Raw genomic sequence first — 57,671 nt, 5'->3', positions numbered from 1 at the left:
GAAGAAAGAAGATATGTCGATGCAGGCGATTCGCCATTGGGGTGAAACGCACAGCCAGGCTGAAGTGCAGGAGCTGCTCGAACAGAATCCATCGTTCGTCTTCTTTAAACCTGCAAGCTTCGCGCCGGTGAAAGGGGCGAGTGCGGTGCCGTTAATTGGCCGTGCGTCGGTTGCGTCTGATCGTTCAATTATTCCTGCGGGCACCACTATTCTTGCGGAAGTGCCGTTACTTGATAACAACGGTAAATTCAGTGGGCAATACGAATTACGCGTGATGGTGGCGCTCGATGTTGGCGGTGCGATAAAAGGTCAGCACTTTGATATCTATCAGGGGATTGGTGCTGACGCCGGTCACCGCGCGGGTTGGTACAACCATTATGGACGCGTTTGGGTGCTGAAAAATGCGCCGGGCACGACCAACAGCGTATTCACGGGTTAATCTTCCCGCGCACGGGCTGTATAATCAGCCCGTCATCTATATCTGCAATAGCACCCGCAAAGATTTTCCGAGGATAACGTAATGTCTGTAGTTTTGACCGATGCCTGGCTGCAACGCTTTGGCGGCACGGCCCGTTTGTATGGCCGTGATGCTCTGCAATTGTTTGCTGATGCGCATGTTTGCGTGATTGGCATTGGGGGCGTTGGCTCATGGGCCGCAGAGGCGCTGGCTCGTACCGGTATCGGCGCGATTACGCTTATCGACATGGATGATGTGTGTGTCACTAACACTAACCGCCAGATTCATGCCTTGCGGGACACTGTCGGCCAGGCCAAAACCGAAGTGATGGCGGCGCGCATTCGTGAAATTAACCCGGAATGCCGCGTCACGGTGGTGGATGATTTTATCACTGCTGAAAACACCGCCCAGTTGCTTAATCAGGGTTTTAGTTATGTGATTGACGCCATCGACAGCGTGCGCCCTAAAGCCGCACTGATCGCGTATTGCCGTCGTTATAAGATCCCATTAGTGACAACCGGCGGGGCGGGCGGGCAGATCGATCCTACGCAAATTCAGGTTACCGATCTGGCGAAAACGATTCAGGATCCGCTGGCGGCAAAACTACGTGAAAGATTAAAAAGCGATTTTGGCGTAGTGAAGAACAGTAAAGGCAAGCTGGGGATCGATTGTGTGTTTTCCACCGAAGCGCTGGTTTACCCTCAGGCTGATGGTTCGGTCTGCGCAATGAAAAGTACGGCTGATGGCCCGAAGCGTATGGATTGTGCATCTGGATTTGGTGCGGCAACCATGGTCACCGCCAGCTTTGGTTTTGTGGCGGTATCCCATGTTTTAAAGAAAATGATGGCGAAAGCGGCGCGAATTCAGACTGCCTGAGCTGCAACGTGCACGGCTTGCGCTAATGCTGCCAGCCCGCTGCTGCGCGACGCACTTAATTGATTACGCAGCCCTAAATCGTCAAACAGTGCGAGTGGGTCTTCATTCAGCAACTGTTCAGCTGTTTTCCCTTCAATGGCGGTGAGCAACACCGCCAGCAAACCCCGAACGATTCGCCCTTCGCTGTCACCATAAAAATGCAGCGTGCCATTCGTCTGAAGAGAATGGCCCAACCAGACGCGGTTTTCACACCCGGCAATTTCGATATTTTCCTGCTTTAAGTCAGCAGGCAGTGCCGGAAGCTGCTTCCCTAACAGGATCAACTGACGGTATTTATCTTCCCATTGCTGCAATGGCGCAAACGTCGAACGCAGGTTATCGGCGGTAATTGAAGTGCCAAAAGGGTGACCGGCTAAAAATCCACTTGTCATTTAATCCCCCAGAATTTCCAGTGCATTGTCGATAGCTTTAACCAGGGCATCGACGTCGCTTTGTGTGTTGTACGGCGCAAATGAAGCACGCAATGTGCCGCTGACACCTAACGCGGCGAGCAACGGTTGCGCACAGTGCTGCCCGGCGCGTAGCGATATTCCGGCTTCGGCCAGCAACGTCACCATATCGTTATGGTGAATATTGGCGAAATCGAATGCTAACAGGCTTGAGTCCTGGCAGCGGAAACTACGAAAACCAGGGCGTTTCGCCAGCTCGGCTTCTGCAAGTGTTGCAAGCCCACGGCTATAAGCTTCAGTTTCTTGTAAATCAACAGATTCCAGCCACTCCAGAGCGGCACTCAGGCCAATCACACCCGCGACGTTTGGCGTGCCAGCTTCAAAACGATACGGCACTGGCTGAGTTTTGAATCCTTCAAATGAGACATGAGTGATCATCTTGCCGCCGCCAAGCCATGGCGACATCTCTTCGAGCAACTCAGTTTTACCGTACAGCGCACCGATGCCGGTGGGGCCGTAGAGTTTGTGCGCCGAGAAGGCGTAAAAATCAATATCCAGCGCTTGTACATCCGGTGGGCAATGGACCACACCTTGTGCACCATCAACCATAACAACCGCGCCCGCTGCATGAGCAAGCGTAATCGCTTTTTCCAGGTTCGGGCAGCCGCCTGTGACGTTAGACATTTGGCCTAACGCCAGAATTTTTGTGCGTGCGTTAAGAAGCTCAGGGAGTTGGCTTAAATCTGCGAGGTAATCTTTGCCCAGCGGCAATTTTACAATCTTCGCGCCAGTCTGCTCTGCGACCATTAACCACGGCACAAAGTTTGCGTGATGTTCTGCTTCGCTAACGATGATTTCATCGCCGGGCTGTAGACGCGGACGGGCATAACATTGCGCCACGAGGTTAATAGCTTCGGTGGTGCCACGCGTCCAGACAATATCTTTAGCACATGGCGCGTTAAGCAAACCAGCCACGATATCGCGAGCGGCTTCATATCGTTCTGTCAGGCGTTGGGCTTCGGCAAATTGACTGCGATGAACATTCCCGGCGCTCAGGCTATAAAACTGTCTGGTGGCTTCAATCACCGCGAGAGGTTTAAGTGTGGTTGCTGCGCTGTCGAGATAGACACCGGCATCAGCCAGAGCCGGAAACTGGCTGCGAAATTCGGCTGGATTAAATGATTTCATGATTTTCCTCGTATCCAATGCCGCCGATCGTCGCGCATTTGTCTTAATCGCACAAGGAATACGTAACCTTCGGAATAGTCTGCTTAATCTGGCAAAGTCCGAAAAGACGGTTATGCTAATTAATGTTAGGTGAATCTTTCACCGTGTTTATTTTGAAGTACAAATCAGCATTAAACGCTACTAAGGAGAAGAATATGAACAAGGCAGCCGCAGCAGTATTAGCAGGTGTTATGGTTTTTGGTCTTTCAGCGTGTTCAGGCCCTAATTACGTGATGCACACTAACGATGGTCGGACTATCGTTTCCGATGGCAAACCGCAAACCGATGAAGATACAGGGATGATTCAGTACAAAGACGCTAATGGGAATAAACAGCAGATTAACCGTACTGACGTGAAAGAGATGGTTGAGTTAGATAAGTAAATTTAGAGCAAAAAAAAGCACCGCAATTTGCGGTGCTACATTAATCACTATGGACAGACAGGGTAAATGTACAGGAAGTGAAAAAGGGGTAGCTTAGCTACCGGGGTCTGGAATGCCAGACCAATTGCAAACACAACAACACAACATCACAACCGTAAGCCAAAAGCCCTCCGAAACACGCATTTCAGATAACTTTTCGTTCCGGCTCAGGAAGTGACGCCACTATAGGTATTTGCTGGTGCATCCTCAACGGACAATTTATAATGGCTCAGATAAAAAAAACTAATAGGTTAACTAAGTTCACCTATTTGTTAATAGACTTTAACATTTAAGCCAATCAACTATGTCCAAGCGTTTGCCCCCTTTAAATGCCTTACGTGTATTTGACGCCGCTGCTCGTCACCTGAGTTTTACTAAAGCGGCCGATGAACTGTTCGTGACTCAGGCCGCCGTCAGCCACCAGATTAAGTCCCTGGAAGATTTCCTCGGCCTTAAATTGTTCCGCCGCCGCAACCGCTCTTTGCTGTTGACGGAAGAGGGGCAGAGTTACTATCTGGACATCAAAGAGATTTTTTCGCAGCTCACCGAAGCCACGCGTAAGCTACAGGCGCGTAGTGCAAAGGGCGCCTTAACGGTCAGCCTGTTGCCTAGTTTTGCCATTCATTGGCTCGTCCCTCGTCTTACTAGCTTTAATACAGCTTATCCGGGAATTGATGTCCGAATTCAGGCGGTTGACCGCCAGGAAGATAAACTTTCGGATGATGTAGACGTCGCAATTTTTTACGGGCGAGGTAACTGGCCTGGCTTGCGTGTGGAAAAATTATACGCAGAATACTTGCTACCGGTCTGCTCACCAATGCTCTTGACCGGCGAGAAACCGATTAAAACACCTGAAGATTTAGCGCATCATACTTTATTGCATGATGCGTCTCGTCGTGACTGGCAAACCTACACGCGCCAGCTGGGGGTGAGCCATATTAATGTGCAGCAAGGTCCAATCTTTAGCCACAGCGCGATGGTGCTCCAGGCTGCGATTCACGGGCAAGGCATTGCGCTGGCAAACAATGTGATGGCGCAATCAGAAATTGAAGCGGGACGTTTAGTTTGCCCATTTAACGACGTGCTGGTGAGTAAAAATGCCTTTTATCTTGTTTGTCATGACAGTCAGGCAGAACTGGGTAAAATAGCGGCCTTCAGGCAGTGGATTCTGGCGAAAACAGCGAGCGAACAAGAAAAATTCCGTTTTCGTTACGATCAATAAGCAACCTTCGCGCAGGCATTGTGCTGCGCCTTCACTTTAGGGTTACACCATGACCAGCCGTTTCATGCTGATTTTTACCGCAATTAGCGGTTTTATCTTTGTTGCTCTCGGGGCCTTTGGGGCGCATGTATTGAGCAAAACGCTTGGTGTTGTGGAAATGGGCTGGATTCAAACCGGCCTCGAATATCAAGCGTTTCACACGTTAGCCATATTTGGTCTGGCCGTTGCCATGCAACGCCGGGTCAGCATTTGGTTTTATTGGAGCAGCGTTTTTATGGCGCTCGGTACTGTTTTATTCAGCGGCAGTCTTTATTGTCTGGCGCTGTCACACTTACGCCTGTGGGCGTTTGTTACTCCGGTCGGCGGGTTTAGTTTTCTCGCCGGTTGGATCTTGATGTTGATTGGTGCAATGCGCCTGAAACGTAGGGGCGTAAGCCATGAATAAAGTTATTTTGTACTGCCGACAAGGTTTTGAGAAAGAGTGCGCGGCAGAGATTACCGATAAAGCGGGCCAGCGCGGCGTGTTTGGTTTTGCGCGGGTGAAAGAAAACAGCGGTTACGTAATTTACGAATGCTATCAGCAAGATGACGCTGACAAACTGGCGCGTGAATTGCCGTTTCGTGATCTGATCTTTGCTCGCCAGATGATCGTTGCGGGTGAGTTGCTAAAAGATCTTCCACCGGAAGATCGTATTACGCCAATTACCGGAATGTTGACGGGCGTGGTTGAGAAGGGCGGCGATCTGCGCGTTGAAGTTGCTGACACGAATGAAAGCAAAGAGCTGATGAAGTTTTGCCGTAAGCTGACGGTACCGCTGCGTGCCAGCCTGCGCGAGGCAGGGATCCTCACCAATTACGAAACGCCAAAACGCCCGGTGGTGCATGTATTCTTTATCGCACCCGGCTGCTGCTACACCGGTTATTCCTACACCACGAATAACTCGCCTTTCTATATGGGCATCCAGCGACTGAAATTGCCTGCTGAAGCGCCAAGCCGTTCAACCCTGAAACTGGAAGAAGCATTCCATACTTTCATTCCGGCGGATGAGTGGGATGAGCGTCTGGCGAACGGGATGCATGCCGTTGATCTGGGAGCCTGCCCTGGCGGTTGGACTTACCAATTAACGCAACGCAATATGTGGGTTTGCTCCGTTGATAACGGCCCAATGGCACAGAGCCTGATGGACACCGGGCAAGTGACCTGGTTGCAGGAAGATGGTTTTAAATATAAGCCAACCCGCAACAACATCTCCTGGATGGTCTGCGACATGGTTGAGAAACCGGCAAAAGTGGCGAGTCTGATGGCGACGTGGCTCGTGAACGGCTGGTGCCGCGAAACTATTTTCAACCTCAAGTTGCCAATGAAGAAGCGCTATGAAGAAGTGTCGCAAAACCTGGCATTGATTCATGAAAAACTGGCAGAGCATGGAATCAGCGCGGAAATTCAGGCGCGCCAGTTGTACCACGACCGTGAAGAAGTGACCGTACACGTGCGCCGTATGTGGGCCGCTGTGGGCGGTCGTCGCGACGAGCGTTGATTCATCACCCTCACCCCGACCCTCTCGCTGAGGGAGAGGGCTAGGCTGAATCACCGAACAGTTCCCTCTCCTGTGGGAGAGGGCTAGGGTGAGGGCGTCCCACCCGGCAATCGCAATTGCTGCAAATTCCCATCAAGCTGTAAATCCGTCTGCAACTGCGCCACCTGGCGGCTGATAAACGCACTTTCACGATGTTGTTCTAACTTCTTACGCCATTTCTCAGGTACTTCTTCTAATCGTTCGTACAGCGCTTCGAGCGTTGAAAACTGATTGATCAATTGTGTGGCGCTCTTCGGCCCGATACCCGGAACACCAGAAATTTTACTGCTGCTGATTCCCGCAAGCCCCCAGAAGTCACCCAATTGTGTAGGCAGCACACCGTATTCTTGCGCAATAAATGGCGCATCCAGCCAGCGTTTCTGAAAGTAGTCGCGGATTTGAATGTTCGGTGCGAGCAACTGGCAGAAACCTTTGTCGGTGGAAACAATAGTCGCGCGGTGCCCGCTGGCCGCAATTTTTACCGCAAGTGTGGCGGCAAGATCATCAGCCTCGTTCCCCGCAGAATGCCAGCAGGCGACGCCTCTTTTAGCGAACGCATCTCGCAATACTGGCATTTCCTGATGCAAGGTATCTGGCATTGGTGTGCGCCCCGCTTTATAGTCAGGCAACACCTGATGCCGCCAGCCTTCACGGCGGTCATCGTCGTCAAACACGGCGACGGCGTGCGTGGGCTGACTATGGGTAATCAGCGCATCAAGAGCGTGCAGGCAAGTATCAACGCAGGGCGAGCCTTGAACCGCATGAATACGGCGTATTAAGTTCAGGGCATCAACGATAAGTAAATGAATCATCATGGGTATTTCGCATTCAACATTCTCTTGATGCACAGTAACATTTCTGCGAGACGACCGCGAACGCGGGAATTAAATTCAGGAAAGCGGCTCGCAATATTATTGTTCTGAAAAGCATTGCTAAGTACTTAGGTTGCTATATATATTTTAAACGAATAGAAAAATCAGAGACAACAACATGAGTAATAGTTCACACCTCGCACATCGCATCCAGGCTTTACAACCGTCAGCCATCAGAGAATTATTGAAGCACAGCAAAATGCCTGGCGTGATTTCCCTTGCTGGCGGCATTCCTTCCAGCGAATTGTTTGATAAAGAAGGGCTGGGAATTGCGACGCAAAAAGTGGTCGCCGAGAATTTTAATGACGCGTTCCAGTATGGCCTGACCGAAGGCACTGTTGAACTGCGTCAGCAATTGGTTGAGCTGTGCCAGCAACGGGGGATTGCCACCACTTCAGAACAGTTGCTGATCACCTCTGGCTCTCAACAGGCGCTGGATTTGCTGATGCGTGCGTTGGTGAACCCTGGTGATGTGTTTGTGGTTGAGCGCCCAACTTATCTGGCGACGCTGCAAATTCTGAGCCTGAACGAAGCCGATGTGAAATCCGTGGGTAGCGATGAGCACGGGATGATTGTCGACGAACTGGAAGAGTTGCTGAAAACGACGCGTATTAAAGGCGTCTATATCGTTCCGACTTTTGGCAACCCAAGCGGCACAACATTGAGCGCCAGCCGCCGTGAGCAACTGGTCAAACTGGCTGAAGAACATCACTTCGTCATTGTTGAAGATGATCCGTACGGCGCGATTAGCTTCACTGACACTCGCGAGAAAACGCTTCTGCAAGTGGCCACTGAGCGTGGCAGCCAGGAAAACGTAGTTTATACCTCGACGTTTTCTAAAATTCTGGCACCGGGTTTGCGCGTAGGCTGGATTGTTCTGCCGGAATGGATGAAGCAAAAAGTCGCCATCATTAAGCAAGCCACCGATTTGCACGCCAACTCTTTTACGCAATCACTGGTGTCTGCCTATCTCACACTCGACAGGCTTGACCCGCAGATTGAACTGATTCGCGAAGCGTATAAGAAGAAATGCCTGAGCTTGTCGAAGTATTTGCATCAGGAATTAAACGAGCACATCACCTTTAACCAACCGCAGGGTGGGATGTTCTTGTGGGCCTCTTTCCGCTACGAATTTGATACCACCCGTTGGTTGCAACAGACGCTGGAAAAAGGCGTGGTGTATGTTCCGGGTGAGTTTTTCTTTAGTGATAATGCCGACAAGAAAACGCTGCGTTTCTCTTATGCAACGGCCACCGAAGAGCAGCTCTATGAGGCGGTACAACGCTTAAAAGCGGCGCTATAAGACGAAAAAAATGGAGCCGTAAGGCTCCATTTTTGTATTAACTGTTTAACGATTAATGTGAAAGCTCCACCACATCATCATTTTCATTCTTTTGAGCAACTTTCCCGCCCATACGTCTTGAATACAGTGCGGTAATGATTGGCACCAGAATTGCGGTCACAATCACGCTTGCTGCAACCAGCGCGGTTGCTGAAGCGGCGACTGGCTCAAATGCCGGGTTGATTTGCGCAATGATAACCGGGTTAGCCACCGCAGCGCCTGCTGCCGAAGAGGCTGCAATTCCTGCGGTACCGTTGCCGCCGCCGATGTATTTATCAGCCAGAATCAACGGAATACCCGTAACAACGATAACCGCTACACCCAGCATGATACCCAGCAAGCCGGTGTCCATAATCACGCCCAGGTTGATGGTGTTACCCAGAGCGAAGCCGAAGAACGGAATCAGGACTGGCGTTGCTTTGCTAAAGAAGGTGCGGAAGTCGTGGTCCAGGTTACCTAATGCAAAACCAATCAGGAAGGGCAGCACGGCACCGATAAAGTGGTGTGGTTCAAAGGATGCCAGACCCGCAGAACCCAGGATCACCATGGTCATGAGTGGGCCAGATTCCAGAGACATCAGCACGAATGCACCTGATTCTTCTTTAGTGCCGTACTGGTTCATCAGGCTCGCGTACAGGCCGCCGTTGGTCATGTCCATCGCAGAGACGAGGGCCAGAACGGATAAACCAGCGAACATGCCTGTCTGAATCCCACCTTCAGGAATAAAGGACGCGGCAATCATAGCCACGACCCAGGCCACAGCAATTTTGGTCAGCACCAGGGTGCCGGACTTGCGCAAAACGGTACCTGTTGCACGCAGATCAATTGAGGCACCAATACAGAAGAACCAAACCGCCAGAATAGGAACGGTGCCGCTAATCATTCCTTTAGTAAACGAACCAAAATAGGCACCAGTGTCTGGAGCGAAAGTATTTAAAATAGCTCCAAGAATCAATGGAATCAGCATCATCCCACCAGGAATGCGTTCAATAGTAGCTTTGATCTTCATGGTAATTCCTTATGATTTTTTCATTTTCTACAGCGTGTTAATGAAAAAATGACGTAACAGTTAGCAGCGAAAAAAGTTAGTTTTCCCTGATTATTTAAGATGTTGGGTCAGAGATGCTCGTTGCTCTTAATGGCAGTTTGATTAACCTCATTGAGCTAGTCACCACGGCTAATGTGCCCCGGTAACGCTTCGTGAGATAAACTATCGCTCTGTTGGAATTGCAATTCAATCAAATTGAAACGATATTTCAATTTGGATCACATTATTTATATAATCAGGTGATAAACTGTCTATGTGGTGCGGTTAAATGTAGATGACTTGTGAGTAACTCTATTTTAATTGCTAAATTATTATTAATAGTAACGGGCGTGATTGTGTTTCCGCCTGGTATTTTCAGCCTTGAAAGGAAAAGTAATGGATATTCGTCAAAGCATTCATAGCGATCACGCAAAAACCCTGGATACTGCCGGTTTACGTAAAGAGTTTCTGATCGAAACCATCTTTACTGCTGACGAGTACACCATGACCTACAGCCACATCGACCGCATCATTGTTGGTGGCGTCATGCCTGTTACGCGCACGGTGAGTGTTGGCGGTGAAGTTGGTAAGCAGTTGGGGGTGAGCTATTTCCTCGAGCGCCGCGAGTTGGGTGTAATCAATATCGGCGGCCAGGGCACAATTACGGTTGACGGTACTTGCTATGAAATCGGCACTCGCGACGGTTTGTACGTCGGTAAGGGCGCTAAAGAAGTGGTGTTCGCCAGCATCGACCCTGCAAACCCGGCACGCTTCTACTACAACTGTGCTCCGGCACACACCACTTACCCAACCAAGCGCGTGACACCTGCGGACGTTTCTCCAGTCACACTGGGCGATAGCGTTACCAGCAACCGCCGTACTATCAACAAGTACTTCGTTCCAGATGTGCTGGAAACGTGCCAGTTGAGTATGGGTCTGACTGAACTGGAGCCTGGTAATCTGTGGAACACCATGCCTTGCCATACACACGAACGTCGGATGGAAGTTTATTTCTACTTCGGTCTGGAGCAGGACAGCTGCGTATTCCACATGATGGGCCAGCCGCAAGAAACCCGTCACATTGTGATGCAAAACGAGCAAGCGGTGATTTCCCCGAGCTGGTCAATTCACTCAGGTGTGGGTACGCGCGCGTATACGTTTATCTGGGGAATGGTGGGTGAGAATCAGGTGTTTGACGATATGGATCATGTGAAGGTTGGCGATCTAAGATAAGAAATCGCTATAAAAAAACCCGCTTCGCAGCGGGTTTTTGTTTTTAATCGCAGGACACTTTCATCGCCAGGCCACCGCGTGATGTTTCGCGGTATTTGGCGTTCATGTCTTTGCCAGTTTCGTACATGGTGTCGATAACCTTATCGAGGCAAACGCGTGGTTCGCTGGTACGGCGCAAGGCCATACGTGCTGCATTCACCGCTTTCACCGCTGCAATCGCATTACGCTCAATGCACGGAACCTGAACTTGTCCGGCAACCGGGTCACAAGTCAGACCGAGGTTATGTTCCATCCCAATCTCGGCCGCAATACAAACCTGGCTTGGGCTGCCGCCCAGTAATTCCGCAAGACCTGCAGCTGCCATGGAACAGGCAACACCGACTTCGCCCTGGCAACCCACTTCAGCGCCTGAAATTGACGCGTTCATCTTATACAGAGAACCAATTGCGCCCGCCGCGAGGAAGTAACGCGCGCAGGAGTTTGTATTAACTTCACGAATGAATTTGTCGTAATAAGCCAGTACCGCCGGAACAATACCGCATGCGCCGTTAGTTGGGGCGGTGACAACGCGACCACCCGCCGCATTTTCTTCGTTTACCGCCAGCGCGAACATGTTAATCCAATCGACAACGGCCATTGGGTCAGAGTTGTTCTTATCACTGCTGACCAACATTCTGCGTAATGCCGCAGCACGACGGGGGACACGCATTTTACCCGGCAGCACGCCTTCGGTGGTGATGCCACGTTCAATACCGCTGCGCATGACATTCCACACGTCAGCAAAGTGTGCGTCAATTTCAGCCTGCGAACGCATTGCTCGCTCATTGAGCATCATCAAGCCAGACAGCGAAAGCCCACTTTCTTTGCAATGACGCTGCAAATCAGCGGCACTTTTATAAGGATATGGCACGACAACCTGCTGGGACTCTTCCACGCCAAAATGGGCTTCATCAACGATAAAACCACCGCCGATGGAGTAATACGTTTGGCTATAAACAACTTCGCTTCCTGCCAGCGCTGTAATACGCATGCCGTTTTCGTGCAGGGAAAGATTATCTTCGTGGAAGTTCATGCAGCTATCGACCGGGAATTCCACTTCATGCTGGCCGTTTGCCAGCAACAGGCGACCGTGAGTATTCACGTCCTGAATAAAATGTGGGATGGCGTCGATATCAACGGTGTCCGGCATATTACCCGCCAGACCCATAATAATGGCGATATCGGTATGGTGACCTTTACCAGTGAGAGAGAGTGAACCGTATACATCAACGACGACTCGCGTGACGTTGCGCAAAATCCCTTGCGCGATCAAATCGTCTGCGAATTGCTTACCGGCTTTCATCGGGCCGACGGTATGGGAACTGGACGGGCCAATACCGATTTTGAAAATATCGAATACGCTAATCATGTTGCGTCCGTTGCCTGAGTAACTTTAAGAGAAAAACCGCCTGCAGGAGGCAGGCGGTTTATAACTTTTAGATGAACAGCGAGTATAGAGAGTAAGAGATGGCGGAAATAGCGACCAGACCCATAATTACCACAAATACATTGCTGATATGGCCGCTGTATTTGCGCATTGCCGGGACTTTCTGAATCGCGTACATCGGCATCAGGAACAGAATCATCGCGATGATTGGGCCGCCCAGGGTTTCAATCATCCCCAGAATGCTTGGGTTCAGGGTGGCAACAATCCATGTTGTCACCAGCATGAAGATAGCGGTGATGCGGTTCAGTTTGCTGATTTCAATAGTTTTGCCTTTACCGCGCAGGGATTTGATAACCATCCCGTTGAAGCCTTCACGTGCGCCCAGGTAGTGGCCGAGGAAGGATTTGGTAATAGCAACAATCGCGATAATCGGTGCCATCCAGGCAATGACAGGCGCGTTAAAGTGGTTAGCCAGGTAAGACAGAATAGAGATGTTCTGTGCTTTTGCTTCGGCCAGGTTTTCCGGGGAAAGGCTCAGTACGCAGCTGAATACGAAGAACATCACGGTAATTACCATCATGATGTGCGCAAAAGACAGGATGCGGGAACATTTCTTCTCAGCTTCGTCGCCGTACTCGTTACGTTTTGCAACCGCAAACGCAGAGATGATAGGCGAGTGGTTAAAGGAGAACACCATTACTGGGATTGCCAGCCACAGCGTCATCCACAAGCCGCTGCCGGTTGCAGGAGATGCAGCTGCACTAAATGACAGGGTATCAAACGCTGCGCTGCTCCACTCAGGGATCAGATATAACGCCAGAGCCATCAAAGCCGCAACAAACGGGAACACCAGGATGCTCATCGCTTTAACGATCATCTGCTCACCGAAACGAACGATGGTCATCAGACCCACAATCAGGATCAGAGACAAAAGCGCACGTGGCGGAGAAACCATACCCAACTGATGCGTAATAAAGCTATCAACGGTGTTAGTTATAGCGACGCTGTACACCAGCAAAATTGGGTAGATAGCAAAGAAGTAGAGCAGGGTAATGACTTTACCTGCGCCCACACCGAAGTGCTCTTCTACAACTTCAGTAATGTCTTCACCAGGGTTTTTACCTGACAGCACAAAGCGAGTCAGACCGCGGTGAGCGAAGAAAGTCATTGGGAACGCAAGAATTGCCATGATGAACAGCGGAATCAGGCCGCCAACACCGGCGTTAATCGGCAGGAATAAAACACCAGCCCCAATTGCGGTGCCGTACAAGCCCAGCATCCACATGGTATCGGACTTGCGCCATGAACTTTTGCTTTCAACCGAGGCAATACTGCCGGTTTGTGTGGTTTCCATCTACTACTTCTCCAAAGGAACATATTGATTCGAAAACTGAGTCAATCGCGATGCCTTGCCATTGACTGTTGAAATTTAATGCTGGTAGCGGGCGGTTTTATAGTAATTTTGGCCAGTGATAATCAGCGGGCGGAAAGATACATTCATGTTGTCAATTCATCAGTGATCAAGATCTCAAATGTAAGAATCCACTGCTTGTGTGGTTTTTGGCAGGTTTTCACTCTGCATCTGATATTTTGTTTGATATTTACACCCTAAAATTACGGATATTGTAGATAATAAACCGTTGTTTCAGTCTGTGATGGCAGGGTAATTGTCTGTATACGCAGGGTTTTTAGCATGGAATTGAACTGAGGTATTAGTTTACGTGAAGATGTTTATGCTGATACGGGTAACATGAAAGGGGGCGAAATTAGCGGGGAAAATGAGAAAAAATATGGAAATAAAAAAGGGCGGAGTCGCTCCGCCCTGAGGATTCAGGTGCAAATCTCGTAGCAAGGAATGTAAGCACTGCCTGGTAATTTCATGCGGTGCTGGGCGACAAAGCCCTGAAGCAGGTCATCCATGCGTCGCATCATTTGTGCGTCGCCGTGAATTTTGTACGGGCCAAATTGTTCAATGGCGCGTATCCCGCCCTCTTTTACGTTACCCGCAACAATACCGGAAAACGCCCGGCGCAAAGAAGCCGCCAGTTGCTCCGCAGGTTGATCCGGATAGAGCTTGAGATTGGCCATATTTTCGTGGGTTGGCTCAAACGGCATTTGTAGATCAGGCGCAATACGAATCGACCAGTTGAAGCTATAAGCATCGCCCGTTTCGCGGCGATTCTCTTTCACTTTTGGCATGGCCTTTTTCATCTGACGTGCGACTTCAGCCGGGTCGTCGATAATGATTTGGTAATGACGACGCGCCTGCTCACCCACCGTGTTGACGATAAACTCGTCCAGCACGCGGAAGTAGTCAGCGCTCTCTTTCGGCCCGGTCAAAATCAGCGGCAATACCTGGTCGTGGTTATGCGGGTTCATCAAAATGCCGAGCAGATAAAGCAGTTCTTCTGCTGTACCCACGCCACCAGGGAAAATGATGATGCCATGCGCGATTCGCACAAACGCTTCGAGGCGCTTTTCGATATCCGGCATGATTATCAGTTCATTTACCAACGGGTTAGGTGGTTCCGCGGCAATGATTGACGGTTCCGTCATACCAATAAAGCGGCTTTCTCTATAACGTTGCTGGGCATGGCCCACCGCGGCACCTTTCATTGGTGCTTCCATGGCTCCAGGGCCACAGCCGGTACAAATATTGAGTTCGCGCAGACCGAGTTGAGTACCGACACGACGTGCGTAGAGGTATTCGTTTTCGTTGATCGAGTGCCCGCCCCAGCAAACCACCAGGTTCGGCGCTTCGCCAACATGCAATGCACGAGCGTTACGTAAAATAGAAAACACCATATTGGTGATATTTTCTGGGTCTGCCAAATCGAGATTCTGGAAGCGCCCGGCGGTGGAAATCTGGCCGTTCACGAACAAAATATCGCGTAGCACGGCAAACAGGTTAGCTTGCAAAGCCCGGATGATGCGACCATCAACAAACGCATCATCAGGTGGATTAATCAGTTCAAGTTTGACGCCACGTTCGCGGCGCAGCACGTTGATATCGAAGTTTTTGTAACGCGATAACAACTCTTTACTGCTATCGGTCTGGCTTCCTGAGTTAAGTACGGCAAGTGAACAGTTGCGAAACAGTTGATAGAGGTCGCTGCTGGCCGTGCGTTTAAGCATATCGACTTCCAACTGCGACAACATATCCATTGAGCCTAACGGGCTAATATGTGTAATCAAGTTAACTCCTTACGAAGCGTAAAGTGCCGCTCCCAATGATTACAATAGCCCTGGCATGTTCAATTTAACAACCTGAAAACAATAATCCTTCCGCAGGCTGCGAGGCGTTTCGCACTTATTGACGAACCAGGCGGCCAAATGCCGGATGGAAATCGGTATTAGTACGCCACGGGTTAATGTCCAGACCGCCGCGACGAGTATAGCGTGCATAGACGCTGAGGCTTTCCGGGCAGCAGAATTGCTGAATATCATTAAAGATTCGCTCCACACACTGCTCGTGGAATTCGTTGTGCTGGCGGAATGACACCAGATAACGCAGCAATTTTTCCCGGTCGATGCGCGGGCCACGATAACGAATCTGAACGGAACCCCAATCCGGCTGGTGGGTTATCAGGCAGTTAGATTTCAGCAGATGGCTCACCAGGGTTTCATCTACGATTTCGTCGCCCGCCGCACCACTGAGGTAATCGGCATTAAATTCGTAGTTATCAATAGTGATATTTTGTTCATCTATACACTCGCCGGTGAATGCCGCGATTTCCTGCCCTTCGAGCTCATGCAGACGGAACAACACCACGCTAACATCACCTTGTGCGCAGGCACTTAAATCACGCTTTAGCGCCTCCTGAACCGTCTCCCAGTCTGCAAATTGGGTCTGATTAAAGCTGTTCAAATAGAGTTTGAAGCTTTTGGACTCAACCAGATTCACGCTGTTCGCATCAAGCTGCATATGCCCTACTGCGACCTGAGGCAAACCGTTACTGTTCAGCCACGACAGTTCGTACAACGTCCAGATATCGCCGCCGCTGAATGGCAGGTTATCTGCATGTAAGCCTAATGGGTCGCGGTTCAGGCTGCGAGGGACGGCCTGGAGTAAAGACGGTTGGTATTGATCCTGGTAAGCGGTTGGCTTACCCAGTGTCAGGCCACTCAGTGCCTGGTGGTTTTCATAAGACATGTGTCACCGATAGAATGCAGGTACAATTGGTTCCTATTGTACCGCAGCCTTGAGGGAGTGAGAAATTGGTGGATAACGAAGTACGTCAGGCGCTGGAAGATTTCACTGAGCGCTTTTGTCAGGCCTGGCGTGAACAAGCTGATGGCTGGCCTGCAAGTGAAGAATTATATGGTGTGCCATCGCCGTGTATCGTGACGACAACCGGTAACGATGTGCGCTGGCAGCCGCAGCCATTTGCCCCCGCAAACGATCTCAGCGCGGTTGAGCGGGCGATGGATATTGCCTTGCAGCCTGGCGCGCATCAGTTTTACACCACCCAATTTGCCGGTGACATGCCTGCGACCTCGGGCAACCAGGCGTTAACGCTATTGCAGGCGTGGAGCGAAGACGATTTCCAACGTGTACAAGAAAACCTGATTGGTCATCTGGTCACTCAAAAACGCCTGAAGCTATCGCCGACGCTGTTTCTGGCTACCACACCTGATGAAATGGAAGTGGTGTCTCTGTGTAATCTTACCGGCGAAGTCGTGCTGGAAAAAATTGGCACCAAACAGCGTACAACCCTCGCCCCGTCACTTAATTTGTTCCTGCAAGGCTTACAACCGCAGGTCATTTAAGCGTTAATCGCTATCAGTCTTGTGAGAGATCTCTTACACGAGTTGTAAGAGATCTCTAACTTTTCATGCAGAGTTTTCATGTCGATAAATTTGTTAACTCTTTTATATCAATAACTTGATTGGTTTTGCGTCTGCTTTTGAATGAAAGTTATCGTAAGCTTTGGTTGTGAGTGGGTTGTCAGAGTGAACGAAATAGAGGATTCTATGTCCGTCGACAGGACGTCGGGAAGTGAAGGAGACATTAGGATGATGTCACTTCATTGAAGAAGTGGAACACACCAGGATGGTGTTGCAAGGAAGGCTTCTGGATGAAGCAAGGATCACTCAGGAAGAGTAAGGGACACCTCCAGGACGGAGAATGAGAGCCGAATCAGGAACATTCGGTGGGTCTGGAAGACCAAAGGATTATGCATCAGGACAATGCCGGAACACCTCAGGATGATGGTAGCAGGACGCGAGTACGACGGATTGTAGGTCAGGAGACCGCAGGACATAGTTGTCACGGACGAGCAGGGAGCACCAAAAGTAGCCGGATTAGCTGCGAAACGAACCGGGAGCACTGTTTATACAGTGCTCCCTTTTTTTATGCATTTTTTCGCTCAGCCTAAGAAGTGATATGCTTGCCGGCTTCTTTTGACTGATGCTCGAGGTTTCCATGGAACGCCACGCGCTGGTACGCCAGCATCTACACATCATTGAACAGGTTTTGCGTGACCACCAACTTTGGCAGGGTTGTGCACCAAACGCTGAAGCCTTTGAAAGCACGCAACCATTTTGCCTGGATACAATGCAGCCTCACGAATGGTTGCAATGGGTTCTGATTCCCCGAATGCACGCGCTTCTTGATGCTCAACACCCTCTGCCTGCTGATTTTGCCCTCGCGCCCTATTACGAAATGGCGTTGGATGCGGCACATGTCGGACGTACACCTCTGTTAAAAGCCCTGCAAGAACTTGATGCGCTGTTTGTGAGTGACAAATCCTGATGCTGGAAATTATTTATCAGGATGAATGGCTGGTTGCGGTCAACAAACCCTCGGGTTGGTTAGTTCACCGAAGCTGGTTGGACCGCCATGAAACGGTCTTTGTGATGCAAACCGTGCGTGACCAAATTGGCAAACATGTGTTTACCGTGCACCGCCTCGACAGGCCCACGTCAGGCGTATTGCTGATGGCCCTTTCCAGTGAAGTCGCGCATTTGTTATCCCAGCAGTTTGAAAATCACCAAATTCAAAAGCGCTACCACGCGGTGACTCGCGGCTGGCTTGAAGATGAAGCGGTGCTGGATTACCCGCTGGTGGAAGAGCTGGATAAAATCGCCGATAAAAAAGCGACTCAGGATAAAGAAGCGCAGCCAGCCGTAACGCATTATCGTGGGTTGGCGACCGTAGAAATGCCGGTTCCGGTTGGTCGTTATCCAACCGCACGCTACAGCCTGGTTGAGCTGGAGCCTAAAACTGGGCGCAAGCACCAGTTACGTCGCCATATGTCGCACTTACGCCACCCCATGATTGGCGATTCAAAACACGGCGACCTGCGCCAGAACCGCGCTGCGGCCGAACATTTTGGCTGTCAGCGGTTAATGCTGCACGCAAGCCAGCTTTCGTTAAACCACCCGGTGACAGGCGAACCGCTGTGCCTTCGCGCCAACCTTGATGACACCTGGATGCAGATGATGTCACAGTTTGGCTGGAGCGGCTTACTGAGTGACATCGAAAAGGTTGAGTTTGTGGCAAGCAACGGCCAGGATGAATAATACCGCCGTAACGCAAGGAGTTAACTGATGGCTGAAGTAGGGATTTTTGTAGGAACAATGTATGGAAACTCGCTGCTGGTAGCAGAAGAAGCAGAAGCGATTTTAAAAAAGAATGGTCATAAAGCTACCGTTTTTGAAGATCCTGAGCTTGCTGACTGGCAGAAATTTAGCGACCAGTACGTGTTAATTGTGACTTCAACAACCGGCCAGGGCGATTTGCCAGACAGCATCGTTCCTCTGTTTCAGGCGATAAAAGACAAAATCGGATACCAGCCTGAATTGCGTTACGGTTTGATTGCATTAGGTGACAGCAACTACGAACATTTTTGCGGGGGCGGAAAGCAATTTGACGCCTTACTGCAAGAGCAGGGTGCGAAACGCATCGGTAATGTTTTAGCCATTGATGCCAACGATCATCCGGAACCTGAAGCGATTTCTAACCCATGGGTTGAGCAATGGGTGACGTTGTTAAAGTAACAAAATGAATCCTGGCAGGTGAAGTCACACTTCCCTGCCGCCGAATATTTTTACCTCGCCTTGCAGCCTAAGCATAGACCCTTCCTTTTATCTGGTTGTTTCAAAAATCGTGAACCATCCCCCAGAACGTTAGACAGACGCCATAAACTGCTCATGAAACGTCCGGCAAACTTGTGTCTTTGCACGATGAGACACGCTCACTCCCTGAATATACTTTCCCTCGGCATCAAAAAACCGCAGATTCAGCACCACAAAAAATACTGCGGATGGGCCGATACCTCATTCTGATACCCTACAAGTGCAGAGTGGATCATAGCCAAAAGCTATAATTCAGGAGTGCAACATGAATTCAATTAGCCAGACGGCGAGCGTGGCCGAGAAAAGAACCAACGCTCGCTATTGGATAGTCGTCATGCTTTTCATCGTCACCTCGTTTAACTATGGTGACCGCGCCACGTTATCTATTGCCGGTTCGGAAATGGCAAAAGATATCGGCCTCGACCCTATCGGCATGGGGTATGTGTTTTCCGCGTTTTCCTGGGCATACGTTATAGGGCAAATCCCCGGCGGGTGGTTGCTTGATAAATTCGGCTCAAAACGCGTCTATTTCTGGTCCATCTTTATCTGGTCGATGTTTACCTTGCTGCAAGGTTTCGTCGATATCTTTAATGGTTTTGGCATCATCATCGCGCTGTTTACTCTGCGCTTCCTGGTGGGTCTGGCCGAAGCACCTTCCTTCCCCGGCAACAGCCGAATCGTCGCAGCGTGGTTCCCGGCACAGGAACGCGGCACGGCGGTCTCGATTTTTAACTCCGCACAGTATTTCGCCACCGTTATCTTCGCGCCAATCATGGGTTGGTTGACGCACGAAGTGGGCTGGTCGCATGTGTTCTTCTTTATGGGCGGGCTGGGTATCATTATTAGCTTCGTGTGGCTCAAAGTGATTCATGAGCCGAACAACCATCCAGGCGTAAACCAAAAAGAACTGGAGTACATTGAAGCGGGCGGTGCGCTGATCAACATGGATCAGAAGAAGCCAAAAGAACATATCCCAATGGCGCAGAAGTGGGGCCAGATCAAACAGTTGATCGGATCACGCATGATGGTTGGGATCTATATCGGGCAGTACTGTATCAATGCTTTAACCTACTTCTTTATTACCTGGTTCCCGGTGTATCTGGTGCAGGAAAAGGGCATGTCGATTCTGAAAGCCGGTTTCGTCGCGTCGGTTCCGGCGGTATGCGGATTTGTCGGCGGAGTGTTGGGTGGCGTGATTTCTGATTACCTGATGCGCCGCACCGGTTCGTTAAACATCGCCCGTAAAACGCCAATCGTGCTCGGGATGTTGCTTTCAGTCAGCATGGTGTTCTGTAACTACGTTGAGTCCGAAATGATGGTTGTCGGCTTTATGGCGATAGCATTCTTCGGCAAAGGTATCGGTGCGTTGGGTTGGGCGGTGATGGCTGATACCGCGCCGAAAGAAATCAGCGGTTTGAGCGGCGGCCTGTTTAACATGTTCGGTAATGTCTCCGGTATCGTGACGCCAATCGCTATCGGCTACATCGTCGGCACATCCGGGTCGTTTAACGGCGCACTGATTTACGTTGGCGTTCACGCGATTGTCGCGGTACTGAGTTACCTGGTGATTGTTGGCGATATCAAACGTGTCGAACTCAAACCTGTCACTGCGGGGCAATCATCATGAATACTCAGGCAAGCCCGCTGATTACGGATATGAAAGTCATTCCGGTGGCGGGCCATGACAGCATGCTGCTCAACATTGGCGGCGCGCACGGTGCCTTTTTCACGCGCAACATTGTTGTTCTGACCGATAACGCCGGGCATACCGGTGTGGGCGAAGCGCCCGGTGGTGAAGTGATTTATCAGACGCTGGTCGATGCGATCCCACATGTCGTCGGTCAGGAAATTGCGCGCATGAATCGCGTGGTGCAGAACGTTCACAAAGGTAATCAGTCGGCGGACTTTGATACCTTCGGCAAAGGTGCGTGGACTTTCGAACTGCGCGTTAATGCGGTGGCGGCTCTCGAGGCGGCATTGCTTGATTTGCTCGGCAAAGCGCTGAACGTTCCGGTTTGCGAATTGTTAGGGCCGGGCAAACAGCGCGATGAAGTCACCGTTTTAGGCTATTTGTTTTACATCGGCGATCGTAACAAAACCGATTTGCCGTATCTGGATGGCAAAAATGCCCGTCACGAATGGTATGAACTACGCCACCAGCAGGCGCTGAACAGTGAGTCTATTGTGCGTCTCGCCGAAGCCGCGCAAGACCGTTATGGCTTCAAAGACTTCAAACTTAAAGGCGGCGTGTTACCAGGCGAGCAGGAGCTTGAAGCCGCACGCCAGCTGAAAAAACGCTTCCCGGACGCACGAATAACCGTTGATCCGAACGGTGCATGGCTGCTCGATGAAGCTATCGCGTTGTGCAAAGGGATGGGCGATGTGCTGACGTATGCCGAAGACCCCTGCGGCGCAGAACAAGGCTATTCCGGCCGGGAAGTGATGGCGGAGTTCCGTCGCGCGACGGGCTTACCGGTGGCGACCAATATGATTGCCACCAACTGGCGCGAAATGAGCCATGCCATCATGCTTAATGCAGTGGATATACCGCTTGCAGACCCGCATTTCTGGACGCTCAGCGGTGCGGTTCGCGTGGCGCAGATGTGCGACGAATGGGGGCTAACGTGGGGCTGTCATTCCAATAACCATTTCGATATTTCGCTGGCGATGTTCACCCATGTGGGTGCTGCGGCACCGGGCAAACCGACTGCCATCGACACGCACTGGATTTGGCAGGAAGGCGACCAGCGCCTGACTCAATCACCGCTGCAAATAGTCAACGGTAAAATCGCGGTGCCGGAAGCACCTGGCCTTGGCGTGGAACTTGACTGGGAACAGGTGCAAAAGGCCCACGAGGTGTATAAATCCCTTCCGGGCGGCTCGCGTAACGATGCAACGGCCATGCAATATCTGGTACCGGGCTGGAAGTTCGATCGCAAACGTCCGGCATTTGGCCGCAATTAATTCATCTTGACGACAAGGAACGAATAACATGACAACTTCTACCCCGATAGTCACCGCGATGCAGGTTATTCCCGTTGCGGGTCACGACAGTATGTTGATGAATCTGAGTGGCGCACACTCGCCTTTCTTCACCCGTAATATTGTGATTATCAAAGATAACTCCGGCCACACTGGCGTGGGGGAAATTCCGGGCGGGGAAAAGATTCGCCAGACGCTGGAAGATGCATCGCAACTGGTGATTGGTAAAACGCTCGGTGAATACAAAAATATCCTGAACCTGGTGCGTGCCGAATTTGCCGATCGCGATTCTGGCGGCCGGGGTTTGCAGACCTTTGATTTGCGCACCACCATTCATGTTGTAACCGGCATTGAATCGGCCATGTTAGATTTGCTCGGCCAGCATCTCGGCGTGAACGTCGCTTCGTTGCTGGGCGACGGACAGCAGCGCAGCGAAGTCGAAATGTTGGGTTATCTGTTCTTCGTGGGCAACCGCAAACAGACTCCGTTGCCTTATCAGAGCCAGCCCGATGAGAAATGCGACTGGTATCGCATTCGCCATGACGAAGCCATGACACCGGATGCGGTTGTGCGCCTGGCAGAAGCGGCTTACGAGAAATACGGCTTTAACGATTTCAAACTCAAGGGCGGTGTACTAGCCGGGAGCGAAGAGGCCGAAGCGGTGACGGCGCTGGCAAAACGTTTCCCACAAGCCCGTGTGACGCTGGATCCGAATGGTGCCTGGTCTCTGGATGAAGCGATTAGCATCGGTAAGCAACTGCGCGGTGTTCTGGCCTATGCGGAAGACCCGTGTGGCGCGGAACTAGGTTATTCAGGTCGTGAAATTATGGCGGAATTCCGTCGTGCCACAGGCTTGCCAACGGCGACCAATATGATTGCCACCGACTGGCGTCAAATGGGCCACACGCTTTCTCTGCAATCGGTCGATATCCCACTGGCTGACCCACATTTCTGGACTATGCAAGGCTCGGTGCGCGTCGCACAAATGTGCCATGAATTTGGCCTGACCTGGGGTTCGCATTCTAATAACCACTTCGACATTTCACTGGCGATGTTCACCCATGTTGCCGCGGCAGCACCGGGCAAAGTCACCGCAATCGACACTCACTGGATCTGGCAGGAAGGCAACCAGCGCCTGACTAAGCAGCCATTTGAAATTAAAGGTGGCATGGTGCAAGTCCCGAAAACACCGGGCCTGGGCGTTGAACTGGATATGGATCAAGTGATGAAAGCGCATGAGCTTTACCAGCAACATGGGCTTGGCGCGCGCGATGACGCCATGGCGATGCAGTACCTGATTCCCGAATGGACGTTTAATAATAAGCGCCCTTGCATGGTTCGTTAGGCTATACAAAACCTTCTGAAACCGCGTAGGTCGGATACGCGTTGCGACATCCGACATTAAATGGACGGCATATGAAAATTGTCATCGCACCAGATTCTTACAAAGAGAGCCTCAGTGCTCTCGAGGTGGCGACACAGATTGAAGCCGGGTTTCGGGAGGTGTTCCCGAATGCCGATTATGTGAAATTGCCCGTCGCTGATGGAGGTGAGGGCACCGTAGAAGCGATGGTTGCTGCAACAAACGGTGAAATCATTGAGGTGAATGTCACCGGGCCGTTGGGCGACCCGATTCAGGCGTTTTATGGAATTTCAGGCGACCAGCAGCAAGCCTTTATCGAAATGGCGGCGGCGAGTGGCCTGGAGCAAGTGCCAACCGCATTACGCAACCCGCTCAATACCACGTCGTGGGGAACCGGCGAGCTAATACGCTGTGCGTTGGATAGCGGTGTAAAAAGCATTTTGATTGGGATTGGCGGCAGTGCGACCAACGACGGCGGTATTGGCATGGTGCAGGCGCTTGGGGCGCGTTTGCTCGATAGCGACGGCGAGCCACTAGGATTGGGCGGACGGGAAGTTGCGCGACTGGCGTCCATCGACATTTCCGGGCTGGATAAACGGTTGCAGGATTGTCGCATTGAAGTCGCGTGTGATGTCACTAATCTGCTCACCGGTAATGAAGGGGCTTCGGCAGTATTTGGCCCACAAAAAGGCGCGACGCCTGCGATTGTCCGCGAGCTTGATCAGGCGCTGGAACACTATGCAAAAATCATTGCCCGCGACCTCCATATAAATGTGCTGGAGCTTTCCGGAGGCGGTGCTGCGGGTGGTATGGGCGCTGCACTTTATGCGTTCTGTCATGCGCAGTTGCGCCAGGGCATTGAGATAGTCACCGAAGCGTTAAAACTCGATGAAATAGTGCGTGATGCTGACCTGGTGATTACCGGAGAAGGGCGCATCGACAGCCAGTCAATCCACGGAAAAGTGCCGATTGGCGTGGCGAAAATAGCCAGGCGCTACAATATTCCCGTCATTGGGATTGCCGGGAGTTTAACGGCGGATGTCGGCGTGGTGCATGAACATGGTCTGGATGCGGTATTTAGTGTGCTGTATAGCATTTGCACGCTGGAAGATGCGCTGAAAAATGCCGGGGAAAACTTGCGAATGGCTTCACGCAATATCGCCGCCACCCTGGCAATAGGCGGTGGATTTCGCTTCAAAAGTTAAGGTGGGGACGCTGCGCTTGCCCACCCTACGAAAGGCTTCCCGGTCGGATAAGCGTCATCCGACATTAAATTAGCTGAGCATCCGCTGGGCTTCTTTCGAAACGTTATTCATTTCATCAAGCAACTCAAGAAGCTCAGGCTCCAGGTCTTCGGGCTTCACCCCACAGCGCAACTCATGCTCCAACTGGCGGCACAAGCTTTTCAACTTTGGTACGCCGCTGTAGCTGCAACTGCCGTGAAGCTTATGAATGATATCCACTAACCCTTCCGGGTTTTCCCCTACCAACTGCTCCTCAACTTTGTTACGAACTTCAGGCAGGAAAGCCAACAGCATTTGCAGCATGTCACGCGCCAGATCCGGCTTATTCGCCGCCTGTTGCAACGCAAGCGCCCAGTCCAGCGTCTGGTTTTGCGGGCTGGTTGGCACGGTAGTTTCAACGTTCGCCACTGAGGCTGGAGCGGTAATCGCTCCCGGCTGATAGCGCATCAGCAGGCTATACAATTTTTTCTCTTCGATAGGTTTGGCGAGATAGTCGTTCATTCCGGCGCTTAACAATTTCTCTTTTTGCCCTGCCATGGCGTGTGCGGTGACGGCAATAACCGGGGTTTGCTGGTGGTGTGGCATTTGGCGAATCAATTCACAGGCACGTATACCGTCCATTTCCGGCATCTGAATATCCATCAAAATAATGTCTATCTGCATCTGCTTCGCACGTTCAATCGCTTGTGCCCCGCTGCCGCACAGTTCGACACTCTGAACATGATCCTCAAGTAACGCGCCAATCAACTTGAGGTTTGCCGGGTTGTCATCCACGGCCATTACCGTCAGCGGTAATTTTTTATTCTCAAGGCTATCGACGAGTGCAGGATTCGCATTAAAAGTGTGCTCGGCCAGTAACGGCAGCAAACGTGTCGAGGTAACAGGCTTCAGCAAGCAACCAGCAACGCCTTCTTTTTTCAGAGATTCTGCATCGACCTGGCAATGGCTTGGGAGCGCCAGAATCAGGCAGTCGGTCATGGTGACGGCTTTAGCCAGTTTTGGATTGGCAATGGAAAGCGAATCGCGGAACGCCACCGGCAAACCAAATAGCATAATGTCGTAGTGGGCTTCGGCGAGAGTCATAAACGTCGGGCTGTAAATCACCTCAAGCGGCGTATTCGCCAGAATATTGAGCGTGCTTTGCGCGGCAGTGGCATTTTGCTCGATATACGCAATACGCTTACCTGCGAGGTTTTCGGTGGAGTAACCGTCCAGAACCGCGTTGGAATTGAGATCCAGGTTGATGTAGAACCAGAAGGTAGAGCCTTGATTTGGCTGGCTATGGAATGAAATATCGCCACCCATTTCGCTCACCAGTTTCTGCGTAATCACTAACCCAAGGCCAGTACCGCCGTGGCGACGTGAAATACTCGCATCCGCCTGACGAAACGCCTGGAATAAACGCGACTGTTCCTGCTCGGGAATACCGATGCCGGTGTCGTGAATGCGCATTTCTACCTGGACTTTATTGTTGCCCTGCGAGCGTTTTTCGACCACCAGATCGATATTGCCGCTTTCGGTAAATTTAATCGCATTCCCCACCAGATTCGTCACCACCTGCTGCAAACGCAGCGGATCTCCAATCACGTTATCCGGTACATCATTCTTAATGTGGAGCGTCAGTTCCAGACCTTTGTCATGTGCTGAATGCGCCAGTAAAGTCACCACTTCGTCGAGCGTATTGCGCAGCGGGAAGGGAATACTTTCGAGGATCAATTTGCCCGCTTCCAGCTTCGAGAAGTCGAGCACGTCGTTGATAATCGTCAGTAAGTTATTTGCTGAACGTTCAATGGTATGCAAGTGATCGCGCTGCGTGGCGTTCAGATCGGTTTTCAGCGTCAGCCGGGTAAAACCAATCACGCCATTTAACGGGGTGCGCAGTTCGTGAGACATATTCGCGAGGAATTCAGACTTAATACGTGCCGCTTCCTGGGCGCGTTTCTTCGCCAAATCCAGCTCCACGTTCTGGATTTCCATCTGCTCCAGCGTTTCGCGCAAGTCAGATGTCGCCTGGTCAATATTGTGCTGCATCTCTTCGTGATAAGCGGTTAGCGACATCGCCATCGAATTGATACCATTTTTCAGCATATCTAATTCGCCGAGCATAAAACCTTCCACCCGGCTGTCGAGCTGCCCGCGTCTGATTCGGTCAACGGTATTCACCATATTGCGAATCGGGCCGGTGACATCGCGCATCAGGCGATAAGCAAACAGCATGGCGATACCGACGCAGAACAACATCATCAGCGTCGAGATAAAAATTTCCCGGTATTGCTGCAAACGTACGGATTTCAGATCAAGTTCAATCGCGACATAGCCGAGCGTGTTTCCTGCGGGCTTGGCGTCAGTGACTTCTGATTCGTCGGGTGAATAGCTCTCTGAAATAATCGGCGTGCGCAGGATAATGGAATCGCCATAGCGCGTGATACTCAAGCTGTGCGGCGGTTTTTCATTGTTTGGCAACTTGAGTGCGGACGCATTGAGCTGATAATTAGAGGTGACAAACAGTTTATTGTTTTCATCGAAAACCGAAATTGCCCGCACAATATCAGAGTGGCGGCGGTGCAGAACGCTGACCAACTGGCGAATCGACTCGCGGCTGTGGAAGCTCATGCCGTATTCACTCGCAACCGCCAGCGGCTCGATTATATTGGCGCCGGAATCTTCTAACTGACGCTGCAAGTCATTGTAACGATGGACGACAAAAAAGATGCTGAGCAATAAACCGATCATTAATGTCGGCGCCAGAATCAGGATCATCATGCGTGCGCGCAGGCTGTAGTTGGTCATGGGGTTCCGATATGGGACAATTGAAGCAATAGTTAATATTTTGAGAGAGCATTCTGGCTCATGGCGCAATTCTACTCTGCAAAGCGACGGGTTACGACTCGTCAGATCATAACCGTGACGGTTAACGACCTTGACCCGTTTGGCCAAGGCGTCGCACGCCACAACGGTAAGGCGCTTTTTATCCAGGGCGCACTGCCTGGTGAACAGGTCGACATTACCATTACTGAAGATAAACGTAACTTTGCTCAGGCTAAAGTTAAGCGGCGTTTAAACGATAGCCCGCAACGTGCGACACCGCGTTGTCCGCATTTTGGTGTCTGTGGCGGCTGCCAGCAGCAACACGCCAGCATCGAACTGCAACAACAAGCCAAATCCAGGGCGCTGGCCCGCATGATGGGCAAGCGTGAAAACCCGGCGGTGGTGGACGAAATAATTTCTGGGACACCATGGGGTTATCGTCGTCGTGCACGTTTGGGGTTGAATTACCTGGCGAAAACACAGACGTTGCAAATGGGGTTTCGTAAATCTCAGGACAGCGAACTGGTGAATATCCAGCGTTGCCCAGTTTTGGTGCCCCAGCTTGAAGCGCTGCTAGAACCTTTGCACGAATGTTTAGCCAGTTTAAAAGCCGTTCGCCGTTTAGGGCATGTTGAATTGGTTCATGCCGATAATGGCCCGCTGATGGTGCTGCGTCATTTAGATGCTCTGAATGATGATGACAGGCAAAAACTGGAACGCTTTTCGCATTCTCATGGCGTCGATCTGTTTTTCGCGCCTGACAGTGAGACACTCACGGCCCTGGATGACGTACAGCCCAGCTATCATTCAGACGGACTACGCTTAACGTTCAGTCCGCGTGATTTCATTCAGGTGAATGATGGCGTGAATCAGCAAATGGTGGCGCGTGCTATTGAATGGCTGGATATTAAGCCAACCGACCGCGTGCTGGACCTGTTCTGTGGAATGGGAAACTTTACGCTCCCGCTTGCCACGCGCGCTGAAAGTGTTGTTGGAGTGGAAGGCGTTGCTGCGCTGGTGGCAAAAGCTGAATATAATGCAGAATGTAATTCACTGAAAAATGTCACATTCTTCCATGAAAACCTGGAAGATGACGTGACTCGTCAGCCCTGGGCTGCCCAAGGTTTTGACAAAATATTGCTCGACCCCGCACGCGCGGGGGCGCCGGGTGTCATGCAGCATGTGATTTCACTTGCGCCAACGCGAGTGGTCTATGTTTCATGTAATCCGACCACGCTTGCCCGCGATAGCGAGGCATTGCTGGCTGCAGGCTACCAACTGCGCCAACTGGCAATGCTGGATATGTTCCCGCACACAGGGCACCTGGAGTCAATGGCGCTGTTTGAGCGGTTAGATCAGGTCGAGTGATTTGATACATACCCGATAAAGTTCAAGGCGTAGGGTATACACCGAAGAGGATGGACAATGGTTGCGGTAAGAAGTGCACATCTCAATAAAGCTGGCGAATTTGCGCCCGACAGATGGATTGCGAGCCTCGGGATCACTAACCAGCAGTCATGTGAACGCTTAGCCGAAACCTGGCGGTATTGCGAGCAACAGACGAAAGGCCACCCGAACGCAGAGCTGCTGTTATGGCGTGGCGTCGAGATGGTGGAAATTCTGTCGATGTTGAGCATGGACAACGACACCCTACGCGCTGCTTTGCTGTTCCCGCTGGCAGATGCAGGCGTCGTGACCGAAGAAGTGATGCGCGAAAGCATTGATAACCAGGTTGTGACGCTGATTCATGGTGTTCGCGACATGGCGGCTATTCGCCAACTGAAAGCGGCCCACACCGATTCCGTTTCTGCTGAACAAGTCGATAACGTTCGCCGCATGTTGCTGGCGATGGTCGATGATTTCCGCTGCGTGGTCATCAAACTTGCCGAACGCATCGCACACCTTCGTGAAGTGAAGGACGCGCCGGAAGACGAACGCGTCCTGGCTGCAAAAGAGTGCACCAATATTTATGCACCACTTGCCAACCGCCTCGGTATTGGCCAGCTCAAGTGGGAACTGGAAGATTACTGCTTCCGTTATCTGCATCCTGATGAATACAAACGTATTGCCAAATTGCTGCACGAGCGTCGAATAGACCGCGAGCATTACATCGACGAATTTGTTAGTGCGCTGCGTAAATCGATGAAAGAAGAGGGTGTGAAGGCTGAAGTGTATGGCCGTCCGAAACACATCTACAGCATCTGGCGCAAGATGCAGAAGAAATCCCTCGCCTTTGACGAGTTGTTTGACGTGCGTGCGGTGCGCGTGGTGGCTGAACGTTTGCAGGATTGCTACGCAGCGCTCGGTATCGTGCACACGCATTACCGCCATATGCCTGACGAGTTCGATGATTACGTTGCCAACCCCAAACCGAACGGTTATCAGTCGATTCATACCGTAGTATTGGGACCAAACGGCAAAACCATTGAAATTCAGATCCGTACTAAGCAGATGCATGAAGAGTCGGAACTGGGTGTGGCGGCGCACTGGAAATACAAAGAAGGCAATGCCAAGAGCGGAAGTTCAGGTCATGAAGATCGTATCGCATGGCTGCGTAAACTGATCGCCTGGCAAGAAGAAATGGCCGACTCCGGCGAGTTGCTGGACGAAGTGCGCAGTCAGGTATTCGACGACCGCGTGTATGTGTTTACGCCGAAAGGCGACGTGGTGGATTTACCGGCAGGCTCTACGCCGCTGGACTTTGCCTACCATATTCATAGCGATGTCGGGCATCGTTGCATTGGCGCGAAAATCGGTGGGCGCATCGTGCCGTTTACCTATCAGTTGCAAATGGGCGATCAAATTGAAGTCATCACTCAGAAGCAGCCGAACCCAAGCCGTGACTGGTTAAACCCGAACCTCGGATACATCACTACCAGCCGTGGGCGTGCCAAAATCCACAACTGGTTCCGTAAACAAGATCGCGATAAAAACATTCTGGCCGGGCGTCAGATCCTAGATGATGAAATTGAACATCTGGGTATTAGCCTGAAAGAAGCCGAAAAGTCATTACTGCCGCGCTACAACTTCAATGACATTGAAGAATTATTAGCAGCCATTGGCGGCGGGGATATTCGTCTTAACCAGATGAGTAATTACCTGCAAGCGCAGTTTAATAAGCCAACGGCGGCTGAACAGGATGAGCAAGCCCTACGCCAGCTCGAGAAGAAATCCTACACGCCACAATCGCGCAGCAAAGATAATGGACGCGTGGTAGTGGAAGGTGTTGGCAACCTGATGCACCACATCGCACGTTGCTGCCAGCCGATTCCGGGTGATGAGATTGTTGGTTTTATTACTCAGGGGCGCGGTATTTCTATTCACCGTGCCGACTGCGACCAGCTTGCGGAACTGCAATCACACGCGCCAGAACGTATCGTTGATGCGGTGTGGGGCGAAAGCTACTCCAGCGGTTATTCGCTGGTGGTGCGTGTTACCGCCAATGACCGCAGCGGCTTGTTGCGCGATATCACAACCATTCTGGCGAATGAAAAGGTGAACGTATTGGGCGTTGCGAGCCGCAGCGACACCAAACAGCAACTGGCGACCATCGATATGAATATCGAAATCTACAACCTGCAAGTGCTGGGCCGGGTATTGGGCAAACTGAATCAGGTGCCTGATATTATCGACGCCAGGCGATTGCACGGTTGATTGATTGTTTCATAGCAGCGGAAATATATCCGCTGCTTATTTAATAATAGTTAATCATATATATTTATGCCGTTGTTTTTCCTTATGAGCTGAGTAAAGTATATTCTTCGTGTCCATTTAAAGGATTAGCCATGGCACATTCTATTTATATGAGTCTGACAGGAAATAAACAGGGTCTTATTTCACAAGGTTGTTCATCGATAGAGTCGATTGGTAACAGATGCCAGTTATCTCATGCCGATCAAATTCAACTTCTTTCATTCAAACATCATATTCTTTGCGACAAAAATGTTAACCACCTCCCAGTCACACTGATAAAAGCCATTGATAAAGCGACACCGTTACTGGGCGTGGCAATATCTAATCAGGAAGAATTAACACTCGTTATAGATTTTTATCGTACGGCTTCACATGGACGGCAGGAAAAATATTTCACCATAAAAATTAATCGCGCAGTGATTGTTGAAATGTTTATTGATTACCCACACTCAGTAACGCAAAGCGAGGTTCAGCCTGAGGAGGTTATTTCGCTGCGCTATAACGATATTACCTGGGAACACCATGCGGCTGGAACTTGCGGGTATAGTTTCTGGGAAGATCGCGTATGACAGATGCGAGATTTCCCTCTGAAATTGAAAACAGTTTTTCCTTTCAGACATTACACCGATTATCGTTACAGCTTAAGAATTTGGGTGAGCATGTGGCGCGAAATTACCTGCGACAGTCGTATATAAAACGCCGCTTCCTGGCAGAGGTTCAACAGTTAATATCACAGAGTGAAACGGCTTTTGTCGAAGGCCGAATAACTTTGAATGCTGCGACTTATGTATTGCAGCAAGAGTATAATTACCTTAAAAAATCCAGTGACGACCTCTTTGCTCAACGAGTGCAGCAATGGATCATTATTGAAGCTGAAAAGGAGGCTGAAACTGAGCGCAATGGTTGGAAGACACTAGTCATCAAACAAATCGGTTTTGTGGGTGGGGGAACACAAATTATAGCGGGATATGGTGCTTGTGCGGGGACGTTAGGGCTAGGTTGTGCAGCGTTTGGAGGAACTCTTATTGCCCACGGTACAAATAATATGTATGAAAATGGATATTATTTGTTATATCGAAAAGAAAAAGTCGGTTATGTGAAACAAGTTTATCAGATCGTCGCAAAAGAAGCGGGGTTTACTGAAAAACAGGGCGAAAATGCTTTTGCTGTGGTTGACCTTGGGTTATCTGTAAATGGTTTACTTACCAAAGTGAACAAACCAGAAGCGTGGCGATTATTCCGATATATGAACCAAGATAAAATTTATGCTTTCAAAAAAATGACACCGTCCGAACTAACGATTGAAATCTCCTCAGATAGTGCAACGATAGCTGGCTTAGAAAAGGAATAATGATGGAGGATGTTTTTTTTCTGTTTTTGTATCTCATTACTTCGGTTGTGTTTGTTGTGATACAGGGGATGTGTTTCGTTTATGCTGTGAAATTTAATACTTCATTATTTGTGGTTGTGTATGTGATCTCTGTCATGATTCTTGGTGGCACGCAATTCCATATTTTGAAATATGGAACATTCCCCTATGGTTTACTATCAAATCTGAACGTATATTTAAATGACGACTGGATTATGTATATCTCAACTTTTTTTGTATGGATTCATGGCATGATTCTTCCTCTTTTTTTTAACATTTTGACTCAACCTAAAAAAACGTGGAAAGAGTAATTTCATTGAAACTCGACCTCATTTTTTGCTATAGATAGCCACAAATTTGACAAAAATAGAGCCGATATGTCCTCTCAAATTACCCGCCTACTGGGCATTATGAAGCGCTTGCGTGACCCGGAAACAGGCTGTCCATGGGACCGTGAGCAAACCTTCGCTACCATCGCGCCTTACACGCTGGAAGAAACCTACGAAGTGCTTGATGCCATCAACCGCGAAGATTTTGACGATTTACGTGGTGAGCTGGGTGATTTGCTGTTCCAGGTCGTGTTTTACGCGCAAATGGCGCAGGAAGAAGGGCGCTTTGATTTCGACGATATCTGCAAAGCTATCAGCGACAAACTCGAACGCCGCCACCCGCACATTTTTGCCGACGGCACCGCCGGAAACAGTGCCGAAGTGTTAGAGCGTTGGGAACAAATCAAAAGTGATGAGCGAGCGGAAAAAGCGCAGCATTCGGCATTAGACGATATTCCTCACGCATTACCTGCATTGATGCGCGCGCATAAAATCCAGAAACGTTGTTCGACGGTGGGTTTTGACTGGACCACGCTTGGCCCAGTTTTAGACAAAGTCTATGAAGAAATCGACGAAGTGATGCATGAGGCAAAACAAGCCGTTGTTGATGAAGCCAAACTGGAAGAAGAAGTCGGCGATTTATTGTTCGCTACCGTCAATTTAGCACGCCATTTAGGCACCAAAGCTGAGACGGCATTACAAAAAGCTAACCTGAAGTTTGAGCGTCGTTTCCGCGAAGTGGAAAGGATTATTGCCGACAGGGGCCTGACAATGACCGGAGTTGACCTGGAAATCATGGAACAAGTCTGGCAGCAGGTTAAACGCCAGGAAACTGAAATTTAACGCGTTTTTGTGGTCAAGCGCTTTTTATGGCAATTCCAATTTAACAAGCGCTTGATTTACGTCAAAAACATTTATGCCAAACGGGCTATTTTCATTGCCCTGACAAAGCGCGAGGTCAGGGCTTTGCAGACAGAATGAAAGTTTGTGGCGCCGATACTGTTCGGGTATACTACTTTCCCGTCCTGGTACTTCCATCGTCTTTAAACCTAACTCTTCAGGTTCAGCATGACAACGAACTATATTTTTGTGACCGGCGGGGTCGTTTCCTCTCTGGGTAAAGGCATTGCCGCAGCCTCCCTCGCAGCTATTCTCGAAGCCCGTGGCCTCAACGTATCCATCATGAAACTCGATCCGTACATCAACGTCGATCCGGGTACCATGAGCCCTATTCAACATGGGGAAGTGTTCGTTACAGAAGACGGCGCTGAAACCGACCTTGATTTAGGTCACTACGAGCGTTTCATTCGCAACAAAATGACACGTCGTAACAACTTCACCACTGGCCGTATTTACTCAGAAGTTCTGCGTAAAGAGCGCCGTGGCGACTACCTGGGCGCGACTGTTCAGGTTATTCCACACATCACGAACGCAATCAAAGAACGCATCCTTGAAGGTGGCGAAGGCTACGATGTCGTGCTGGTTGAAATCGGCGGTACTGTAGGCGATATCGAATCCCTGCCGTTCCTCGAAGCGATTCGTCAGATGGCGGTTGAAGTGGGTCGTGAGCACACCCTGTATATGCACCTGACTCTGGTGCCATACATGGCTGCTGCTGGTGAAGTGAAAACTAAACCGACTCAACACTCCGTAAAAGAACTGCTTTCTATCGGTATTCAGCCAGATGTGCTGATCTGCCGCTCTGACCGCGTTGTTCCGGCTAACGAACGTGCAAAAATTGCATTGTTCTGTAACGTCCCGGAGAAAGCGGTTATTTCTCTAAAAGATGTCGATTCCATCTATAAAATTCCAGGTCTGTTGAAATCACAGGGTCTGGACGATTATATTTGTAAACGATTCAGCTTGAACGTTCCTGAAGCTAACTTGTCCGAATGGGAACAAGTTATTTATGAAGAAGCGAATCCGACAAGCGAAGTCACAATTGGTATGGTCGGCAAGTACATTGAACTGCCAGATGCCTACAAATCTGTGATTGAAGCATTGAAACACGGTGGTTTGAAAAATCGTCTGACCGTTAACATCAAGCTGATTGACTCGCAGGATGTTGAAACTCGCGGTGCTGAAGAAGTGCTGAAGGGATTGGATGCTATCCTTATCCCTGGCGGTTTCGGTTACCGTGGTGTGGAAGGCAAAATCGCCACCGCGCGTTATGCTCGTGAGCAAAACATTCCGTATCTGGGCATTTGCTTAGGTATGCAGGTTGCGCTGATTGAGTTCGCACGGAATGTTGCAGGCATGGCTAACGCCAACTCAACTGAATTTGTGCCAGACTGTAAATACCCGGTGGTCGCCTTAATCACCGAGTGGCGCGACGAAGAAGGTAACGTTGAAGTTCGTACTGAAAAGAGCGACTTAGGCGGTACCATGCGTCTTGGTGGCCAGCAGTGTCAGTTGACCGATGGTAGTCTGGTGCGCCAGATGTACGGTGAACCGACAATTACTGAGCGCCATCGCCATCGTTATGAAGTCAACAACATGTTGTTGAAGCAAATTGAAGCAGCAGGTCTGCGCGTTGCGGGCCGTTCCGGTGATGACCAACTGGTAGAAATCATCGAAGTGCCAAATCATCCGTGGTTTGTTGCTTGCCAGTTCCACCCGGAATTTACTTCTACTCCGCGTGATGGGCACCCACTGTTCGCAGGCTTTGTTAAAGCTGCCGGTGAGTTCCAGAAGCGTCAGGCGAAGTAAGAGAGAGTTAGAACGACAACGCGCGAATGTTTCGCGCGTTGTTTGTCTGGAGTTTTAGTTTAACTTGTACTGAGGAAAATCTAATGTCCAAAATCGTTAAAGTCATCGGTCGTGAAATCATCGACTCCCGTGGTAACCCGACTGTTGAAGCTGAAGTTCATCTGGAAGGCGGTTTCGTAGGTATGGCTGCTGCACCATCAGGTGCTTCAACTGGTTCCCGCGAAGCGCTGGAACTGCGCGATGGCGACAAATCTCGCTTCCTGGGCAAAGGCGTTCTGAAAGCCGTTGCTGCAGTTAACGGCCCGATCGCTGCGGCTGTAATTGGTAAAGATGCGAAAGACCAGGCTAACATCGATAAGATCATGATCGACCTGGACGGTACCGAAAACAAATCCAACTTCGGCGCTAACGCAATCCTGGCTGTTTCTCTTGCTGCTGCTAAAGCTGCTGCTGCCTCTAAAGGCCTGCCGCTGTACGCACACATCGCTGAACTGAACGGCACCCCAGGCAAGTTCTCTATGCCTCTGCCAATGATGAACATCATCAATGGTGGCGAGCACGCTGATAACAACGTTGATATCCAAGAGTTCATGATTCAACCAGTTGGCGCGAAAACTCTGAAAGAAGCCATCCGTATGGGTTCTGAAGTTTTCCACACCCTGGCTAAAGTTCTGAAATCTAAAGGTATGGGTACTGCTGTTGGTGACGAAGGTGGCTATGCGCCAAACCTGGGTTCCAACGCTGAAGCACTGGCTGTAATCGCTGAAGCGGTTAAAGCTGCAGGCTACGAGCTGGGTAAAGACGTTACTCTGGCTATGGACTGTGCTGCTTCTGAATTCTACAAAGACGGTAAATACGTTCTGGCTGGCGAAGGCAACAAAGCTTTCACCTCTGAAGAATTCACCCACTTCCTGGAAGACCTGACCAAACAGTACCCAATCGTTTCTATCGAAGACGGTCTGGACGAGTCTGATTGGGATGGTTTCGCATACCAGACCAAAGTAATGGGCGACAAACTTCAGCTGGTTGGTGATGACCTGTTCGTTACTAACACCAAAATCCTGAAAAGAGGTATCGACAACGGTATCGCTAACTCCATTCTGATCAAATTCAACCAGATCGGTTCTCTGACCGAAACTCTGGCTGCGATCAAAATGGCGAAAGATGCTGGCTACACTGCAGTTATCTCTCACCGTTCAGGCGAAACTGAAGACGCTACCATCGCTGACCTGGCTGTTGGTACTGCTGCAGGCCAGATCAAAACTGGTTCTATGAGCCGTTCTGACCGTGTTGCTAAGTACAACCAGCTGATTCGTATCGAAGAAGCACTGGCTGCTGCGGGCACACCAGCTCCGTTCAACGGTCTGAAAGAAGTTAAAGGTCAGTAATTCGTTACAGCTTTAAATTCTGATTAAAAAACCCGCTTCGGCGGGTTTTTTTGTGCGCATTTTTCACCAAACCTGAGCCACTCTCGCATAAACCAGGAATGCAGTTTGCGGTTGCCAGTGCTCTCGACCAGGATTAGTGGGTTATTTCACTCACAGGTCAGGAGACCGCCATGAAAGCTGCAGTTGTTAACAAAGATCACTCTGTCGGCATCATAGATAAACCCGTTCGTGCTCTGAAACACGGCGAGGCATTACTGACAATGGAGTGTTGCGGTGTTTGCCACACCGATTTACATGTGAAAAACGGAGACTTTGGTGATGTAACCGGCATTACGCTGGGCCATGAAGGGATCGGGGTGGTGAAGTCCATTGGCCCCGGCGTCACGTCGCTGAAAGTGGGAGATCGTGCAAGTGTTGCCTGGTTCTTCCGTGGATGCGGCAATTGCGAATATTGTAATACCGGTAACGAAACGCTGTGCCGTAGCGTAACGAATGCGGGATATACCGCTGACGGCGGTATGGCTGAAGAGTGCATTGTGGTTGCCGATTACGCAGTAAAAGTCCCTGACGGCCTCGAATCAGCTGCAGCCAGTAGCGTAACCTGTGCGGGCGTCACCACTTACAAAGCGGTGAAAGTTTCCCATATTCAGCCTGGTCAATGGATTGCGATTTACGGCCTGGGTGGCCTTGGCAACCTCGCGCTGCAATATGCGAAGAATGTCTTTAATGCCAAAGTCATTGCCATTGATGTTAATGATGCGCAGCTCGATTTTGCTAAAGAGTGCGGAGCAGATTTAGTCATCAACTCGCGTAACGAAGATGCGGCCAAAGTTATTCAGGAGAAAGTAGGTGGTGCTCATGCGGCGGTCGTCACGGCTGTGGCAAAAGCGGCATTCAACTCGGCGGTCGATGCGGTTCGTGCTGGTGCACGTATCGTTGCGGTCGGTCTGCCTTCTGAGTCTATGAGTCTAAACATTCCGCGACTGGTGCTTGATGGTATCGAAGTCGTCGGTTCTCTGGTGGGAACCCGCATGGATTTGACTGAAGCCTTCCAGTTTGCCGCCGAAGGTAAAGTTGTGCCAAAAGTGACGATGCGTCCGCTTGAAGATATCAATGCTATTTTCAAGGAAATGGAAGAGGGCAAAATCAAAGGCCGTATGGTTATTGATTTTAAAACTAAGAAATAAGCGTTGTCCAGGTTGGCCGGGATTTCCCCGGCCATTTGATTTTAAAGCGACTGAATTACCCGCTTAAGCAGACGAATTCTCGGCACAATGCTGTCTATTTCCAGGTATTCTGACGCGCTGTGGAACCCCGCGCCAATCGGGCCGAAACCGTCCAGTGAAGGGATGCCCAGCGCTGCTGTGTGGTTAGCATCAGAACCGCCGCCAACCGATTTCCAACGTACGTCGATCCCTTCGGCAACACCCGCTTGCTCGACAATTCGCATCAACTCTTCGGTATCAGCCGTCGGTGCCATCGCAGGTTTGTGCGCTTGTTGGTGAACGCTCGTTTTCACATCACGCTCAAATTCACGCTGGCCATAAGCCTGGATTGCGGCGTGGACTCGCGCATATTCATCGTTGTCCTGGAAGCGGACATCAACAATCATCTCCGCATGCTCCGGCACGATGTTTGCCCCCACACCACCTGAAATCACGCCGGTATTGATGGTCGTGCCTTTAGCCATATCTGCCAGATCGCTGATTTCCAGCACCGCGCGTGCCAGCGCTTTGATCGCGGAGCGGCCCGCTTCCGGGTCGTTACCCGCATGCGCCGCCACACCTTTAAACGTTAATTTATATCCTGCGATGCCTTTACGCGCTTTAACCAGCGAACCGTCTGCCCTTGCGGCTTCACACACCAACACGCAGCGGCTGCGCTTTGCCAGCTCACCAATCCAGTGATGTGAATGTGCCGATCCTGTTTCTTCATCCGGGTTCATTGCCACGCCAATAGACAAACGCTGAAGCGTCGTTTTATCCATCTCACGTAATGCCCAGAGAATGTTCAGCAGGCCGCTTTTCATATCTGAAACGCCTGGGCCGTAAGCGCGATTGCCTTCGATGGTGAACGGCCGCTCACCCACGGTTCCAACCGGGAAGACGGTGTCCATATGCCCGACCAGCAGCACATCATAATGGTCAGCGTCTGGTTTGTTGGTGGCAAATAAACCCGGGCCAACTTTTTCGCCGAGAGCGATTCGGTCGCAATGCCAGTTTTCGTTGTGATACCACTGTTGAATGATGCGGCTGACTTCTTCAACGCCATCAATCGTTGCCGTGCCACAGTCGATATTGACCAATTTTTTGAGTTCTTGAAGGTACTGTTTCAAATCCATATCTTACTCCAGAATCAAAAGTCGCATAATTAACATGGCGCCAAAGGCGTTCAGCACCGAAATTGCGATCATTAAGGGGATACGTTTCGCCGGAATACCAACCACGCCAAGGATGCGGCCAGCATATTGCACTTGAGAGCCCATCAGATAAATGGCAGGGGCGAGGATGGCAAGATGCGCACCGGTGAGAATGCCTTTTTCAAACAATGTGATAGCAACACCGATTGCGCCGCCCATCGACATCCAGCCACCGATGAGAACCGCAGCCGCTTCACCGGGCAGGCCAAAAACTTTCATCAACGGGCCAAATATCCAGGCCAGGCCGTTCAGTGCACCAGTGATTTGTAGAGCGTAAATAATAATAAATGCCATCAGCACGTTAGGAAGGGTGCTGGTGGTCGCGATATTCCAGCCTTTGCGGGCACCCGCGACGAACACATCGGTGATCATCGGTTTAGCGGTATCAGCCATGTTGCACCTCCACACTGTGCTTACGTTCTGTGACGTTAAGAATCAGGCGCATCACATTCGCCCCGACGATTTTCATGATGAACATCACCGCGATGCACAGGCCGATGGATGCTGGAACAGCGCTCGTTCCGTCAATGGCAATCAGTGTAAAGAGCACGGCACCGGAGGAGAAAAAGTTGGTTATCATGGCGCCCGCAGAAAACTGGAACATCGTGAAGATCGTTTTTTCTTTGTCGGTTATCTGCCCTTCATCGGCTAACACGCGAGTGAGCGAGGCGCCTACATCGGTACTTTGCAGACTGCCAATCAGCGCAAGGCCGGTGGAACCTGGAATCCCGAGAAGTGGGCGTAACAGAGGTGTCAGCAGTTTACGTGCCGCATTCAGTGCACCGTAATGCTCAAGTACGTTTATCATCCCCAGCGCAAACATCACCGCTGGAATCAGGCCAAAGGCGAACAGGAAACCGTCCATTGCCCCATGCCCACCCTTACCGCGAAAAGCACTTTTGGCCGCGTCTACGGCATCGCCCGAAAGATTGACATCGGTGACGACTTTGCCAAACGCACCGTTTAATGTGGTGAAGTCGAAGACTCCATACCACTCCTTGCCACCCAACAGCCCAGAAAAGAACACCATTGCGAACAGCAACGCAATATAGGCGCCAGGCCCCACGCGTTGGTCACCTGAATGAACCGAACTTTCCATATATCATTTCCTTATGTCATTGATGGGGTCAATACGCAGGCGATGCTAAGTGTGTTGCGGGCAGCGGAATATGACAGGGATCAAGCAGTCAGGCATAGAGAGAAGAGAAGGGTAATTGTTGTGATGATAAGCACAATAACCTTGTTTGTTGGGTGGTTATTGGGTCGGCTTAGGGACTTATTTTAGAACAAATGCCGCAGCAGCCGCGTTGCGCATGACCTCAACCGTGACTTCTGCGATAATTACTCTTTACACCTATTTCTGAGAAGACTATGCAGTATCCGATTAACGAGATGTTCCAGACCCTGCAAGGGGAGGGCTATTTTACTGGTGTGCCCGCCATTTTTATTCGCCTGCAAGGCTGCCCGGTGGGTTGCGCGTGGTGCGATACCAAACACACCTGGGATAAACTCGCGGATCGTGAAGTCTCTCTGTTCAGCATTTTGGCTAAAACCAAAGAAACCGATAAATGGGGCAGCGCGACTGCGGAAGATCTGTTGGCTATTTTCCAGCGTCAGGATTACACCGCTCGTCATGTGGTGATTACCGGTGGCGAACCTTGCATCCACGATCTCACGCCGCTGACCTCACTGTTTGAACACCACGGTTATAGTTGCCAGATAGAAACCAGCGGCACGCACGAAGTGCGTTGTACTGCGGGAACCTGGGTTACGGTCTCTCCGAAAGTGAATATGCGTGGCGGTTACGATGTGCTTTCTCAGGCGCTAGAACGCGCGGACGAAATCAAGCATCCGGTTGGGCGCATGCGTGATATTGAAGCGCTGGATGAATTGCTGGCAACGCTGGTGGATGACAAAAAACGCGTGATTGCGCTTCAGCCTATCAGCCAGAAAGAAGACGCCACACGTCTGTGCATTGAAACATGTATCGCCCGCAATTGGCGGCTTTCAATGCAGACGCACAAATATTTGAATATTGCATAAAACAAGAAAGGCACCCGAAGGTGCCTTTCTTTTAACCTTTATACACGCACCCGGCGGTACAGGTTTCTTTCACCATCACCGCGCTTAACAGCGGCACGATTGGCTTCATCTCATCCCAAATCCATTTTGCCAGCACTTCACTGGTTGGATTCTCAAGACCTGGAATATCATTCAGATAGTAATGATCCAGACGATCATAAGTCGGTTTAAACGCCGCTTTCAGTTCTGAAAAATCCATAATCCAGCCGGTGTAAGGATCAACCTCGCCGGTGATTTCCAGACGCACCATAAAAGAATGGCCATGCAGGCGACCGCATTTGTGGCCTTCCGGCACATGCGGCAGGTGATGAGCGGCTTCGAAGGTAAAATCTTTAAACAGGGTGGTGGTCATTATTACTTTCTCTGTAGGGCGAAAAACCGCCGCATAGTACCGGAATCCACTATTTTGCGCATTAACTTAAATCATGCCCCAGGAGTAAATCCCTGTATCTCTGCTTCTTTTCTATTTTATCTTTTGTTTTTCATGGGCTTAGATAACCACTTTTAACGTTATGAATTACCCATAAAAGCGGTTAGTCATTTTGGTTATTTGTTATTTCTATCCCTTCTTTAATTGTTACTATCGCTCTGGTTAACCTTACCTTATTGCCGTTTATTCTTGAAAACGGACCTTTGCTACTGGAACCCAATACGCATGACGACTCAGGCCCCACCGACCGCGTTGCTACCGCTGACACCGGAGCAACTGGCACGCCTCCAGGCGGCGACAACTGATTTCTCGCAGACTCAACTGGCCTGGTTATCGGGCTATTTCTGGGGAATGATTAATCAACAACCGGGTGCTGTTACCACAGCTCAGGCACCTGCGGCAGAAATTCCGGTGATTACGTTGATTTCCGCATCCCAAACCGGGAACGCACGTCGCGTGAGCGAACAATTACGCGACGATTTGCTGGCAGCAAAACTGAACGTCAATCTGGTTAATGCGGGCGACTACAAATTCAAACAAATTGCCCAGGAAAAACTGCTGATTGTTGTTACCTCAACCCAGGGTGAAGGTGAGCCGCCTGAAGAAGCGGTGGCGTTGCATAAATTCCTCTTCTCGAAAAAAGCACCAAAACTCCCGGATACGGCATTTGCCGTCTTTAGTCTGGGCGACACCTCTTACGAATTCTTCTGCCAGTCCGGTAAAGACTTTGATACCAAACTGGCGGAATTGGGCGGCGAACGCCTGCTTGATCGTGTTGATACCGATGTCGAATTCCAGCCAGCAGCCGAGCAGTGGCGGGCAAAAATTGTTGAAGTGCTGAAATCCCGTGTCCCGGCGGAAACTCCGGCACAAGCAGCAGTGACAGCAACGGGCGTGGTCAACGAAGTTTTCTCAAGCCCTTACACTAAAGAAGCGCCACTGGCTGCATCGCTTGCGGTTAACCAGAAAATCACCGGCCGCGATTCTGAAAAAGACGTGCGCCATTTCGAGATTGATTTGGGTGATTCCGGTCTGCGTTACCAGCCGGGCGATGCGCTGGGTGTCTGGTATCAAAACGATCCAGCCCTGGTGAAAGAGCTCGTCGAACTGTTATGGCTCAAAGGCGATGAAAGCGTCACCGTCGATGGCAAAACACTGCCGCTGAGTGAAGCGCTGGAATGGCATTTCGAGTTGACGATTAACACCGTCAATATCGTTGAGAAATACGCGCAGGTGACTCGCAATGCCGCATTGCTGGATTTGGTTGGCGATAAAACCAAGCTGCAACACTTTGCGCAGAACACGCCAATCGTGGATATGGTGCGTTACGCGCCAGCAGAATTAACTGCTGAGCAGCTGGTTGAACTGCTGCGCCCACTGACGCCGCGCCTCTATTCCATCGCATCGTCGCAGGCAGAAGCAGAAAACGAAGTGCACATTACAGTCGGCGTGGTGCGTTATGACATCGAAGGCCGCGCACGCACTGGCGGTGCATCTGGCTTCCTGGCCGATCGCCTGGAAGAAGATGGCGAAGTGCGTGTGTTCATCGAACATAACGACAACTTCCGCCTGCCAGCCAACCCGGAAACCCCGGTGATTATGATTGGCCCAGGCACAGGTATCGCGCCTTTCCGCGCCTTCATGCAACAGCGTGAAAACGACGGAGCAAGCGGTAAGAACTGGCTGTTCTTCGGCAACCCGCACTTTACTGATGATTTCCTTTATCAGGTTGAATGGCAGCGCTACGTCAAAGACGGCCTGCTAACCAATATCAGTCTCGCCTGGTCACGCGACCAGGAACATAAAATATACGTACAAGATAAACTGCGCGAAAAAGGCGCGGAACTGTGGAGCTGGATTAACGAAGGCGCCCACATTTACGTCTGCGGCGATGCAAATCGCATGGCAAAAGACGTAGAGCAAGCATTACTGGAAGTGGTAGCTGAGTTCGGTGGCATGGACCTCGAAACGGCAGATGAATTTTTAAGTGAGCTGCGCGTTGAGCGCCGTTATCAGCGAGATGTCTACTAATGAGCGAAAAACACCCAGGACCATTAGTGGTCGAAGGCAAATTGAGTGATGCCGAGCGCCTGAAACGCGAAAGCAATTATCTGCGCGGTACCATCAAAGAAGATTTGCAGGACGGGCTGACCGGCGGCTTCAGAGGCGACAACTTCCTGCTCATTCGTTTCCACGGTATGTATCAGCAAGATGACCGCGATATTCGTGCTGAACGTGCGGAGCAAAAGCTTGAGCCACGCCACGCCATGATGCTGCGCTGCCGTCTGCCGGGCGGGATTATTACCACCGAACAGTGGCGTGCGATTGATAAATTTGCCGAAGATAAAACCATTTACGGCAGCATTCGTCTGACCAACCGTCAGACTTTCCAGTTTCACGGCATTCTGAAAAAGAACGTGAAACCGGCTCACGAAATGCTGCATGAAGTCGGGCTGGACGCGCTGGCAACCGCCAACGACGTCAACCGTAACGTGCTTTGTACGTCTAACCCGGTGGAGTCTGAACTACACCAGGAAGCCTACGAATGGGCGAAAAAACTCTCTGAGCATTTGCTGCCACGCACCCGTGCTTACGCTGAGATCTGGTGGGATAAAGAGAAAGTCGCGACCACCGACGAAGAGCCGATCCTCGGTGAAACGTATCTGCCGCGTAAGTTTAAAACCACGGTCGTTGTGCCGCCGCAGAACGATGTCGATCTTCATGCCAACGACATGAACTTCATCGCGATCGCCAAAGACGGCAAGCTGGTGGGCTTCAACCTGCTGGTGGGCGGCGGCTTGTCTATAGAACACGGTAATAAAGCGACTTACGCACGTACCGCGAGCGAGTTTGGTTACATTCCGCTTGAGCACACGCTGGCCGTTGCCGAAGCCGTTGTCACCACACAACGCGACTGGGGCAACCGTACCGACCGTAAAAATGCTAAAACCAAATACACCCTCGAACGCGTCGGTGTTGACGTGTTTAAAGCCGAAGTTGAACGTCGCGCAGGCATTACGTTCGAGCCGATTCGCCCGTATGAATTTACCGGGCGTGGCGATCGTATTGGCTGGGTAAAAGGCATCGACGACAAATGGCACCTGACGCTGTTTATCGAAAATGGCCGCATCCTCGATTACCCGGGCCGCCCACTGAAAACCGGCTTGATGGAGATCGCAAAGATCCACAAAGGCGATTTCCGCCTGACTGCCAACCAGAACCTGATCGTGGCGGGCGTTCCGGCAAGCGAGAAAGCGGCAATCGAGAAAATTGCTAAAGAAAGCGGCCTGATGAACGCGGTGAAACCACAGCGTGAAAACTCGATGGCCTGTGTTGCCTTCCCGACTTGCCCGCTGGCGATGGCAGAAGCTGAACGCTTCCTGCCGCAGTTTGTGACTAAAGTTGAAGAAGTGCTGGAGAAACACAATGTGCCGGATGAACACATCGTCACGCGTGTTACCGGCTGCCCGAACGGCTGTGGGCGCGCGTTACTGGCTGAAATTGGCCTGGTAGGCAAAGCGCCAGGGCGTTACAACCTGCACATCGGTGGCAACCGTATCGGCACGCGTATCCCGCGTATGTACCGCGAAAATATCACCGAACCGGAAATTCTGGCTTCGATTGATGAACTGGTGGGGCGCTGGTCGAAAGAGCGTGAAGCTGACGAAGGCTTTGGCGATTTCACCATCCGTGCGGGGATCATTCGCCCGGTATTGGACCCGGCTCGGGACTTGTGGGACTAACACTATTCTTCTCCTTCTCCTGGGGGAGAAGGCCGGGATGAGGGGGGGCTGGGCTTACTACGTGCGTCAGCATTCGACATGGGTCGCCCTAACCCTCTCCCCAGGGAGAGGGAATACTATTTAGCGAGGTATCTATGCCTGTACTCGATTTAAAAGCGCTCAATGAATTGCCAAAAGTTGAGCGCGTGATGGCGCTGGCCGAGGTCAACAGCCAGCTCGAAAAACTCACGGCGCAGGAGCGTGTTACCTGGTCGCTGGAGAATCTGCCGGGCGAGTTTGTGCTCTCTTCTAGTTTTGGTATTCAGGCGGCGGTAAGTTTGCATCTGGTCACTCAGCAGTTTCCGGATATTCCGGTTATCCTCACCGATACCGGCTATCTGTTCCCGGAAACTTACCAGTTTATTGATGAGCTGACCGACAAGCTGAAGCTGAACCTGAAAGTTTACAGCGCGAAGGAAAGTGCGGCGTGGCAAGAAGCGCGTTACGGCAAATTGTGGGAGCAGGGCGTTGAAGGCATTGAGAAATACAATGACATCAACAAAGTGGAGCCGATGAACCGTGCGCTGCGTGAGCTAAACGGGCAAACCTGGTTTGCTGGCCTGCGCCGCGAGCAATCGGGCAGCCGTGCAAACTTGCCGGTGCTGGCGATTCAACGCGAAGTATTTAAAATTCTGCCGATTATCGACTGGGACAACCGCCAAGTTTACCAGTACCTCACCGCCAACGGTTTGAAATATCACCCGTTGTGGGATCAAGGCTACCTTTCAGTAGGCGACACACACACTACGCGGAAATGGGAAGAAGGTATGGCAGAAGAGGAAACTCGCTTCTTCGGTCTGAAACGTGAGTGCGGCTTGCACGAGTAATCATTATGCCATTCAGTTCGATCTTGTATCCTAAGTGGGAGAGGGTCGAGCTGTTCCATTTTTGTGAGCGCAATTTATCCAGCTCTCTCTAATTTTTCTGTCTTGATAATTATGTTGTTATTAATCAATAACTGAATAATTTATTTTATGTAATACTTTAGCTATGACTATTTTTTATCCTGTAATTACTGGTTGGGATGGCTTTAGTAATATTAGGGAATGTATCATTATGGCCCAAATGATAAAGTTTTAGCCTTGCTTCATACTTGACTTATGCTCATATTGTATAGGCTGGTATTTAACGATATAAAAAATAATAATTCGAGTGAGCAATTTGCTCACTCGGTCTCTCTAAAATAGACTTACTGCAAGTTAAAAATGATTGAGTCAAATGAATACGTCTCACGTAACCCATTATCTTCCATATAAGCTCTTGCACCACTCATAAGTATTTGGCCCTTCTCATCTCGTGAGCCGGTCCAGTAATCAGAAAAAACGTAATCCCAATATCCTGAAGGCCGTATACCTATTGAAAAACCAACCATGCATGGGTATCTGTTTGAACCAGAGAAAGTATATTGCCCCTGGATATCATATGTCATTTCTCCTAGCGGAGAATCTTTAGTGTAAAACGTCCCTTTATAGATACCCGTATGATAATCACATTCTGTTATTTTCAGAATGAAATCCTTTTCTTCACTTATATAAGTGCCTACAATTTCTTTTGTGTTTGTTCCACTCATATTGTTTCTCCAGTTTTAAATATTGATTTGAGATGGGACAATATTAGAAGGTCAGTTTATAAAGTTCTCAAAAAGTGCCTATTTTCATATAGACAGTTATTAAGTATGAAAACAGACCATAGCTTATCGCGATTTTTTAGAATAGCTGTTAGAACTGTAACATTATACTTGCATATCCGTATTCCTGATTAGAACGCATGTCGTGGGCCTAAGCATTAGAAATGGGGAGACGATGAATGATGTCTCCCCATTTCCGCGAGAAGCGGGGATAAATATTGAACTTGCAGAAAGAAACTCTAAATTCAATTTTTCTTTTATTTCCCTGCTTTCGCCAGCTCTTTTACCAGCGGCAACATCACGCGTACCACATCATGACTGCGTTTTTCGATACGATGCGGGAGCCATTTATCCAGATACTGTTGGTTATCAATCAGAGCGTTATGCCAACTGGTTCCCTCCGGGAAGGCTTTGCTCTTCGCGCGTTGCTGATAACCATCTTTTTTGCCCAGCGACCAGTTCGTTGCTTCAACATAAAGCACCGGAATTCCAGCCTCGTCAAAGACGTTGGTATCGCTGCAACAGCCGGTGCCTTTGGGATAGGCAGCATTCAGCCCCGGATTCGTCGTGGCCTGAACGCCAAACTTATGTGCCAGTTTTAACGCCCGATCGCGCGTTAATTTACTGACCGCAGTCGATGTTGCTTTCCCGCTATTGAAGTAGAGTTTGTCGCCGACAATTAAGTTATCGAGATTGATCACCAGCAGCGTGTTTTTCTTCTCACGGGCCGACATGCGTTTGAGTATATCTTCCGCGCCCAGCGTGCCAATTTCTTCACCGCTGGTGGCGATAAAACGAATGCCATAACGTGTTGGGATCTCTTTCATGCGCGCAGCAAGTTCGAGCATCACGCCCAAACCAGACGCGTTGTCATCTACACCTTGCAGTGTTAAGCCGCCAAGATTGTTATTCACATCGTTATCACTGAGCGGAGAATAGGTATCGAGATGCGCCATGATGATAATTTGCTGTGGATCAACGCCCTCGCGGGCAGCAATGACCGAACTGGCGCTCACGTTATGCCAACTCTGATGACCGTCTTTGGTGGTGTAAAGATAGCGGGTATTAAAGCGGCGAATATCGCTTTGGTAGCCAAGCTGGCTAAATTGTTGCTTGAGGTAATCCGCCGCTAACATTTCCGAAGGACTGCCCGTCATGCGCCCTGGGAATACCGTCGCAATGTGGCGAGTTTGTTGACTGGCCATTTCGCCAATTGGCGAGTGACCTGCTAATGCTGGCAAAGTACAGCAAATGCTTAGCGCCAGGCTGGTCAGCGAGTGGCGCAATGCGGAAAACATAGTGGGTCCCTTTCAAAGAGAAAAATTTTTGCCCGCGTAGTATGAAACTGTGATGGACGTTACACAATTTCAATTGCTCTGAAAGCCGCATTATCTCGTGGGTAAAGCACATTTTGTGATTTGCATTTCCACGGCGTTATTCCTTTGTGGAACTACTCATTCCAATTCGTAATTTCATAACAAATAAACCTCAGCCGTATAGTCCCCTAATGAATTTTTAAACGGGGGCATGTCCTCCGTACTAAACCTCGGCAAAGGGAAGGTTATGGACCAGAAACGACTTACTCACTTACGGCAACTGGAGGCGGAAAGCATCCATATCATCCGTGAGGTCGCAGCCGAATTTGCTAATCCGGTGATGATGTATTCCATTGGCAAAGACTCCTCGGTGATGTTGCATTTGGCCCGTAAAGCCTTCTACCCAGGCACGCTTCCTTTCCCACTGCTGCATGTTGATACCGGCTGGAAATTCCGCGAGATGTACGATTTCCGTGACCGCACCGCGAAGAACTACGGTTTTGAGCTGCTGGTGCATAAAAACCCGGAAGGCGTGGCGATGGGAATTAACCCGTTCGTGCACGGTAGCGCTAAACATACCGACATCATGAAAACCGAAGGGCTGAAACAGGCACTGAGTAAGTACGGGTTTGATGCCGCTTTTGGTGGCGCGCGGCGTGATGAAGAAAAATCACGTGCGAAAGAACGTATCTATTCTTTCCGTGACCGCTTCCACCGCTGGGATCCTAAAAACCAGCGCCCGGAGCTGTGGCACAACTACAACGGCCAGATTAACAAAGGCGAGAGCATTCGCGTGTTCCCACTTTCTAACTGGACCGAGCTGGATATCTGGCAGTACATCTTCCTGGAAAATATCGAAATCGTGCCGTTGTATCTGGCCGCACCACGCCCTGTGCTGGAGCGTGATGGCATGCTGTTGATGGTGGATGACGACCGCATCGATTTACAACCTGGCGAAGTGATTGAGCAGAAAATGGTGCGCTTCCGTACCCTGGGCTGCTGGCCGCTGACCGGTGCCGTTGAGTCCGAAGCGCAGACGCTGCCGGAAATCATCGAAGAGATGCTGGTTTCGACCACCAGTGAACGTCAAGGGCGGGCAATTGACCGCGACCAGGCAGGCTCCATGGAGCTTAAAAAACGCCAGGGTTATTTCTAAGGAGCCGCCAGATGAACACCACTATTGCACAACAAATTGCTGATGAAGGCGGCGTTGAAGCCTATCTGCACGCGCAACAACATAAAAGCCTGCTGCGTTTCCTGACCTGCGGCAGCGTCGATGACGGCAAAAGTACCCTGATTGGCCGCCTGCTGCATGACACTCGCCAGATTTATGAAGATCAACTTTCTTCCCTGCATACCGACAGCAAACGCCACGGTACGCAGGGTGAAAAACTGGATCTGGCCTTGCTGGTGGATGGTCTGCAAGCCGAGCGCGAGCAAGGCATTACTATCGACGTGGCATACCGTTATTTCTCGACGGAAAAACGTAAGTTTATTATTGCCGACACGCCGGGGCATGAGCAGTACACCCGTAATATGGCGACCGGTGCGTCTACCTGTGAGTTGGCGATCCTGTTGATCGATGCGCGCAAAAGCGTGCTGGATCAAACGCGTCGCCACAGTTTTATCTCCACGCTGCTGGGGATCAAACATCTGGTGGTCGCGGTTAACAAAATGGATCTGGTGGATTACAGCGAAGATAGATTTGAGCAGATCAAACAGGATTACCTGACTTTTGCTGAGCAGCTTCCGGCAGATCTGGATATTCGTTTTGTGCCGCTTTCGGCTCTCGAAGGCGACAACGTGGCGACCCAAAGTGCCAGCATGCCGTGGTACACCGGCCCGACTTTATTGGAGCTTCTGGAAACGGTAGAGGTGAAACGCACCGTTGAGCAACAGCCGATGCGTTTCCCGGTTCAGTACGTGAACCGCCCGAATCTCGATTTCCGTGGTTATGCCGGGACGCTGGCTTCAGGCATTGTTAACGTCGGCCAGCGGGTAAAAGTTCTGCCATCGGGCGTTGAGTCAACCATTGCGCGAATCGTCACTTTTGATGGAGATTTGCAACAAGCCGCTGCGGGCGAAGCGATTACGCTGGTGCTGAAAGATGAAATCGACATCAGCCGTGGGGATTTGCTGGTGGATGCTGCCGACGCACAGCCTGCGGTACAGACAGCGAAAGTCGATGTGGTGTGGATGGCGGAGCAACCGCTGGTGCCGGGCCAAAGCTATGACATCAAAGTGGCCGGGAAGAAAACCCGCGCTCGCGTTGATAACATTCATTATCAGGTTGAAATTAACAGCCTGACCCAGCGCGTGGTGGAAACCCTGCCGCTCAACGGTATCGGTCTGGTGGATTTGACCTTTGACGAACCGTTGGTGCTGGATAAATACCAGGAAAACCCGGTGACTGGCGGGCTGATTTTCATCGACCGACTGACCAACGTGACGGTGGGTGCCGGAATGGTGCGTGAGCCGCAAGAACAGGTGTATCAGGAACCTTCTGCGTTTAGCGCGTTTGAGCTGGAACTGAATGCGCTGGTGCGCAGACACTTCCCACACTGGGGCGCACGTGATTTGCTGGGAGGCAAATAATGGCTGAGCACGACGAAAACGTCGTCTGGCATGCGCATCCAGTAACGGTTGAGCAGCGTGAAAAACTTCATCAGCACCGGGGCGCGGTGCTGTGGTTTACCGGGCTTTCCGGCTCGGGTAAATCGACCATTGCAGGTGCGCTGGAAGAGGCGTTACACAAACTTGGCGTCAGCACTTATTTGCTGGATGGCGATAATGTGCGCCACGGTTTGTGCAGCGATCTGGGCTTTAGTGATGCAGATCGTAAAGAAAACATCCGCCGCGTCGGTGAAGTTGCCAGGCTGATGGCCGATGCGGGGCTGGTGGTGCTGACCGCATTTATTTCTCCTCATCGAGCAGAACGCCAGATGGTGCGCGAGCTTGTCGGGGAAGGGCGGTTTATTGAAGTGTTTGTTGATACACCACTTTCTATCTGCGAAGCGCGTGATCCGAAAGGTTTGTACAAAAAAGCCCGTGCCGGTGAGTTACGTAATTTCACTGGAATTGACTCGGTTTACGAGGCCCCAGAGAACCCGGAAATACACTTAGGCGGCGAACAATTAGTAACAAATTTGATTGCGCAATTATTAGACCTGTTGCGGCGTGACGTTATTATCAAAACCTAAGAGATTGCCAGGATTGTTTCGTACCTGGCTTGCAGGGTTTATGGATTCGTTATGCGCAATAGTACCAATATCGCTATTACATCGGCTGAAGCAAGCCCTGGCACCGAAGAGACGACCTGGTCATTGGCCGGGGCGTTTATCGGTTTTTTGTCGTGGCTATTGGCGCTGGGCATTCCGTTCCTGGTTTACGGCCCTAACACCCTGTTTTTCTTCCTCTATACCTGGCCATTCTTCCTTGCGCTCCTCCCTGTTGCGGTGGTAGTAGGGATTGCCTTGCACTCTTTGCTGCGCGGACGCGTGGTATATAGCTGCGCGGCCACGGTGCTGGCCGTGGCACTCATGTTCGGCATTCTATTCTTATGGCTGATGGGTTAGCCGTAAATATTTACCAAACCGTAACAGACTATTTATGACCGCAAGTTCGCTAACTCGCCTCCAAACGCGCATGTTGCCGCTATCTGTGATAAATTCTGCCGCAAATACGAGGGGCCATTTTGGGCCCAGAGCGAAGCTCGATAAAATTTTGTGCGATGATTGTGCCGTTTTTCAGGGGGCAGGATGGGTAAACTAACGTTGCTGTTACTGGCTTTGTTGGTCTGGTTGCAGTATTCGCTGTGGTTTGGAAAAAACGGCGTACATGATTACACGCGTGTGAACGACGATGTTACCGCTCAGCAGGCGACGAACGCCAAGCTTAAGGCGCGTAACGATCAGCTGTTCGCTGAAATTGACGATCTTAATGGCGGCCAGGAAGCCATTGAAGAGCGTGCGCGTAACGAACTCAGCATGACCAAACCGGGTGAAACTTTCTACCGCCTGGTACCCGATAGCTCTAAGCGCTTAGGCAACACTGCCGGGCAGAACAATCGATAATCAAGCGTAAGTGAATCTACATGGCAGACTCCTCCCCGGACGTAATTGCCGTGGTGCCGGCAGCAGGTATCGGCAGCCGCATGCAAACGGAATGTCCTAAGCAATATCTAAAAATCGGCAATAAAACTATTCTTGAACATGCGGTGGCAAGCCTGATGGCCCATCCACGCGTGGCTCATGTCATTATCGCCATTAGCCCTACCGACAACTGGTTTGCCTCTTTGCCTCTTGCTTCACACCCAGATGTGACGGTCATTGCGGGCGGAGCGCAACGTGCTGATTCCGTGCTTGCCGGGCTAAATGTGGTGCAAGGCGCTCAATGGGTACTGGTACATGATGCAGCGCGCCCATGCTTACATCAGGATGATTTAGCGCGTTTATTAGCGATAACTGAAACCAGCAAAATTGGCGGCATTCTGGCTGCACCCGTGCGCGACACCATGAAACGTGGCGAGCCGGGAAAAAACCTGATAGCCCACACCGTCGATCGCGAAGACCTCTGGCATGCTTTAACGCCACAACTGTTCCCGCTGGAATTGCTGCGAACCTGCTTGCAGCGCGCACTCGATGAACACGCCTCGATTACAGATGAAGCCTCAGCGCTTGAGTATTGTGGCTTCCATCCCGAATTAATTAGCGCCCGCGCCGATAATATAAAAGTGACTCGTCCTGAAGACCTGGCGTTGGCGGAGTTTTACCTCACGCGGTTAACCCAAACGGAGACTGAATAATGCGTATTGGACATGGTTTTGATGTACACGCCTTTGGTGGAGAAGGCCCGATTATCATTGGTGGCGTACGTGTACCGTTCGAAAAGGGGCTGCTCGCTCACTCTGATGGTGATGTCGCGCTGCACGCATTAACAGATGCTTTGTTGGGGGCGGCGGCTTTAGGGGATATCGGTAAATTATTCCCGGATACTGACCCGGCGTTTAAAGGCGCTGACAGCCGCGAGTTGCTGCGTGAAGCGTGGCGTCGCATTCAGGCTAAAGGTTTCACCCTGGGTAACGTCGATGTGACTATTATTGCGCAGGCGCCAAAAATGGCACCGCACATCCCGCAGATGCGCGTGTTTATTGCCGAAGATCTTGGCTGCCATATGGATGATGTTAACGTGAAAGCCACCACCACCGAAAAGCTCGGCTTTACCGGTCGTGGCGAAGGTATTGCGTGTGAAGCGGTCGCTCTGCTGCATAAGGCGCGTAAATAATGGATATGCAGAATCTGACCTGGCTGCACGGCAAGCCACAAGGCACCGGGTTAATCAAAGCCAGTCCAGAGGACTTCGTGGTTATCGAAGACCTGGGTTTTGGGCCGGATGGCGACGGCGAGCAACTACTGTTACGCATCCTGAAAAATGGCTGCAACACACGCTTTGTTGCTGATGCGCTGGCGAAATATCTGAAGGTTCCTGCCCGTGAAGTGAGCTTTGCCGGGCAGAAAGACAAGCATGCAGTAACCGAGCAGTGGTTCTGCGTACGTCTGCCGGGTAAAGAAATGCCGAGTATGAGCGCTTTTCAACTCGAAGGGTGCCAGGTGCTGGAATATGCCCGTCACCGCCGTAAACTGCGCCTCGGTGCTTTGAAAGGTAACAACTTCACGCTGGTCCTGCGCGACGTGAGTGACCGCGCGGAGCTTGAACAGCGCCTGAATAAAATTCTGCACCAGGGCGTGCCGAACTACTTTGGCAGCCAGCGTTTTGGTATTGCAGGTAATAACCTGCATCAGGCGGTGCGTTGGGCGCAAAGCAATGCGCCAATCCGTGACCGCAATAAACGCAGTTTTTATCTGTCCGCAGCCCGCAGCGCCATGTTTAACCAGATTGTCAGCGAAAGGCTGAAAAAGCCGGACTTTAACCAGGTTATCGACGGCGACGCTTTGCAACTCGCCGGGCGTGGGAGCTGGTTTGTCGCAACGCCTGAAGAGATGCCCGAGCTGCAAAACCGTGTTGATGCGGGTGAATTGCTGATTACCGCGCCATTGCCAGGTGATGGCGCCTGGGGTTCGCAAAACGCAGCACTTACGTTTGAGCAAGAGTGTGTGGCGCAGGAAACGGATTTACAGTCACTGTTAGTACGTGAGCGTGTAGAAGCGGCGCGTCGCGCCATGTTGGTCATGCCGAAAGAGTTAAGCTGGGCCTGGTGGGATGATATTACCGTTGAGCTGAAATTCTGGCTGCCAGCCGGGAGTTTCGCGACAAGCGTAGTGCGTGAACTAATGAACGCACCGGGCGGTTATGCTGATATTGCCGAATAGTAATCCTGGACAGTTCTTGGTTGTGAATGTTACAAAAACAGCAACAATTTCATGACGGCTGCACTAAAATCAGCTATCTGGGATAAAACAATAAGAAGCTTTGTAAATTCAATATGAGAATACTTTTGAGTAACGATGACGGGGTCAACGCGCCGGGCATTCAAGTTCTGGCTGCCCGACTAAGGGAATTTGCTCAAGTGCAGGTTGTTGCCCCTGACCGTAATCGCAGTGGGGCTTCAAACTCACTGACGCTCGAATCTTCATTACGAACTTTCACGCTGGCAAACGGCGATATTTCTGTGCAAATGGGCACGCCGACAGACTGTGTCTATCTCGGCGTGAATGCTTTGATGCGTCCTGCCCCTGAAGTGGTGGTTTCCGGTATCAACGCGGGGCCAAACCTGGGCGATGACGTTATCTATTCCGGTACCGTTGCGGCGGCGATGGAAGGACGGCATTTGGGCATTCCGGCGCTGGCTGTTTCGCTTAATGGCCATGAGCACTATGAAACGGCCGCTGCCGTGACATGCACAATTTTGCGTGCGCTAATGCGTGAGCCGCTGCGTACCGGGCGCATTTTAAATATTAATGTGCCGGACTTGCCGCTTGATCAAATCAAGGGCATCCGGGTGACTCGCTGTGGCAGCCGTCACCCTTCAGATAAAGTCATTCCGCAAGAAGATCCACGTGGAAATACGCTGTATTGGATTGGGCCTCCGGGCGATAAATTCGATGCAGGCCCGGATACCGATTTTGCCGCCGTTGATGAAGGCTATGTTTCGGTAACGCCATTGCATGTTGACCTGACTGCCCATAGCGCTCGCGAGGTCGTCAGCCACTGGTTGAACAAATCAGGAGTGGATGAGCAATGGTAAGCAAACGCGTACAAGCCCTTCTCACACAGCTGCGTAATCAAGGCATAACGGACGAAAAAGTTCTGAATGCGATTGCGTCGGTGCCGCGAGAAAAATTTGTCGATGAAGCGTTTGAACACAAAGCCTGGGAGAATACGGCATTACCGATTGGCTCAGGCCAAACCATCTCACAACCCTACATGGTTGCCAGAATGACCGAGTTGCTGGAGTTAACTCCTGAGTCGCGTGTGCTGGAAATCGGCACCGGCTCCGGGTATCAAACGGCTATTTTGGCGCATCTGGTGCATCATGTTTGTTCAGTTGAGCGCATCAAAGGCCTGCAATGGCACGCAAGGCGACGTTTAAAGCAGCTCGATCTGCACAATATCTCGACCCGTCATGGTGATGGCTGGCAGGGCTGGCATGCGCGAAGCCCATTTGACGCTATTATTGTTACGGCTGCACCGCCAGAGATTCCCGCCGAGCTATTGTCTCAGCTGGACGAAGGTGGTGTTTTAGTTCTCCCGGTTGGCGAAGAAAGACAGTATCTGAAGCGCGTTCGCCGACTTGGTGGGGAATTTGTCATTGATACGGTAGAAGCTGTTCGTTTTGTACCCTTAGTGAAGGGTGAACTGGCATAACCCGGAAATATCTTGCTTTTTTTCTAAGGTTTTTGGCGTAACGTTACGCGCAGCGAGATTTTGATAACTGGCCGTAAGCGCCGGTTCTGCCGTATTTTCATACATAAGCATATGATTGTTTTTGGGGGATTAATGAGCGCGGGAAGCCCAACTTTTACTTTACGCCGTATTGCAGCGTTATCGCTGGTGAGCCTGTGGCTAGCTGGATGTACCAGCAATGACAGCCAGGCGCCTATCAGTTCTGTAGGCGGCAACAGCAATGCCAGCAGCAATTCTTCCGGTGGCATGCTGGTAACCCAGCCACCGAAAATGTCCACCCAAAGCCAGACTCCACAAATTCAACCGGTGCAGCAGCAACCGACGATCCAGCCGATGCAAACGCAGCCGGTGGTTTCAACGCCAGTGCAAACTCAAAACGGCCACATCGTTTATAACCGCAAATATGGCGATATCCCTAAAGGTAGCTATACCGGCGGCAGCACTTATACCGTTAAACGTGGCGACACGCTTTTCTACATCGCGTGGATTACCGGGAACGATTTCCGTGATTTAGCTCAGCGCAACAGTATACCGGCACCGTATGGCCTGAACGTGGGTCAAACGCTACAAATCGGTAATGCTTCGGGTACGCCAATCACCGGTGGTAATGCCGTGACTACCGCAGATGCCAGCGCACAAGGCGTTGCGCCTACGCCTGTGCAAAATAGCACCACGGTGGTTGCTTCTAAACCTGTAATTACGTATTCTGAGGATTCAGGTGAACAGAGTGATAACAAAATGTTGCCGAATAATAAAGGGACTGCGACAACTGTCACAGCACCGGTTACGGCACCTGTGGTTAGCTCTACGACTACTGTACCAACTGCCAGCAGCACGTCCGATAGCGCGCCAATTTCGACCTGGCGTTGGCCGACTGAAGGCAAGGTTATTGAGAACTTCTCTGCTACCGAAGGTGGCAATAAAGGGATCGATATCGCAGGCAGCAAAGGCCAGGCTGTTGTTGCTACCGCCTCCGGGCGTGTGGTTTATGCCGGTAACGCGCTGCGTGGTTACGGTAATCTAATCATCATTAAACATAACGATGATTACCTGAGTG

The 57,671-nt window shown here is 50.7% G+C and carries 54 protein-coding genes (1 of these 54 running past the window's edge); 39 read left to right on the top strand and 15 right to left on the bottom strand.

Going from position 1 to position 57,671, the window contains the following annotated elements; all coding sequences use genetic code 11:
* Both mltA and tcdA read left to right on the top strand, forming a co-directional pair.
* Positions 1-439, top strand: the final stretch of a protein-coding gene (mltA, locus tag GBAG_RS16135) for a murein transglycosylase A (protein WP_034498043.1). 662 nt of this gene lie to the left of the window's left edge; only the last 439 of its 1,101 coding nucleotides appear in the window; its start codon lies off the left edge, out of view; the stop codon is at positions 437-439.
* A gap of 81 nt (positions 440-520) precedes the next feature.
* Positions 521-1,333: a tRNA cyclic N6-threonylcarbamoyladenosine(37) synthase TcdA gene (gene tcdA / locus GBAG_RS16130; protein ID WP_034498041.1), complete on the top strand. Its 813-nt coding sequence runs from the start codon at positions 521-523 to the stop codon at positions 1,331-1,333.
* Here tcdA and csdE read toward each other — a convergent pair.
* Both csdE and csdA read right to left on the bottom strand, forming a co-directional pair.
* Entirely contained in the window at positions 1,321-1,764 is a 444-nt protein-coding gene (gene csdE, locus GBAG_RS16125) for a cysteine desulfurase sulfur acceptor subunit CsdE (RefSeq protein WP_034498039.1), read from the bottom strand. The two genes, tcdA and csdE, sit on opposite strands and share 13 nt — an antisense overlap.
* Positions 1,765-2,970 (bottom strand): cysteine desulfurase CsdA, encoded by a 1,206-nt coding sequence (gene csdA / locus GBAG_RS16120; RefSeq protein WP_034498038.1) that lies wholly within the window; start codon positions 2,968-2,970, stop codon positions 1,765-1,767.
* A 194-nt stretch (positions 2,971-3,164) separates the two neighbouring features.
* On the opposite strand from csdA, the gene GBAG_RS16115 reads away from it, so the two are divergent.
* The 4 genes from GBAG_RS16115 to rlmM all read left to right on the top strand — a co-directional run bounded on the left by GBAG_RS16115 (position 3,165) and on the right by rlmM (position 6,191).
* Complete coding sequence (locus tag GBAG_RS16115; protein WP_034498036.1) at positions 3,165-3,392, top strand: YgdI/YgdR family lipoprotein; 228 nt, start codon at positions 3,165-3,167, stop codon at positions 3,390-3,392.
* 343 nt (positions 3,393-3,735) lie between these two features.
* Positions 3,736-4,653 (top strand): glycine cleavage system transcriptional regulator GcvA, encoded by a 918-nt coding sequence (gcvA, locus tag GBAG_RS16110; protein ID WP_034498034.1) that lies wholly within the window; start codon positions 3,736-3,738, stop codon positions 4,651-4,653.
* A 49-nt stretch (positions 4,654-4,702) separates the two neighbouring features.
* Positions 4,703-5,098 carry a DUF423 domain-containing protein gene (locus GBAG_RS16105; RefSeq protein ID WP_034498032.1) on the top strand — a complete coding sequence of 132 codons (396 nt, stop codon included), beginning with the start codon at positions 4,703-4,705 and terminating at the stop codon, positions 5,096-5,098.
* Positions 5,091-6,191: a 23S rRNA (cytidine(2498)-2'-O)-methyltransferase RlmM gene (rlmM, locus tag GBAG_RS16100; RefSeq protein ID WP_034498030.1), complete on the top strand. Its 1,101-nt coding sequence runs from the start codon at positions 5,091-5,093 to the stop codon at positions 6,189-6,191. Before GBAG_RS16105 ends, rlmM begins: the two co-directional genes overlap by 8 nt.
* 83 nt (positions 6,192-6,274) lie before the next feature.
* Here the strand turns inward: rlmM and xni are convergent, their stop codons facing one another.
* Positions 6,275-7,045 carry a flap endonuclease Xni gene (gene xni / locus GBAG_RS16095; RefSeq protein ID WP_034498028.1) on the bottom strand — a complete coding sequence of 257 codons (771 nt, stop codon included), beginning with the start codon at positions 7,043-7,045 and terminating at the stop codon, positions 6,275-6,277.
* 175 nt (positions 7,046-7,220) lie between these two features.
* Between xni and GBAG_RS16090 the strand changes: the two genes are divergently transcribed.
* Positions 7,221-8,405 (top strand): aminotransferase-like domain-containing protein, encoded by a 1,185-nt coding sequence (locus tag GBAG_RS16090; protein WP_034498026.1) that lies wholly within the window; start codon positions 7,221-7,223, stop codon positions 8,403-8,405.
* Positions 8,406-8,457: 52 nt separating this feature from the next.
* Here the strand turns inward: GBAG_RS16090 and kdgT are convergent, their stop codons facing one another.
* Entirely contained in the window at positions 8,458-9,453 is a 996-nt protein-coding gene (gene kdgT, locus GBAG_RS16085; RefSeq protein ID WP_034498024.1) for a 2-keto-3-deoxygluconate transporter, read from the bottom strand.
* Positions 9,454-9,867: 414 nt separating this feature from the next.
* Between kdgT and kduI the strand changes: the two genes are divergently transcribed.
* On the top strand, positions 9,868-10,704 hold the full coding sequence (kduI, locus tag GBAG_RS16080; RefSeq protein ID WP_034498022.1) for a 5-dehydro-4-deoxy-D-glucuronate isomerase: 837 nt from the start codon (positions 9,868-9,870) through the stop codon (positions 10,702-10,704).
* A 43-nt stretch (positions 10,705-10,747) separates the two neighbouring features.
* Here the strand turns inward: kduI and GBAG_RS16075 are convergent, their stop codons facing one another.
* From GBAG_RS16075 to queF, 4 genes are all read right to left on the bottom strand, one after another.
* Positions 10,748-12,112 (bottom strand): L-serine ammonia-lyase, encoded by a 1,365-nt coding sequence (locus GBAG_RS16075; RefSeq protein ID WP_034498020.1) that lies wholly within the window; start codon positions 12,110-12,112, stop codon positions 10,748-10,750.
* 67 nt (positions 12,113-12,179) lie between these two features.
* Complete coding sequence (locus GBAG_RS16070; protein WP_034498019.1) at positions 12,180-13,484, bottom strand: HAAAP family serine/threonine permease; 1,305 nt, start codon at positions 13,482-13,484, stop codon at positions 12,180-12,182.
* A gap of 476 nt (positions 13,485-13,960) precedes the next feature.
* Positions 13,961-15,325 (bottom strand): nucleotide 5'-monophosphate nucleosidase PpnN, encoded by a 1,365-nt coding sequence (gene ppnN / locus GBAG_RS16065; RefSeq protein WP_034498017.1) that lies wholly within the window; start codon positions 15,323-15,325, stop codon positions 13,961-13,963.
* A gap of 115 nt (positions 15,326-15,440) precedes the next feature.
* A complete protein-coding gene (gene queF / locus GBAG_RS16060) occupies positions 15,441-16,283 on the bottom strand; it encodes an NADPH-dependent 7-cyano-7-deazaguanine reductase QueF (protein ID WP_034498015.1) in 843 nt (280 codons plus the stop codon).
* 68 nt (positions 16,284-16,351) lie between these two features.
* Between queF and syd the strand changes: the two genes are divergently transcribed.
* From syd to GBAG_RS16020, 8 genes are all read left to right on the top strand, one after another.
* The gene (syd, locus tag GBAG_RS16055; RefSeq protein WP_034498149.1) at positions 16,352-16,900 is read left to right on the top strand and encodes a SecY-interacting protein; all 549 of its coding nucleotides are present in this window, start codon (positions 16,352-16,354) and stop codon (positions 16,898-16,900) included.
* Positions 16,901-17,555: 655 nt separating this feature from the next.
* On the top strand, positions 17,556-17,885 hold the full coding sequence (locus GBAG_RS16050) for a YqcC family protein (protein WP_034498147.1): 330 nt from the start codon (positions 17,556-17,558) through the stop codon (positions 17,883-17,885).
* A complete protein-coding gene (truC, locus tag GBAG_RS16045; protein WP_034498013.1) occupies positions 17,885-18,655 on the top strand; it encodes a tRNA pseudouridine(65) synthase TruC in 771 nt (256 codons plus the stop codon). The genes GBAG_RS16050 and truC overlap by 1 nt, the downstream gene beginning before the upstream one ends.
* Before the next feature lie 27 nt (positions 18,656-18,682).
* Positions 18,683-19,132, top strand: coding sequence for a flavodoxin (locus GBAG_RS16040; protein WP_034498011.1), 450 nt, complete (start codon positions 18,683-18,685; stop codon positions 19,130-19,132).
* A gap of 343 nt (positions 19,133-19,475) precedes the next feature.
* Entirely contained in the window at positions 19,476-20,837 is a 1,362-nt protein-coding gene (locus tag GBAG_RS16035; RefSeq protein ID WP_034498009.1) for an MFS transporter, read from the top strand.
* The gene (locus tag GBAG_RS16030; protein ID WP_034498007.1) at positions 20,834-22,174 is read left to right on the top strand and encodes an enolase C-terminal domain-like protein; all 1,341 of its coding nucleotides are present in this window, start codon (positions 20,834-20,836) and stop codon (positions 22,172-22,174) included. Before GBAG_RS16035 ends, GBAG_RS16030 begins: the two co-directional genes overlap by 4 nt.
* A 28-nt stretch (positions 22,175-22,202) precedes the next feature.
* Entirely contained in the window at positions 22,203-23,537 is a 1,335-nt protein-coding gene (gene gudD, locus GBAG_RS16025) for a glucarate dehydratase (protein WP_034498005.1), read from the top strand.
* Positions 23,538-23,608: 71 nt separating this feature from the next.
* Complete coding sequence (locus tag GBAG_RS16020) at positions 23,609-24,760, top strand: glycerate kinase (RefSeq protein WP_034498003.1); 1,152 nt, start codon at positions 23,609-23,611, stop codon at positions 24,758-24,760.
* Between the two features lie 69 nt (positions 24,761-24,829).
* On the opposite strand, the gene barA is transcribed toward GBAG_RS16020, so the two are convergent.
* The gene (gene barA, locus GBAG_RS16015) at positions 24,830-27,589 is read right to left on the bottom strand and encodes a two-component sensor histidine kinase BarA (RefSeq protein ID WP_034498001.1); all 2,760 of its coding nucleotides are present in this window, start codon (positions 27,587-27,589) and stop codon (positions 24,830-24,832) included.
* A gap of 60 nt (positions 27,590-27,649) precedes the next feature.
* On the opposite strand from barA, the gene rlmD reads away from it, so the two are divergent.
* The 8 genes from rlmD to adhP all read left to right on the top strand — a co-directional run bounded on the left by rlmD (position 27,650) and on the right by adhP (position 38,282).
* A complete protein-coding gene (rlmD, locus tag GBAG_RS16010) occupies positions 27,650-28,975 on the top strand; it encodes a 23S rRNA (uracil(1939)-C(5))-methyltransferase RlmD (protein ID WP_034497998.1) in 1,326 nt (441 codons plus the stop codon).
* A gap of 57 nt (positions 28,976-29,032) precedes the next feature.
* Positions 29,033-31,261: a GTP diphosphokinase gene (gene relA, locus GBAG_RS16005; RefSeq protein ID WP_034497996.1), complete on the top strand. Its 2,229-nt coding sequence runs from the start codon at positions 29,033-29,035 to the stop codon at positions 31,259-31,261.
* A 131-nt stretch (positions 31,262-31,392) separates the two neighbouring features.
* The gene (locus tag GBAG_RS16000; RefSeq protein WP_034497993.1) at positions 31,393-31,869 is read left to right on the top strand and encodes an Hcp family type VI secretion system effector; all 477 of its coding nucleotides are present in this window, start codon (positions 31,393-31,395) and stop codon (positions 31,867-31,869) included.
* The gene (locus GBAG_RS15995) at positions 31,866-32,651 is read left to right on the top strand and encodes a DUF4225 domain-containing protein (RefSeq protein ID WP_081908422.1); all 786 of its coding nucleotides are present in this window, start codon (positions 31,866-31,868) and stop codon (positions 32,649-32,651) included. The genes GBAG_RS16000 and GBAG_RS15995 overlap by 4 nt, the downstream gene beginning before the upstream one ends.
* Positions 32,652-33,046: 395 nt before the next feature.
* Positions 33,047-33,841, top strand: coding sequence for a nucleoside triphosphate pyrophosphohydrolase (gene mazG, locus GBAG_RS15985; protein ID WP_034497989.1), 795 nt, complete (start codon positions 33,047-33,049; stop codon positions 33,839-33,841).
* Positions 33,842-34,066: 225 nt separating this feature from the next.
* Positions 34,067-35,707 carry a glutamine hydrolyzing CTP synthase gene (gene pyrG, locus GBAG_RS15980; protein WP_034497987.1) on the top strand — a complete coding sequence of 547 codons (1,641 nt, stop codon included), beginning with the start codon at positions 34,067-34,069 and terminating at the stop codon, positions 35,705-35,707.
* A gap of 83 nt (positions 35,708-35,790) precedes the next feature.
* Positions 35,791-37,095 (top strand): phosphopyruvate hydratase, encoded by a 1,305-nt coding sequence (gene eno / locus GBAG_RS15975; protein ID WP_034497984.1) that lies wholly within the window; start codon positions 35,791-35,793, stop codon positions 37,093-37,095.
* Between the two features lie 170 nt (positions 37,096-37,265).
* Entirely contained in the window at positions 37,266-38,282 is a 1,017-nt protein-coding gene (adhP, locus tag GBAG_RS15970) for an alcohol dehydrogenase AdhP (protein ID WP_034497982.1), read from the top strand.
* 41 nt (positions 38,283-38,323) lie between these two features.
* Here the strand turns inward: adhP and GBAG_RS15965 are convergent, their stop codons facing one another.
* From GBAG_RS15965 to GBAG_RS15955, 3 genes are read right to left on the bottom strand one after another with little or no spacing between them, the layout of a single operon-like run.
* Positions 38,324-39,436 (bottom strand): M20 family metallopeptidase, encoded by a 1,113-nt coding sequence (locus GBAG_RS15965; protein WP_034497981.1) that lies wholly within the window; start codon positions 39,434-39,436, stop codon positions 38,324-38,326.
* A 3-nt stretch (positions 39,437-39,439) separates the two neighbouring features.
* A complete protein-coding gene (locus tag GBAG_RS15960) occupies positions 39,440-39,907 on the bottom strand; it encodes a YjiG family protein (RefSeq protein ID WP_034497979.1) in 468 nt (155 codons plus the stop codon).
* Positions 39,900-40,613, bottom strand: coding sequence for a nucleoside recognition domain-containing protein (locus GBAG_RS15955; protein WP_034497977.1), 714 nt, complete (start codon positions 40,611-40,613; stop codon positions 39,900-39,902). The genes GBAG_RS15960 and GBAG_RS15955 overlap by 8 nt, the downstream gene beginning before the upstream one ends.
* A 272-nt stretch (positions 40,614-40,885) precedes the next feature.
* Between GBAG_RS15955 and queE the strand changes: the two genes are divergently transcribed.
* Positions 40,886-41,557 carry a 7-carboxy-7-deazaguanine synthase QueE gene (gene queE / locus GBAG_RS15950; protein ID WP_034497975.1) on the top strand — a complete coding sequence of 224 codons (672 nt, stop codon included), beginning with the start codon at positions 40,886-40,888 and terminating at the stop codon, positions 41,555-41,557.
* A gap of 31 nt (positions 41,558-41,588) precedes the next feature.
* Here the strand turns inward: queE and queD are convergent, their stop codons facing one another.
* Positions 41,589-41,951 (bottom strand): 6-carboxytetrahydropterin synthase QueD, encoded by a 363-nt coding sequence (queD, locus tag GBAG_RS15945; RefSeq protein ID WP_172588727.1) that lies wholly within the window; start codon positions 41,949-41,951, stop codon positions 41,589-41,591.
* Positions 41,952-42,251: 300 nt separating this feature from the next.
* On the opposite strand from queD, the gene cysJ reads away from it, so the two are divergent.
* The 3 genes from cysJ to cysH all read left to right on the top strand — a co-directional run bounded on the left by cysJ (position 42,252) and on the right by cysH (position 46,635).
* Positions 42,252-44,057 (top strand): NADPH-dependent assimilatory sulfite reductase flavoprotein subunit, encoded by a 1,806-nt coding sequence (gene cysJ, locus GBAG_RS15940; protein ID WP_034497971.1) that lies wholly within the window; start codon positions 42,252-42,254, stop codon positions 44,055-44,057.
* Entirely contained in the window at positions 44,057-45,769 is a 1,713-nt protein-coding gene (gene cysI, locus GBAG_RS15935; RefSeq protein ID WP_034497969.1) for an assimilatory sulfite reductase (NADPH) hemoprotein subunit, read from the top strand. The genes cysJ and cysI overlap by 1 nt, the downstream gene beginning before the upstream one ends.
* Before the next feature lie 134 nt (positions 45,770-45,903).
* A complete protein-coding gene (gene cysH / locus GBAG_RS15930; RefSeq protein ID WP_034497967.1) occupies positions 45,904-46,635 on the top strand; it encodes a phosphoadenosine phosphosulfate reductase in 732 nt (243 codons plus the stop codon).
* A 362-nt stretch (positions 46,636-46,997) separates the two neighbouring features.
* Here the strand turns inward: cysH and GBAG_RS15925 are convergent, their stop codons facing one another.
* Together GBAG_RS15925 and GBAG_RS15920 are read right to left on the bottom strand one after the other, a co-directional pair.
* Entirely contained in the window at positions 46,998-47,378 is a 381-nt protein-coding gene (locus GBAG_RS15925; RefSeq protein ID WP_034497965.1) for a hypothetical protein, read from the bottom strand.
* 314 nt (positions 47,379-47,692) lie between these two features.
* Positions 47,693-48,733 (bottom strand): aminopeptidase, encoded by a 1,041-nt coding sequence (locus GBAG_RS15920; protein ID WP_034497963.1) that lies wholly within the window; start codon positions 48,731-48,733, stop codon positions 47,693-47,695.
* Between the two features lie 229 nt (positions 48,734-48,962).
* Between GBAG_RS15920 and cysD the strand changes: the two genes are divergently transcribed.
* From cysD to nlpD, 11 genes are all read left to right on the top strand, one after another.
* A complete protein-coding gene (cysD, locus tag GBAG_RS15915) occupies positions 48,963-49,907 on the top strand; it encodes a sulfate adenylyltransferase subunit CysD (protein ID WP_281630317.1) in 945 nt (314 codons plus the stop codon).
* A gap of 11 nt (positions 49,908-49,918) precedes the next feature.
* Entirely contained in the window at positions 49,919-51,346 is a 1,428-nt protein-coding gene (gene cysN, locus GBAG_RS15910; protein ID WP_034497959.1) for a sulfate adenylyltransferase subunit CysN, read from the top strand.
* Complete coding sequence (cysC, locus tag GBAG_RS15905; RefSeq protein WP_034497957.1) at positions 51,346-51,951, top strand: adenylyl-sulfate kinase; 606 nt, start codon at positions 51,346-51,348, stop codon at positions 51,949-51,951. The genes cysN and cysC overlap by 1 nt, the downstream gene beginning before the upstream one ends.
* 51 nt (positions 51,952-52,002) lie before the next feature.
* Positions 52,003-52,326 carry a DUF3561 family protein gene (locus tag GBAG_RS15900; RefSeq protein WP_034497955.1) on the top strand — a complete coding sequence of 108 codons (324 nt, stop codon included), beginning with the start codon at positions 52,003-52,005 and terminating at the stop codon, positions 52,324-52,326.
* A 183-nt stretch (positions 52,327-52,509) separates the two neighbouring features.
* The gene (ftsB, locus tag GBAG_RS15895; RefSeq protein ID WP_034497953.1) at positions 52,510-52,824 is read left to right on the top strand and encodes a cell division protein FtsB; all 315 of its coding nucleotides are present in this window, start codon (positions 52,510-52,512) and stop codon (positions 52,822-52,824) included.
* A 20-nt stretch (positions 52,825-52,844) separates the two neighbouring features.
* Positions 52,845-53,555, top strand: a complete 711-nt coding sequence (gene ispD, locus GBAG_RS15890; protein ID WP_034497951.1) for a 2-C-methyl-D-erythritol 4-phosphate cytidylyltransferase — start codon at positions 52,845-52,847, stop codon at positions 53,553-53,555.
* Positions 53,555-54,034, top strand: a complete 480-nt coding sequence (ispF, locus tag GBAG_RS15885) for a 2-C-methyl-D-erythritol 2,4-cyclodiphosphate synthase (protein ID WP_034497950.1) — start codon at positions 53,555-53,557, stop codon at positions 54,032-54,034. Before ispD ends, ispF begins: the two co-directional genes overlap by 1 nt.
* Positions 54,034-55,080, top strand: coding sequence for a tRNA pseudouridine(13) synthase TruD (truD, locus tag GBAG_RS15880; RefSeq protein ID WP_081908421.1), 1,047 nt, complete (start codon positions 54,034-54,036; stop codon positions 55,078-55,080). Before ispF ends, truD begins: the two co-directional genes overlap by 1 nt.
* A 113-nt stretch (positions 55,081-55,193) precedes the next feature.
* Entirely contained in the window at positions 55,194-55,955 is a 762-nt protein-coding gene (surE, locus tag GBAG_RS15875; protein ID WP_034497946.1) for a 5'/3'-nucleotidase SurE, read from the top strand.
* Positions 55,949-56,575 (top strand): protein-L-isoaspartate(D-aspartate) O-methyltransferase, encoded by a 627-nt coding sequence (locus tag GBAG_RS15870; RefSeq protein WP_034497944.1) that lies wholly within the window; start codon positions 55,949-55,951, stop codon positions 56,573-56,575. Before surE ends, GBAG_RS15870 begins: the two co-directional genes overlap by 7 nt.
* 132 nt (positions 56,576-56,707) lie before the next feature.
* The coding region (gene nlpD, locus GBAG_RS15865; protein ID WP_034497942.1) for a murein hydrolase activator NlpD at positions 56,708-57,671 on the top strand (964 nt) is incomplete at its 3' end.

This window comes from Buttiauxella agrestis ATCC 33320 (assembly GCF_000735355.1).
GTDB classification, from domain to species: Bacteria; Pseudomonadota; Gammaproteobacteria; order Enterobacterales; family Enterobacteriaceae; genus Buttiauxella; species Buttiauxella agrestis.
Note: the sequence above shows the minus strand (reverse complement) of the source record. Positions and strands in the feature narration are given on the sequence as shown.

Excerpts from the sequence above, each read along its gene's own strand:
- GBAG_RS15920 (WP_034497963.1), bottom strand. The coding sequence starts at position 48,733 with ATGTTTTCCGCATTGCGCCACTCGCTGACCAGCCTGGCGCTAAGCATT.
- csdE (WP_034498039.1), bottom strand. The coding sequence starts at position 1,764 with ATGACAAGTGGATTTTTAGCCGGTCACCCTTTTGGCACTTCAATTACC.
- GBAG_RS16040 (WP_034498011.1), top strand. The coding sequence starts at position 18,683 with ATGGCTGAAGTAGGGATTTTTGTAGGAACAATGTATGGAAACTCGCTG.
- GBAG_RS16050 (WP_034498147.1), top strand. The coding sequence starts at position 17,556 with ATGGAACGCCACGCGCTGGTACGCCAGCATCTACACATCATTGAACAG.
- queF (WP_034498015.1), bottom strand. The coding sequence starts at position 16,283 with ATGTCTTATGAAAACCACCAGGCACTGAGTGGCCTGACACTGGGTAAG.
- truD (WP_081908421.1), top strand. The coding sequence starts at position 54,034 with ATGGATATGCAGAATCTGACCTGGCTGCACGGCAAGCCACAAGGCACC.
- GBAG_RS16090 (WP_034498026.1), top strand. The coding sequence starts at position 7,221 with ATGAGTAATAGTTCACACCTCGCACATCGCATCCAGGCTTTACAACCG.
- rlmM (WP_034498030.1), top strand. The coding sequence starts at position 5,091 with ATGAATAAAGTTATTTTGTACTGCCGACAAGGTTTTGAGAAAGAGTGC.
- GBAG_RS16030 (WP_034498007.1), top strand. The coding sequence starts at position 20,834 with ATGAATACTCAGGCAAGCCCGCTGATTACGGATATGAAAGTCATTCCG.
- GBAG_RS16070 (WP_034498019.1), bottom strand. The coding sequence starts at position 13,484 with ATGGAAACCACACAAACCGGCAGTATTGCCTCGGTTGAAAGCAAAAGT.
- GBAG_RS15955 (WP_034497977.1), bottom strand. The coding sequence starts at position 40,613 with ATGGAAAGTTCGGTTCATTCAGGTGACCAACGCGTGGGGCCTGGCGCC.
- mazG (WP_034497989.1), top strand. The coding sequence starts at position 33,047 with ATGTCCTCTCAAATTACCCGCCTACTGGGCATTATGAAGCGCTTGCGT.
- GBAG_RS15900 (WP_034497955.1), top strand. The coding sequence starts at position 52,003 with ATGCGCAATAGTACCAATATCGCTATTACATCGGCTGAAGCAAGCCCT.
- cysI (WP_034497969.1), top strand. The coding sequence starts at position 44,057 with ATGAGCGAAAAACACCCAGGACCATTAGTGGTCGAAGGCAAATTGAGT.
- truC (WP_034498013.1), top strand. The coding sequence starts at position 17,885 with ATGCTGGAAATTATTTATCAGGATGAATGGCTGGTTGCGGTCAACAAA.
- cysN (WP_034497959.1), top strand. The coding sequence starts at position 49,919 with ATGAACACCACTATTGCACAACAAATTGCTGATGAAGGCGGCGTTGAA.
- xni (WP_034498028.1), bottom strand. The coding sequence starts at position 7,045 with ATGATGATTCATTTACTTATCGTTGATGCCCTGAACTTAATACGCCGT.
- gcvA (WP_034498034.1), top strand. The coding sequence starts at position 3,736 with ATGTCCAAGCGTTTGCCCCCTTTAAATGCCTTACGTGTATTTGACGCC.
- ftsB (WP_034497953.1), top strand. The coding sequence starts at position 52,510 with ATGGGTAAACTAACGTTGCTGTTACTGGCTTTGTTGGTCTGGTTGCAG.
- GBAG_RS15960 (WP_034497979.1), bottom strand. The coding sequence starts at position 39,907 with ATGGCTGATACCGCTAAACCGATGATCACCGATGTGTTCGTCGCGGGT.
- GBAG_RS16035 (WP_034498009.1), top strand. The coding sequence starts at position 19,476 with ATGAATTCAATTAGCCAGACGGCGAGCGTGGCCGAGAAAAGAACCAAC.
- GBAG_RS15995 (WP_081908422.1), top strand. The coding sequence starts at position 31,866 with ATGACAGATGCGAGATTTCCCTCTGAAATTGAAAACAGTTTTTCCTTT.
- GBAG_RS16105 (WP_034498032.1), top strand. The coding sequence starts at position 4,703 with ATGACCAGCCGTTTCATGCTGATTTTTACCGCAATTAGCGGTTTTATC.
- ispF (WP_034497950.1), top strand. The coding sequence starts at position 53,555 with ATGCGTATTGGACATGGTTTTGATGTACACGCCTTTGGTGGAGAAGGC.
- eno (WP_034497984.1), top strand. The coding sequence starts at position 35,791 with ATGTCCAAAATCGTTAAAGTCATCGGTCGTGAAATCATCGACTCCCGT.
- pyrG (WP_034497987.1), top strand. The coding sequence starts at position 34,067 with ATGACAACGAACTATATTTTTGTGACCGGCGGGGTCGTTTCCTCTCTG.
- csdA (WP_034498038.1), bottom strand. The coding sequence starts at position 2,970 with ATGAAATCATTTAATCCAGCCGAATTTCGCAGCCAGTTTCCGGCTCTG.
- cysD (WP_281630317.1), top strand. The coding sequence starts at position 48,963 with ATGTCCTCCGTACTAAACCTCGGCAAAGGGAAGGTTATGGACCAGAAA.
- adhP (WP_034497982.1), top strand. The coding sequence starts at position 37,266 with ATGAAAGCTGCAGTTGTTAACAAAGATCACTCTGTCGGCATCATAGAT.
- kduI (WP_034498022.1), top strand. The coding sequence starts at position 9,868 with ATGGATATTCGTCAAAGCATTCATAGCGATCACGCAAAAACCCTGGAT.
- GBAG_RS16115 (WP_034498036.1), top strand. The coding sequence starts at position 3,165 with ATGAACAAGGCAGCCGCAGCAGTATTAGCAGGTGTTATGGTTTTTGGT.
- cysH (WP_034497967.1), top strand. The coding sequence starts at position 45,904 with ATGCCTGTACTCGATTTAAAAGCGCTCAATGAATTGCCAAAAGTTGAG.
- relA (WP_034497996.1), top strand. The coding sequence starts at position 29,033 with ATGGTTGCGGTAAGAAGTGCACATCTCAATAAAGCTGGCGAATTTGCG.
- barA (WP_034498001.1), bottom strand. The coding sequence starts at position 27,589 with ATGACCAACTACAGCCTGCGCGCACGCATGATGATCCTGATTCTGGCG.
- tcdA (WP_034498041.1), top strand. The coding sequence starts at position 521 with ATGTCTGTAGTTTTGACCGATGCCTGGCTGCAACGCTTTGGCGGCACG.
- ispD (WP_034497951.1), top strand. The coding sequence starts at position 52,845 with ATGGCAGACTCCTCCCCGGACGTAATTGCCGTGGTGCCGGCAGCAGGT.
- queE (WP_034497975.1), top strand. The coding sequence starts at position 40,886 with ATGCAGTATCCGATTAACGAGATGTTCCAGACCCTGCAAGGGGAGGGC.
- surE (WP_034497946.1), top strand. The coding sequence starts at position 55,194 with ATGAGAATACTTTTGAGTAACGATGACGGGGTCAACGCGCCGGGCATT.
- GBAG_RS15965 (WP_034497981.1), bottom strand. The coding sequence starts at position 39,436 with ATGGATTTGAAACAGTACCTTCAAGAACTCAAAAAATTGGTCAATATC.
- GBAG_RS16020 (WP_034498003.1), top strand. The coding sequence starts at position 23,609 with ATGAAAATTGTCATCGCACCAGATTCTTACAAAGAGAGCCTCAGTGCT.
- GBAG_RS15870 (WP_034497944.1), top strand. The coding sequence starts at position 55,949 with ATGGTAAGCAAACGCGTACAAGCCCTTCTCACACAGCTGCGTAATCAA.
- GBAG_RS16000 (WP_034497993.1), top strand. The coding sequence starts at position 31,393 with ATGGCACATTCTATTTATATGAGTCTGACAGGAAATAAACAGGGTCTT.
- gudD (WP_034498005.1), top strand. The coding sequence starts at position 22,203 with ATGACAACTTCTACCCCGATAGTCACCGCGATGCAGGTTATTCCCGTT.
- cysJ (WP_034497971.1), top strand. The coding sequence starts at position 42,252 with ATGACGACTCAGGCCCCACCGACCGCGTTGCTACCGCTGACACCGGAG.
- GBAG_RS16075 (WP_034498020.1), bottom strand. The coding sequence starts at position 12,112 with ATGATTAGCGTATTCGATATTTTCAAAATCGGTATTGGCCCGTCCAGT.
- cysC (WP_034497957.1), top strand. The coding sequence starts at position 51,346 with ATGGCTGAGCACGACGAAAACGTCGTCTGGCATGCGCATCCAGTAACG.
- rlmD (WP_034497998.1), top strand. The coding sequence starts at position 27,650 with ATGGCGCAATTCTACTCTGCAAAGCGACGGGTTACGACTCGTCAGATC.
- GBAG_RS15925 (WP_034497965.1), bottom strand. The coding sequence starts at position 47,378 with ATGAGTGGAACAAACACAAAAGAAATTGTAGGCACTTATATAAGTGAA.
- kdgT (WP_034498024.1), bottom strand. The coding sequence starts at position 9,453 with ATGAAGATCAAAGCTACTATTGAACGCATTCCTGGTGGGATGATGCTG.